General features: G+C 36.9%; 51 protein-coding genes (2 of these 51 cut by a window edge). 40 read left to right on the top strand and 11 right to left on the bottom strand.

The window, feature by feature from the left end; translation table 11 throughout:
• The 6 genes from rpsF to pgl all read left to right on the top strand — a co-directional run.
• Nucleotides 1-173 carry the 3' portion of a 30S ribosomal protein S6 gene (gene rpsF, locus ACYPZI_RS03555; protein WP_459598665.1) on the top strand. Its footprint begins 184 nt before the window's first position, so only the last 173 of its 357 coding nucleotides appear in the window; the start codon falls outside the window, past its left edge; its stop codon occupies nucleotides 171-173.
• Entirely contained in the window at nucleotides 174-443 is a 270-nt protein-coding gene (gene rpsR / locus ACYPZI_RS03550) for a 30S ribosomal protein S18 (RefSeq protein ID WP_459598793.1), read from the top strand. It begins immediately after the preceding gene.
• Nucleotides 444-460: 17 nt separating this feature from the next.
• Nucleotides 461-904, top strand: coding sequence for a 50S ribosomal protein L9 (gene rplI, locus ACYPZI_RS03545; RefSeq protein ID WP_459598663.1), 444 nt, complete (start codon nucleotides 461-463; stop codon nucleotides 902-904).
• A 351-nt stretch (nucleotides 905-1255) separates the two neighbouring features.
• Complete coding sequence (gene gnd, locus ACYPZI_RS03540; protein WP_459598661.1) at nucleotides 1256-2152, top strand: phosphogluconate dehydrogenase (NAD(+)-dependent, decarboxylating); 897 nt, start codon at nucleotides 1256-1258, stop codon at nucleotides 2150-2152.
• A 26-nt stretch (nucleotides 2153-2178) separates the two neighbouring features.
• Entirely contained in the window at nucleotides 2179-3714 is a 1536-nt protein-coding gene (gene zwf, locus ACYPZI_RS03535) for a glucose-6-phosphate dehydrogenase (protein ID WP_459598659.1), read from the top strand.
• Nucleotides 3711-4436 carry a 6-phosphogluconolactonase gene (gene pgl, locus ACYPZI_RS03530; protein ID WP_459598657.1) on the top strand — a complete coding sequence of 242 codons (726 nt, stop codon included), beginning with the start codon at nucleotides 3711-3713 and terminating at the stop codon, nucleotides 4434-4436. Before zwf ends, pgl begins: the two co-directional genes overlap by 4 nt.
• 56 nt (nucleotides 4437-4492) lie before the next feature.
• Here the strand turns inward: pgl and ACYPZI_RS03525 are convergent, their stop codons facing one another.
• Both ACYPZI_RS03525 and ACYPZI_RS03520 read right to left on the bottom strand, forming a co-directional pair.
• On the bottom strand, nucleotides 4493-5995 hold the full coding sequence (locus ACYPZI_RS03525; protein WP_459598655.1) for a GH3 auxin-responsive promoter family protein: 1503 nt from the start codon (nucleotides 5993-5995) through the stop codon (nucleotides 4493-4495).
• Nucleotides 5992-6693, bottom strand: coding sequence for a Crp/Fnr family transcriptional regulator (locus ACYPZI_RS03520; protein ID WP_459598653.1), 702 nt, complete (start codon nucleotides 6691-6693; stop codon nucleotides 5992-5994). The genes ACYPZI_RS03525 and ACYPZI_RS03520 overlap by 4 nt, the downstream gene beginning before the upstream one ends.
• A 272-nt stretch (nucleotides 6694-6965) precedes the next feature.
• Between ACYPZI_RS03520 and tig the strand changes: the two genes are divergently transcribed.
• From tig to ACYPZI_RS03485, 7 genes are all read left to right on the top strand, one after another.
• Nucleotides 6966-8345, top strand: a complete 1380-nt coding sequence (gene tig / locus ACYPZI_RS03515) for a trigger factor (RefSeq protein WP_459598651.1) — start codon at nucleotides 6966-6968, stop codon at nucleotides 8343-8345.
• 344 nt (nucleotides 8346-8689) lie between these two features.
• Nucleotides 8690-9358 (top strand): ATP-dependent Clp endopeptidase proteolytic subunit ClpP, encoded by a 669-nt coding sequence (clpP, locus tag ACYPZI_RS03510; RefSeq protein WP_459598649.1) that lies wholly within the window; start codon nucleotides 8690-8692, stop codon nucleotides 9356-9358.
• 22 nt (nucleotides 9359-9380) lie between these two features.
• Nucleotides 9381-10619, top strand: a complete 1239-nt coding sequence (clpX, locus tag ACYPZI_RS03505) for an ATP-dependent Clp protease ATP-binding subunit ClpX (protein ID WP_459598647.1) — start codon at nucleotides 9381-9383, stop codon at nucleotides 10617-10619.
• A gap of 96 nt (nucleotides 10620-10715) precedes the next feature.
• Nucleotides 10716-12911, top strand: a complete 2196-nt coding sequence (recQ, locus tag ACYPZI_RS03500; protein WP_459598645.1) for a DNA helicase RecQ — start codon at nucleotides 10716-10718, stop codon at nucleotides 12909-12911.
• 94 nt (nucleotides 12912-13005) lie between these two features.
• Nucleotides 13006-13467 carry a pantetheine-phosphate adenylyltransferase gene (gene coaD, locus ACYPZI_RS03495; RefSeq protein ID WP_459598643.1) on the top strand — a complete coding sequence of 154 codons (462 nt, stop codon included), beginning with the start codon at nucleotides 13006-13008 and terminating at the stop codon, nucleotides 13465-13467.
• Between the two features lie 42 nt (nucleotides 13468-13509).
• The gene (locus ACYPZI_RS03490; RefSeq protein ID WP_459598641.1) at nucleotides 13510-15105 is read left to right on the top strand and encodes a S41 family peptidase; all 1596 of its coding nucleotides are present in this window, start codon (nucleotides 13510-13512) and stop codon (nucleotides 15103-15105) included.
• Nucleotides 15106-16029: 924 nt separating this feature from the next.
• A complete protein-coding gene (locus ACYPZI_RS03485; RefSeq protein WP_459598639.1) occupies nucleotides 16030-16533 on the top strand; it encodes a pyridoxamine 5'-phosphate oxidase family protein in 504 nt (167 codons plus the stop codon).
• Nucleotides 16534-16537: 4 nt separating this feature from the next.
• Here ACYPZI_RS03485 and ACYPZI_RS03480 read toward each other — a convergent pair whose 3' ends face one another.
• Complete coding sequence (locus tag ACYPZI_RS03480; protein ID WP_459598637.1) at nucleotides 16538-17995, bottom strand: aminoacyl-histidine dipeptidase; 1458 nt, start codon at nucleotides 17993-17995, stop codon at nucleotides 16538-16540.
• Between the two features lie 213 nt (nucleotides 17996-18208).
• Here ACYPZI_RS03480 and ACYPZI_RS03475 point away from each other — a divergent pair, with 213 nt between their 5' ends.
• The 3 genes from ACYPZI_RS03475 to upp all read left to right on the top strand — a co-directional run bounded on the left by ACYPZI_RS03475 (nucleotide 18209) and on the right by upp (nucleotide 20364).
• Nucleotides 18209-18826 (top strand): OmpH/Skp family outer membrane protein, encoded by a 618-nt coding sequence (locus ACYPZI_RS03475; RefSeq protein WP_459598635.1) that lies wholly within the window; start codon nucleotides 18209-18211, stop codon nucleotides 18824-18826.
• A gap of 76 nt (nucleotides 18827-18902) precedes the next feature.
• Nucleotides 18903-19646 (top strand): shikimate dehydrogenase family protein, encoded by a 744-nt coding sequence (locus tag ACYPZI_RS03470; protein WP_459598633.1) that lies wholly within the window; start codon nucleotides 18903-18905, stop codon nucleotides 19644-19646.
• A gap of 61 nt (nucleotides 19647-19707) precedes the next feature.
• Nucleotides 19708-20364 (top strand): uracil phosphoribosyltransferase, encoded by a 657-nt coding sequence (gene upp / locus ACYPZI_RS03465; protein WP_459598631.1) that lies wholly within the window; start codon nucleotides 19708-19710, stop codon nucleotides 20362-20364.
• A gap of 160 nt (nucleotides 20365-20524) precedes the next feature.
• Here upp and ACYPZI_RS03460 read toward each other — a convergent pair whose 3' ends face one another.
• Nucleotides 20525-21415: an HU domain-containing protein gene (locus tag ACYPZI_RS03460; RefSeq protein ID WP_459598629.1), complete on the bottom strand. Its 891-nt coding sequence runs from the start codon at nucleotides 21413-21415 to the stop codon at nucleotides 20525-20527.
• A gap of 130 nt (nucleotides 21416-21545) precedes the next feature.
• On the opposite strand from ACYPZI_RS03460, the gene ACYPZI_RS03455 reads away from it, so the two are divergent.
• The 14 genes from ACYPZI_RS03455 to ACYPZI_RS03390 all read left to right on the top strand — a co-directional run bounded on the left by ACYPZI_RS03455 (nucleotide 21546) and on the right by ACYPZI_RS03390 (nucleotide 39421).
• Nucleotides 21546-22151 (top strand): D-sedoheptulose-7-phosphate isomerase, encoded by a 606-nt coding sequence (locus ACYPZI_RS03455; RefSeq protein ID WP_459598627.1) that lies wholly within the window; start codon nucleotides 21546-21548, stop codon nucleotides 22149-22151.
• Nucleotides 22152-22347: 196 nt separating this feature from the next.
• Nucleotides 22348-23160 (top strand): polysaccharide biosynthesis/export family protein, encoded by an 813-nt coding sequence (locus ACYPZI_RS03450; protein WP_459598625.1) that lies wholly within the window; start codon nucleotides 22348-22350, stop codon nucleotides 23158-23160.
• Between the two features lie 35 nt (nucleotides 23161-23195).
• Nucleotides 23196-25568 (top strand): GumC family protein, encoded by a 2373-nt coding sequence (locus tag ACYPZI_RS03445; protein WP_459598623.1) that lies wholly within the window; start codon nucleotides 23196-23198, stop codon nucleotides 25566-25568.
• A 51-nt stretch (nucleotides 25569-25619) separates the two neighbouring features.
• The gene (locus tag ACYPZI_RS03440; RefSeq protein WP_459598621.1) at nucleotides 25620-26912 is read left to right on the top strand and encodes an oligosaccharide flippase family protein; all 1293 of its coding nucleotides are present in this window, start codon (nucleotides 25620-25622) and stop codon (nucleotides 26910-26912) included.
• A 9-nt stretch (nucleotides 26913-26921) separates the two neighbouring features.
• A complete protein-coding gene (locus ACYPZI_RS03435) occupies nucleotides 26922-28202 on the top strand; it encodes a hypothetical protein (RefSeq protein ID WP_459598619.1) in 1281 nt (426 codons plus the stop codon).
• A 35-nt stretch (nucleotides 28203-28237) separates the two neighbouring features.
• Complete coding sequence (locus tag ACYPZI_RS03430; RefSeq protein WP_459598617.1) at nucleotides 28238-29302, top strand: glycosyltransferase family protein; 1065 nt, start codon at nucleotides 28238-28240, stop codon at nucleotides 29300-29302.
• 47 nt (nucleotides 29303-29349) lie between these two features.
• Nucleotides 29350-30336 (top strand): hypothetical protein, encoded by a 987-nt coding sequence (locus tag ACYPZI_RS03425; RefSeq protein WP_459598615.1) that lies wholly within the window; start codon nucleotides 29350-29352, stop codon nucleotides 30334-30336.
• Between the two features lie 2 nt (nucleotides 30337-30338).
• Complete coding sequence (locus tag ACYPZI_RS03420; RefSeq protein ID WP_459598613.1) at nucleotides 30339-31655, top strand: phenylacetate--CoA ligase family protein; 1317 nt, start codon at nucleotides 30339-30341, stop codon at nucleotides 31653-31655.
• A 6-nt stretch (nucleotides 31656-31661) separates the two neighbouring features.
• Complete coding sequence (locus ACYPZI_RS03415) at nucleotides 31662-33785, top strand: bi-domain-containing oxidoreductase (RefSeq protein ID WP_459598611.1); 2124 nt, start codon at nucleotides 31662-31664, stop codon at nucleotides 33783-33785.
• A gap of 47 nt (nucleotides 33786-33832) precedes the next feature.
• A complete protein-coding gene (locus tag ACYPZI_RS03410) occupies nucleotides 33833-35383 on the top strand; it encodes a heparinase II/III domain-containing protein (RefSeq protein ID WP_459598609.1) in 1551 nt (516 codons plus the stop codon).
• Nucleotides 35383-36555, top strand: a complete 1173-nt coding sequence (locus tag ACYPZI_RS03405) for a glycosyltransferase family 4 protein (protein ID WP_459598607.1) — start codon at nucleotides 35383-35385, stop codon at nucleotides 36553-36555. Before ACYPZI_RS03410 ends, ACYPZI_RS03405 begins: the two co-directional genes overlap by 1 nt.
• A complete protein-coding gene (gene wecB / locus ACYPZI_RS03400) occupies nucleotides 36552-37664 on the top strand; it encodes a non-hydrolyzing UDP-N-acetylglucosamine 2-epimerase (protein ID WP_459598605.1) in 1113 nt (370 codons plus the stop codon). The genes ACYPZI_RS03405 and wecB overlap by 4 nt, the downstream gene beginning before the upstream one ends.
• 2 nt (nucleotides 37665-37666) lie before the next feature.
• A complete protein-coding gene (gene wecC / locus ACYPZI_RS03395; protein WP_459598603.1) occupies nucleotides 37667-38866 on the top strand; it encodes a UDP-N-acetyl-D-mannosamine dehydrogenase in 1200 nt (399 codons plus the stop codon).
• Nucleotides 38867-38929: 63 nt separating this feature from the next.
• Nucleotides 38930-39421 (top strand): GAF domain-containing protein, encoded by a 492-nt coding sequence (locus ACYPZI_RS03390; RefSeq protein ID WP_459598601.1) that lies wholly within the window; start codon nucleotides 38930-38932, stop codon nucleotides 39419-39421.
• Here ACYPZI_RS03390 and ACYPZI_RS03385 read toward each other — a convergent pair.
• From ACYPZI_RS03385 to ACYPZI_RS03375, 3 genes are all read right to left on the bottom strand, one after another.
• Nucleotides 39418-41238: an SLC13 family permease gene (locus ACYPZI_RS03385; RefSeq protein ID WP_459598791.1), complete on the bottom strand. Its 1821-nt coding sequence runs from the start codon at nucleotides 41236-41238 to the stop codon at nucleotides 39418-39420. The two genes, ACYPZI_RS03390 and ACYPZI_RS03385, sit on opposite strands and share 4 nt — an antisense overlap.
• 372 nt (nucleotides 41239-41610) lie before the next feature.
• Complete coding sequence (locus ACYPZI_RS03380) at nucleotides 41611-41919, bottom strand: hypothetical protein (RefSeq protein WP_459598599.1); 309 nt, start codon at nucleotides 41917-41919, stop codon at nucleotides 41611-41613.
• 133 nt (nucleotides 41920-42052) lie between these two features.
• Nucleotides 42053-42757 (bottom strand): tRNA1(Val) (adenine(37)-N6)-methyltransferase, encoded by a 705-nt coding sequence (locus tag ACYPZI_RS03375; protein ID WP_459598597.1) that lies wholly within the window; start codon nucleotides 42755-42757, stop codon nucleotides 42053-42055.
• Nucleotides 42758-43007: 250 nt separating this feature from the next.
• Here ACYPZI_RS03375 and lon point away from each other — a divergent pair, with 250 nt between their 5' ends.
• From lon to ACYPZI_RS03345, 6 genes are all read left to right on the top strand, one after another.
• Nucleotides 43008-45497, top strand: coding sequence for an endopeptidase La (gene lon, locus ACYPZI_RS03370; protein WP_459598595.1), 2490 nt, complete (start codon nucleotides 43008-43010; stop codon nucleotides 45495-45497).
• 723 nt (nucleotides 45498-46220) lie between these two features.
• Nucleotides 46221-46775 (top strand): DUF4199 domain-containing protein, encoded by a 555-nt coding sequence (locus ACYPZI_RS03365; protein ID WP_459598593.1) that lies wholly within the window; start codon nucleotides 46221-46223, stop codon nucleotides 46773-46775.
• Nucleotides 46776-46783: 8 nt separating this feature from the next.
• A complete protein-coding gene (locus ACYPZI_RS03360; protein ID WP_459598591.1) occupies nucleotides 46784-47731 on the top strand; it encodes a glycosyltransferase family 2 protein in 948 nt (315 codons plus the stop codon).
• 50 nt (nucleotides 47732-47781) lie between these two features.
• Nucleotides 47782-48300, top strand: a complete 519-nt coding sequence (locus tag ACYPZI_RS03355; RefSeq protein ID WP_459598589.1) for a nitroreductase family protein — start codon at nucleotides 47782-47784, stop codon at nucleotides 48298-48300.
• Nucleotides 48291-48857, top strand: coding sequence for a manganese efflux pump MntP (locus ACYPZI_RS03350; protein WP_459598587.1), 567 nt, complete (start codon nucleotides 48291-48293; stop codon nucleotides 48855-48857). The genes ACYPZI_RS03355 and ACYPZI_RS03350 overlap by 10 nt, the downstream gene beginning before the upstream one ends.
• A 101-nt stretch (nucleotides 48858-48958) precedes the next feature.
• Complete coding sequence (locus ACYPZI_RS03345; protein ID WP_459598585.1) at nucleotides 48959-49195, top strand: DUF4834 family protein; 237 nt, start codon at nucleotides 48959-48961, stop codon at nucleotides 49193-49195.
• Between the two features lie 119 nt (nucleotides 49196-49314).
• Here the strand turns inward: ACYPZI_RS03345 and ACYPZI_RS03340 are convergent, their stop codons facing one another.
• The 3 genes from ACYPZI_RS03340 to ACYPZI_RS03330 form a co-directional block, all read right to left on the bottom strand.
• Nucleotides 49315-51858, bottom strand: a complete 2544-nt coding sequence (locus ACYPZI_RS03340) for an adenosylcobalamin-dependent ribonucleoside-diphosphate reductase (protein WP_459598583.1) — start codon at nucleotides 51856-51858, stop codon at nucleotides 49315-49317.
• A gap of 339 nt (nucleotides 51859-52197) precedes the next feature.
• Entirely contained in the window at nucleotides 52198-52953 is a 756-nt protein-coding gene (locus ACYPZI_RS03335) for a zinc ribbon domain-containing protein (RefSeq protein WP_459598581.1), read from the bottom strand.
• 111 nt (nucleotides 52954-53064) lie between these two features.
• The gene (locus ACYPZI_RS03330; RefSeq protein ID WP_459598789.1) at nucleotides 53065-54162 is read right to left on the bottom strand and encodes a Nif3-like dinuclear metal center hexameric protein; all 1098 of its coding nucleotides are present in this window, start codon (nucleotides 54160-54162) and stop codon (nucleotides 53065-53067) included.
• Between the two features lie 24 nt (nucleotides 54163-54186).
• Here ACYPZI_RS03330 and ACYPZI_RS03325 point away from each other — a divergent pair, with 24 nt between their 5' ends.
• From ACYPZI_RS03325 to ACYPZI_RS03310, 4 genes are all read left to right on the top strand, one after another.
• Nucleotides 54187-54609 (top strand): iron chaperone, encoded by a 423-nt coding sequence (locus ACYPZI_RS03325; RefSeq protein WP_459598579.1) that lies wholly within the window; start codon nucleotides 54187-54189, stop codon nucleotides 54607-54609.
• A 285-nt stretch (nucleotides 54610-54894) separates the two neighbouring features.
• Nucleotides 54895-55290 (top strand): hypothetical protein, encoded by a 396-nt coding sequence (locus ACYPZI_RS03320; protein WP_459598577.1) that lies wholly within the window; start codon nucleotides 54895-54897, stop codon nucleotides 55288-55290.
• A 104-nt stretch (nucleotides 55291-55394) separates the two neighbouring features.
• On the top strand, nucleotides 55395-56168 hold the full coding sequence (locus tag ACYPZI_RS03315; protein ID WP_459598787.1) for a Spi family protease inhibitor: 774 nt from the start codon (nucleotides 55395-55397) through the stop codon (nucleotides 56166-56168).
• Nucleotides 56168-56683, top strand: coding sequence for a C10 family peptidase (locus ACYPZI_RS03310; protein ID WP_459598575.1), 516 nt, complete (start codon nucleotides 56168-56170; stop codon nucleotides 56681-56683). Before ACYPZI_RS03315 ends, ACYPZI_RS03310 begins: the two co-directional genes overlap by 1 nt.
• Before the next feature lie 70 nt (nucleotides 56684-56753).
• Here ACYPZI_RS03310 and dnaJ read toward each other — a convergent pair whose 3' ends face one another.
• A protein-coding gene (gene dnaJ, locus ACYPZI_RS03305; RefSeq protein WP_459598573.1) for a molecular chaperone DnaJ crosses the window boundary here: on the bottom strand, nucleotides 56754-57671 show its 3' portion. The gene runs 201 nt beyond the window's last position; 918 of the gene's 1119 nt are visible here — the last part of the coding sequence; its start codon lies beyond the right edge, outside the window; it ends in the stop codon at nucleotides 56754-56756.

Here is a 57671-nt window from a genome sequence, read left to right as displayed (position 1 = left end):
TGTTAGAGTTTGAAGCTGACCCGGCTGTTATCGCCAAACTAGAAGTTAACTTCCGTCGTGACGAACGTGTGATCCGTTTCTTGACATTCCGCCAAGATAAATTCTCACACGAATATGCGCTAAAGAGAAGAAGTCTAAAATCGTCTAAAAAAGAAGAAGTAAAGGAGAATTAAATTATGGCACAACAATCAGAAATCAGATATTTGACTCCGCCTTCAGTTGATATCAAAAAGAAAAAATACTGTCGTTTCAAGAAAAACGGTATTAAGTATATCGATTACAAAGATCCTGAATTTTTGAAGAAATTCCTTAACGAGCAAGGGAAAATACTTCCTCGCCGTATTACAGGAACATCTCTTAAATTCCAACGTCGTGTAGCGCAAGCTGTGAAAAGAGCCCGTCATTTGGCGTTGCTTCCTTATGTAACAGACTTAATGAAATAAAAAAGGAGGAAAAAGTTATGCAAGTTATATTAAAAGAAGACATCCTTAACCTGGGGTATAAAGATGAAATAGTAACTGTGAAAGACGGTTACGGACGTAACTACCTTATTCCTCAAGGTAAAGCTGTGATAGCATCAGAGTCTGCAAAGAAAGTGATAGCTGAAAACCTGAAACAACGCGCTCACAAACTTGAGAAAATCAAAAAAGATGCTCAGGAATTAGGCGCCAAGATGGAAGGTATTTCCCTTACTATCGGTGCAAAAACCAGCTCTACAGGTACTATCTTTGGTTCGGTAACTAATATTCAAATAGCAGAAGCTCTTGAAAAACTAGGCTACAATGTAGATAGAAAAGTTATCATCATCAAAGACGCGGTAAAAGAAGTAGGAAGCTACAAAGCTATTGCTAAACTTCACAAAGAAGTTTCTGTCGAAATTCCTTTCGAAGTGGTATCGGAATAAAAAATATCCGACAAAATATAGAAAGAAGGATTGCTCAAAAGGCAGTCCTTTTTTTATATTTGTACATGTCAGAAACTGGCAATGTACATCAGCTTGTGCATCTTGTTCGTTTCTGACATACATCGATAAATATTATCAACACCATTGCTCCATAAATAATTTCTATATATGATCGTCTATCAATAAGGCATTAGTAATCAGAAGATAGAGATTGGCATAACATAAAGAAATTTCTTTTTTAAGTTAATTTCATTAGAAATCACTAACTTCGTAAAGCTTTAAAATATTAATTATCAAAATCTTTTCGAGCTTTAACTTGTTATAAATAATAAACATTAATATACTTATAATATGAAGATTGGATTTGTAGGATTAGGTAAAATGGGCGGTAAAATGGTAGAACGCCTGTTGAACAACGGACATGAAGTAGTAGTATTTAACCTGACACAGAAAGAAGTGGACGAAGCCGCAGCTAAAGGTGCTATTCCGGCTTCGAGCCTAAAAGACTTAGTAGACAAATTAGAAGGACGTAAACTTGTCTGGCTGATGGTTCCGGCAGGAAAACCGGTAGAAGAGAATATCGCCGAACTACTTACATTGCTTAATCCGAACGATATAATCGTTGACGGAGGAAACAGCTATTGGAGAGAAACTGTAGAACGTGGCAAAAAAGTAAAAGAAAAAGGAGTACATTATATCGATTGTGGCACCAGCGGTGGCGTATGGGGACTTCAAAACGGTTACTGCCTGATGTATGGTGGGGACAAAGACGCTTGCGATTTTGGAGAGCCTATATTTAAAAGCCTGGCTCCCGAAAACGGTTATATGCGTTGTGGAGAAAGTGGTTCAGGGCACATGGTGAAGATGGTTCACAACGGTATCGAATATGGTATGATGCAAGCTTATGCCGAAGGTTTCGAAATAATGAAAAATTCTCCTTATGATGTGGATCTGGAAAAAGTTTCACGCGTATGGATGCAGGGCTCTGTTGTACGTTCATGGTTACTGGAATTGATAGGAAACGCGCTTGAAGGAAATGAAAATCTGGATGGTATTAAAGATTATGTTGCCGACAGTGGAGAAGGTCGCTGGACTGTTCAAACAGCTATGGATTTTGACGTACCGGCTCATGTTATCACAGCTTCTTTATTTACCAGATTTGAATCGAGACAAGAATCGTCTTACGCGATGAAACTACTTGCCGCTATGAGAAACCAATTTGGCGGACATGAAATAAAAAAAGGATAACCCATCTTTTGAACTAACAATAAAAGATGAAACAAAAAATAATAAAAAACCTGGCTCTGATTATTTTCGGAGCCTCAGGCGATTTAACCTACAGGAAGCTGATTCCGGCTGTGTTCGATCTATATAAACAGCAATCGCTCCCTCAAAACTTTGCTGTATTGGGTGTAGCCCGAAGTCCTTTTACGGACGACTCTTTTCGTGAGAAAATGAAAGATGGCATCATACAATTCGCCACAGCAAAAGACGTTGCTGATGACGAATTAGATTCTTTCTGCCGGAAACTTCATTACCTGTCAATAAATACGGACGAAGGGACGGAATATTCTAGACTAAAAGAAAGGCTGGAACTGCTGGACAAAGAAGAAAATACAGATGGAAATTACATTTTCTACCTGTCTACGCCTCCGGCATTATATCCGCTTATACCTAAATTTCTTGCCGAACAAGAATTGAACAAGGAGGAGGATAATTTCAGACGTATCATCATAGAGAAACCTTTCGGTACAGATCTGAAATCGGCTATCGATCTCAACAATTCACTACGGGAAAGTTACGAGGAAGATCAGATATATCGTATCGATCATTATTTGGGCAAAGAAACCGTGCAAAACATGTTAGTTACCCGGTTTGCAAATGGAATATACGAGCCTCTATGGAACAGGAACTATATATCCCACATCGAAATCACTGCCGCCGAGAGTATCGGAGTAGAGAATCGCGGGAGTTACTATGATCATTCAGGAGCGCTGCGCGATATGGTACAAAACCATTTATTACAAGTAGTTGCCCTCGTAGCAATGGAACCACCGATGTCGATAGATTCTATTTCTATACGCAACGAAAAACTTAAAGTCTTTCAGGCGCTCCGCCCAATGTCTAACGATGATCTGTTTAAGAACGTCATCCGCGGACAGTATACAGCGGCTAATATAAAGGGTAAATATGCGAAAGGTTATCGTGAAGAAAAGGATGTAAATCCGGACTCCCGTACGGAAACCTATGTGGCGATGAAGCTGTTTATCGACAACTGGCGCTGGAGTGGCGTACCGTTCTATATACGAACAGGGAAGAGATTACCTACCCGGGTATCGGAAGTAGTTATCCACTTCAAACCCGCGCCACAGAAACTATTCCCTGAGAGTGTGGATTTAAGCAGTGAAGAGAATCAACTTGTTATTCGCATACAACCGGACGAAGGTATATTGTTTAAGACTAAAATGAAAGTTCCGGGAAACGGGTATCAGGTGAAAAATGTGAATATGGATTTCCATTATTCTCAATTGCAGGATACTTATCTTCCCGAAGCCTACGAACGCCTTTTATTGGATTGTATGACAGGTGATTCCACCCTATATATAAGAGGTGATGCTTTGGAAGCCACATGGAAATTTGTACAGCCTTTACTCGACTTCTGGGATAAAAACCCGGAGGCTCCATTGCATGGCTATCCGGCAGGCTCATGGGGACCTAACTGTGCAGACAACCTGATTGAAGGAGAAAAACGAACTTGGAGATATCCGTGTAAAAATCTGTCAGACGACGGCATATATTGTGAATTATGATAAAAGAAGAAGTAAAGGTATTTAAAGACCCGGAAGCCTTAGCTCAGGGTTTTACTGAATTTTTATTGAAGTTATCGGATGTTTATCCGCAAATGAATCTGGCTTTGTCGGGCGGAACTACTCCAAAGGTCATCTTTGACTATTGGGCTGAACATTGCCGAGAAACTGTCGATTGGAAACGAATTAATTTCTTTTGGGGAGATGAACGTTGTGTTCCGCCCGAAAATGTGATGAACAACTACGGAATGACAAAAGACCATCTGTTTGATAAAGTGCCGGAAATTAACTCCAACAACATTTATCGTATACATGGAGAAAACGAACCGGAAGAAGAAGCTCAATGGTATAGTAAAATACTATTGCGCAAACTGATGCAAAAGCTGGATCTACCTAGTTTCGAAATGGTTATGCTCGGATTAGGGGATGACGGACATACCGTATCTATATTTCCTAATCAAATCGAGCTATGGGATAGTAAAGACATCTGCGTAATCGGCGAACATCCGGAAAGTGGCTTGCAACGTGTAAGTTTGAGTGGCAGAGTGGTAAATAACTCACAATATGTAGTTTTTCTTGCTACCGGAAAAAATAAAGCTGAGAAAGTAAGAGACATTATAAAAAACAGGAAAGATTTCTTCAATAAATATCCGGCAGCCAAAGTTAATCCTAAAAAAGGATACTTATATTGGTTTCTGGATGAAGAAGCTGCAAGTTTGCTATAAGAGACAAGAAGAGGGTGTGTCAAAAGGTCTTTGATACATCCTCCTTTTCACTCTCTCTATTCGATAAAAGCTAAAAACCTTTCTACATAATCTCTGTTATTAGACAGCCGGGGCACTTTATTTTGCCCGCCGAGTTTTCCTATAGACTTAAGCCATTCATTAAATGTCCCTTTTGGAAGGTTACGTACAATAGGCACACCTAATGAGAGATTGTAAGATCGCTTGGCCTCGTAGTCTGAATTTACTTTCTTTAGATTAATATCCAGCTCTTCTATAAATTTATTCAGATTGCTTGGTTCTACAGAAAATTCTATCAGCCACTCATGAGCTCCGGTATTGTCATCCCCAAAGTAGACAGGCGCGGCCGTATATTCCAATATTTGTGCTCCGGTAGCCTTGCAAGCTTCAGATAACGCTTTCTCCGCGTTATCGATAATCAGTTCCTCACCGAAAGCATTGATGAAATTCTTGGTACGGCCGGTTATACGGAATAAATAAGGCTTGGTAGAAGTAAACTCAACCGTATCTCCGATCATATATCGCCAAAGCCCGCCATTAGTAGAGATTATGATAGCATAATTCTGACCGGTCTCCACTTCTTCCAACGTCAGGGTTTTCGGATTTTCACTATCCCATTCACTCATTGGTACAAATTCGTAATAGATACCGCTGTCCAACATCAAAAGCATGTCTTTAGAATCGTTGGAAAACTGCACCCCGAAAAAGCCTTCCGATGCATTATACGTTTCCCAATAGTACATATCAGGCTTGTGTATCAACTTCTTATATTGTTCTTCAAAAGGGGTAAAACTTACTCCTCCATGAAAAAAAACTTCCAAATCGGGCCATATATCTGTTAACTCACGTCCTGTATCAGCTTTAATCTTTTTAAGTAGAACGAGCAACCACGATGGAACTCCCATGAAAGCCCTCACATCGTTTCTGACAGCATAATCCGTCAGAGCCTGCAATTTTACTTCCCAATCGGGTAAAAGAGAAATACTTTCGGGAGTACGGCTCCTTTTTGCCCAGAAATATAGATTTCTGATCAAAATAGCCGATATGTCTCCTGTAAATATCCCATCACCTATATTGTTTATCTGCTTACTCCCTCCGAGTACAAGCGTTTTACCAAAGAAAAATTTAGCGTTTGGGTTAGCTTGCCCATATATAGCCAGCATTTGCTCGCCACACTTGTAATGTCCTTTTGTCAAAGATTCCTTTGTAACCGGGATATATTTACTCTTATCCTCGGTTGTTCCCGACGACATAGCAAACCATTCCACCGGCCTATTCCACAACACGTTTTGTTGTCTGTCGACCAGTATTTTATCCAGGTATGGACGTAGATCCTCATAATGAAATACAGGAAGTTTATTCCTGAAATCACCTTTATTTTTAATATTTGAAAACTGAAATTGCTGCCCGATATAAGTTTGCTCCCCATTACGAAGGAGATATGACAGAATTTTTTCCTGTGTACCGACCGGATTATTGATGAATCTTTCGACTTCCCTGTATTTAAAGTCCAGATATTTATGGGCGATATTGGCAATCATCCGATTTTGCTGATTCTTCGTAGCTTATCTTCGTCTATAACCTTTATTTTACGGCCATCCATCGTGATAATATGTTCATCGACAAATGTGGATAAAGTACGTATAGCATTAGAAGTAGTCATATTCGACAAATTGGCCAAGTCTTCGCGCGACAGGTAAATACTGATGGTCGCTCCGTCTTCTTCCAAGCCGTAATTTTCGATAAGAAATATAAGGGACTCGGCTAAGCGTCCCCGTATGTGTTTTTGAGTAAGGTTCACAACCCTTTCATCCGCGATTCCCAAATCGGTAGAAAGTTCCCGTATAAAAAACATTCCCAGCTTTGGATTCGCAAAAACAATTTCTTCTATTATCTGCATCGAAATAAAGCAGATGGTCGACGGTTCAAAAGCCGATGCAGCAGTGACATAGGGCTGGTTAGCAAAAAATGCCCGATAACCAAAATACTGTGCCGGGCGAATCATTCTTATTATCTGGCTTCGTCCCCCTACTCCTTCCTTATATATTTTCACTTTACCCTTACAAAGGCACATAAGTTCCTGAGGCACTTCCTCTTCCCGGTATATCACCTCATTTTTTCTGTAAGTAAGTATCTTCGCATTCGCCGAAATAATAGAACGTTCTTTATCATTTAGCAAATTCCATATTTCAGGGATACTTTCTGACAATTTAATAACATTACCGTTATCTGTAATCATATTTAGCACTATGATATTGGATCAAGTTTTTTACTCTTCTCAAAAACAAAGTTAATATTTTTTATCATGAAACATGTTGCAAAACATATTTTTAACTCATTCTATCTATAATTATTCATTTTATAGATAGAAAGCGATAGATAATAAATTGACATTTCTCTTTGAATATTACAATAATAAGACTATTTTTGCACCACTAAAAATAAAAGCGTTCCGGCGCTCTTTATCTATAAAAAATAATCGTATAACAATAACTAAAATAACCCGTTAAGATGAACGTATCTCTAACAAATACTGATAGCGTGAATGCTATTTTGCAAATAAGTGTTGCGAAAGCAGATTATCAGGAAAAAGTGGAAAGTGCGCTTAAAACATTCCGTAAGAAAGCCAATGTACCTGGATTCCGCCCGGGAACAGTGCCTGTAGGCATGGTAAAAAAAATGTATGGTAAATCTATTTTGGCTGAAGAAATAAACAAAATAGTAGGCGAAAGCCTATACAACCATATTCAGGAAAATAAATTGAATGTGCTTGGAGAGCCTCTTCCAAACGAAGAAAAACAACAACCTATTGATTTCTCGACAGAAGGAGATTATGATTTTTATTTCGATATAGCTCTTGCTCCAGAAATAAAACTAAACCTGACAAAGAAAGATAAGATCACATACTACGCTATTGATGCGAATGAAGAGCTTGTAGATAAACAGATAGAATCATATAAGGCCTATTACGGCAAATATGAGAAAGTAGAAGAAGGCGCAAAAGAGACCGACCTTATAAGAGGTGTCGTTGCTGAATTGGAAGATGGAAAAGTAAAAGAAGGTGGAATCAATGTGGAATCGGGCATCGTAATGCCGTCATACATAAAAGACGCCGGAGAGCAGGCTAAATTCGCAGGCTCGAAAGCCGGGGATGTTATTGTTTTCAATCCGGGAAAAGCTTATGAAGGAAACGAGACAGAAATAGCTTCACTTCTACACATAGATAAAAATGCTGTTGAAACAATTGCCCCTGAATTCCAGTTTACCATAACTGAAGTTACCCGCTATCAAGAAGCCGGACTCGATCAGGACTTATTCGACAAAGTATTCGGAGCAGGAACAGTAAAAGACGCCGATGAATTTAAAGCAAAAGTAAAAGAAACTATTGCCAGCCAATTCGCTCCGGACAGCGACTACAAGTTCTTACTCGATGCAAAAGAGCTTCTTGAAAAGAAAACAGGTAATCTCGAGTTCCCTGATGCTTTCTTGAAAAGATGGCTACTTGTTACAGGGGAAGAAAGAACAGCCGAATCTCTTGAGAACGACTATCCTAAAATCATAGCAGATCTGAAATTCCATTTGATAAAGGAACAAATAGCAAAAGATAATGACATCAAAATAGAAAACGATGACATGAAAACTATTGCTTTACAGGCAACAAGAGCCCAGTTTGCCCAATACGGAATGATGAATCTTCCGGACGAGATATTGGAGAACTATGCGAACGATATGCTGAAGAACAAGGATAATGCACGTAATTTATTAGATCGCGCAATGGAAAACAAGATTATCGATGTTCTGAAAACAAAATTAGGTGTAGAAGAAAAAACGATCTCACTAGACGAATTCCGTAAATTCTTTGAAAAAGAAGAAGAAAAGGCAGAGGAGTAGATAACGAATAAAAAGAAACATATTCTATAGTATTGGAAACAGAAAACGCAGTTCGTTTTCTGTTTCTTTTTTAATTAATACAAGCTATCATGATTGCTTTATCATAAATTAGAACAATCCAAAGCAGTAAATACGGCGAAAATAAACAGGAGGATAATAGGAGTAAAGCTTTTCATTTCTTTTTGTAATAAAGTTAACTTATAATTTATTAGTCTTTCAATTTTTTTGTTATAACTTTGTTTTAGTAATTGAGGCTGTAAAGCCTCTTTTTTATGTCAGTAATCACTGGCATGATAATTGTTTAGATGAATAAACAGCACTTTATTAATTAAAAGGAGAAAATTATGAACAATGATTTTAAAAAATATGCTACAAAGCATTTAGGTTTGAATGGATTGGCTCTAGATAAATATGTAGATATAACCAGTAGTTATATATCACCGACCATCATTGAAGAGCGTCAACTAAATGTTGCACAAATGGACGTATTCTCCCGTCTGATGATGGACCGGATTATTTTTCTCGGCACACAAATCGACGATTACACAGCAAACGTTATTCAGGCGCAATTACTATACCTCGACTCTGCTGATTCAGGGAAAGATATATCTATTTATATAAACTCTCCCGGCGGTTCTGTATATGCCGGCTATGGCATATATGACACTATGCAGTTTATAAACAGCAATGTATCTACTATCTGTACAGGTATTGCTGCATCTATGGCTGCGGTATTACTTGTCGCAGGAGAAAAAGGGAAGCGCTTTGCCTTAAAACATTCACGGGTGATGATACACCAACCTCTTGGCGGAGCTCAAGGACAAGCCTCTGACATAGAAATCACCGCACGGGAAATAGGCAAAATAAAAAAAGAACTTTATACTATTATTTCAGACCATTCGGGTCAACCTTTCGACAGAGTTGAAAAAGATTCTGACCGTGACTATTGGATGACCTCTGCCGAAGCTAAAGACTATGGCATGGTAGACGATGTATTAGTAAAAAATAAATAATCATTCACCTCTAAAGCGATAAATGGCAAAGAAAGTAAGTGGTAGCTTTTGCAGTTTTTGCGGGCGAAACGAAAAAGAAGTAAACATGCTCATTTCGGGTGTATCGGCAGATATTTGCGACAGCTGTGCCGAGCAAGCGCACCTAATTATACAAGAGAGTTTGGGAGCTAAAAAAAATTCGTCTCATGGTATCGACAAATCCAAACTTCCGGAACCCAAACAAATAAAAGAGTATCTCGATGGGTACATCATTGGACAAGATAATGCTAAACGCTATCTATCTGTAGCTGTATATAATCATTACAAACGGTTGTTGCAGGAAAAAGACGATGATATTGAAATTGAAAAATCCAACATTATATTAGTAGGGCCTACCGGAACGGGAAAAACACTGCTGGCCCGGACGATCGCAAAACTACTACATGTTCCCTTTGCCATTGTAGACGCCACTGTACTAACAGAAGCAGGATATGTAGGCGAAGACATTGAAAGTATCCTTACCCGCCTTCTTCAAGCATCTGACTACGATGTCGCGGCTGCCGAACGAGGCATTGTATTTATTGACGAGATCGATAAAATCGCACGAAAAAGCGACAATCCATCTATAACGAGAGATGTCAGCGGAGAAGGTGTACAGCAAGGTTTATTGAAACTATTGGAAGGTTCGGTTGTCAACGTTCCTCCTCAAGGAGGCCGTAAACATCCTGACCAGAAAATGATAGCAGTAGACACAAAAAACATATTGTTTGTCTGCGGCGGAGCCTTCGACGGTATTGAACGTAAAATAGCCCAGCGCTTAAATACGATGGTGGTAGGCTATGCATCTTCCAAAGACAATGCTAAGGTAGACCGTGATAATTTATTACAATATGTAGCGCCTCAGGATTTGAAATCATATGGCTTGATTCCTGAAATTATAGGCCGTCTGCCAATACTGACTTATCTGGACACACTTGACAGAAGCGCACTCCGGAGAATACTGACAGAGCCTAAGAATTCGATAATAAGACAATATGTCAAACTATTTAAAATGGATGATGTAACTCTTACATTCGATGATGAAGTATATGAATACATAGTGGACAAAGCCATTGAATACAAGTTAGGCGCCCGGGGACTACGGTCTATTGTAGAGACAATTATGATGGATGCAATGTTCAACATTCCTTCCTCTAAACAGGCTGAACTGCATGTTAATAAAGAGTATGCAGTTGAACAATTAGAGAGTTCTCAGTTGATTAAACTCAAAAATTCACAATAAGTTTGCTTTTTCACAAAAAATAGCCTATTTTAAGTTGGAGATTTAAATTTAGGACTTTATCTTCGTAAATATGTAATAGCCTATTTTTGTATAAATATGCCAGACAGAGATGATATACTTACGCACGCGTTAAAAAAGCATTTTGGTTTTGATAATTTCAAAGGAAATCAAAAGGCCATCATCCAAAATCTATTGGATGGGAACGATTCTTTTGTGTTGATGCCTACAGGTGGAGGAAAGTCGCTTTGCTATCAACTACCGGCATTATTGATGGATGGTACCGCCGTTATCATATCGCCGCTGATCGCCCTGATGAAAAATCAAGTGGACGCGATGCGCAATTTTAGCGAGGAAGACGGCGTCGCTCATTTCATAAATTCATCGCTCAACAAATCAGCGATTGAACAAGTAAAAAACGACATATTATCCGGCAAGACAAAGTTGCTGTATGTGGCACCCGAATCCCTGACCAAAGAAGAAAACATTGATTTTCTGCGCCAAATCAAAATATCTTTTTACGCCATCGACGAAGCCCATTGTATTTCAGAATGGGGACACGATTTCCGTCCCGAATACAGACGCATACGTCCAATAGTAAACGAGATAGGCAAACATCCGATAATTGCCCTGACAGCGACGGCAACGCCAAAAGTACAGCTTGATATACAAAAAAATCTGGGTATGACGGATGCTGACGTTTTTAAAGCATCGTTCAATCGTGAGAATCTGTTTTATGAGGTGCGCTCAAAGACAGACAAAGTAGACAAAGACATCATTAAATATATAAAATCGCAAGGGCACAAGTCCGGGATTATATATTGTTTAAGCCGGAAAAAGGTCGAAGAGTTCGCCGAAATATTGCAAACAAACGACATAAACGCCCTACCATACCACGCCGGGCTGGATGCAAATACACGTTCTACCAATCAGGATGCCTTCCTGATGGAACAAGTGGATGTTATTGTCGCGACAATCGCCTTTGGAATGGGTATAGATAAACCGGATGTAAGGTACGTAATCCACTATGATATACCGAAAAGCCTGGAAGGCTATTATCAGGAAACCGGACGTGCCGGACGTGATGGAGGAGAGGGAAAGTGTATCGCGTTTTATTCATTCAAAGATTTACAGAAATTAGAAAAATTTATGCAGGGAAAGCCTGTTGCAGAGCAAGAAATAGGAAAACAACTCCTTCTTGAAACCGCTGCATACGCCGAGACTGCTTTATGTAGAAAAAAAGTACTTCTTCACTACTTTGGAGAAGAGTACAAAGAGAAAAATTGTGGGAATTGTGACAATTGTGTAAACCCTAAAAGACAAGTGGAAGCTAAAGAATTATTATTAACAGCGCTTGAGGCTGTAGTTGCATTAAAAGAAAAATTTAAAACAGATTATGTGATCAATGTGATTAGAGGTAAAGAAACTGCCGAAATAGAAACATACAGCCATCAGGAGCTGGAAGTGTTCGGTTCGGGAGACGACTCTGATGAAGAAACATGGAATGCTGTTATACGTCAAGCTTTAATAGCCGGTTATTTTGACAAAGACATCGAGAATTACGGATTGCTCAAAATAACAAAAAAAGGAAAGGATTTTCTGAAAAAGCCTGTGTCTTTCAAGATATCGACTGCTGAAGAAGAGGATATGGATGAGGATGACAGTATGGATGATACCGCAGTAAAAGGTGGAGGTGGCGGCTCAGCTGTCGATCCGGTCTTATTCTCTATAATGAAAGACCTGCGCAAAAAGATGGCAAAAAAACATAATGTTCCGCCTTATGTTATATTCCAGGATCCTTCGTTAGAAGCGATGGCAACTATTTATCCTATTACAATGGACGAGTTGCAAAACATACCCGGAGTAGGAGCAGGAAAAGCCAAACGATACGGAGCAGAATTTCTCGATATAATAAAGAAACATGTCGAGGAAAACGAAATAGAGCGTCCGGAGGATTTACGTGTCAGGACTGTTGCTAATAAATCGAAACTGAAGGTAGCTATTGTGCAGGCAATAGATCGCAAAGTAGCATTGGACGACTTGGCCGAATCGAAAGGGATAGAGTTTAACGAATTACTTAGCGAGGTAGAAGCCATCGTATATTCGGGCACAAAAATAAATATCGACTACTTCCTCAAAGAGGTGATAGACGAAGACCACATAGACGATATATTCTTATATTTCAAAGAAGCAGAATCTGACGATCTTGAGGAGGCTATCGAAGAACTCGGTGAATATTCAGAAGATGAAATACGGCTTGTACGGATAAAATTCATATCCGATATGGCTAATTAATAAAATGAAAACGAGCATGAATAGCAATTCACCAAAGTATATGATAATTTTGTCATGTGAGTTTCCATACCGCCATTAAAAACAAAATTATCGTATGAAAAGAAAAGCTATTTTTCCGGGAACATTCGATCCTTTCACAATAGGACACCACTCTTTAGTAAAACGATCTCTCAAGTTAGTAGATGAGATCGTTATTGCTATTGGTGTGAATGATGCGAAAAAAAGCTATTTCCCTCTGGAAAAACGTATCGAAATGATACGGTCTTTATATAAAGACGATCATCGTATAATAGTAGCTTCATATAATCGCCTGACCGTTGATTTCGCAAAAGACAACGGTGCAAACTTTATAGTCCGTGGCATTCGTTCGGTAAATGACTTTGAATATGAAAAGACAATCGCCGACACGAACCGGAAAATATCAGGAGTAGAAACTTTTATTCTATTCACTGAACCGGAACTCACCCACGTTAGTTCTACTATAGTACGCGAATTGCTGAAATTCGATCACGACGTTAGTCAATTTATACCGGAAGGTATGAATCTAAATATTTAATTATATAGTATACACGCCCTTAGTGCAATAAATTATTTTCATATGAAACGTATTTTCCTGTCGGCTATACTTTTATTTACTGTGTTTACTACCACTTTTGCCCAGTTCAGGATGAGTGAAGGTTCTAAAAAAATGGCGACTGCAATGGCTGTCATAGAGAATCTTTATGTGGACAAAGTAGATGACGCCAAGCTGGCTGAGGATGCCGTAAAATCCTTACTTGAAAAGTTAGACCCCCACTCTACATACATTAGCGCCGATGAAGTAAAAGAGATGAACGAACCGTTGGAAGGTAACTTCGACGGCATAGGAATCTCTTTCAACATGATGACAGATACATTGTATGTTATCGAAGCTTTGGCAGGAGGTCCGTCTGAAAAAATCGGATTGAGGGCCGGGGACAAAATCTTATACGTGGACGGCACCCTGATCGCAGGAGTAAAGATGTCGACAAAAGATGTTATGTCCCGTTTGAAAGGACCTAAAGGCACCAACGTAACCGTAAGCGTCTTACGTAAAGGTGTTCCCGATTTAGTAGACTTCAAAATAACGCGGGCGAAAATACCAATCTATAGTATCGATGCCGCGTATATGATGGATAAAAACACAGGCTATATACGGCCTATACGTTTTGGAGCGACTACAACAAGTGAATTTAGGGATGCGGTTCAGAAATTGAAACAACAAGGAATGGAAAACCTGATTCTCGATTTACGCCAAAATGGTGGAGGTTACATGGCTCCTGCTATCGATCTTGCCGATGACTTTTTAGATAAAGGCAAGCTCATCGTTTATACTGAAGGCAATACACAGCCTAGAAGAGATGAATTATCCACAAACAAGGGCGTATTCGAAAAAGGAAAACTGGCTATTCTTATAGATGAAGGTTCGGCTTCGGCAAGTGAAATATTATCGGGAGCAGTACAAGACTGGGATCGTGGGGTCATTATCGGGCGAAGGAGCTTTGGCAAAGGACTGGTACAAAGACCCATTCCTCTTCCCGACGAATCTATGATAAGACTCACGGTTGCCCGCTATTTTACCCCTTCCGGGCGCTCGATACAAAAGCCGTATACAAAGGGAGATGCAAACACCTATGCTATGGATATAGCTGTAAGATACAGGCATGGAGAATTGATGCATGAAGACAGTGTACACTTTCCTGATTCCCTGAAATACAGAACCCTTATGAATGAGCGTATTGTTTATGGAGGCGGTGGTATTATGCCGGATTATTTCGTTCCGATAGATACTGCTTTCTATTCTAAATATTACGGGGCGCTTTGGGATAAAGGCATTGTACCCAAAATAGCATATAGCGAAGTAGATCAATCCAGAGAAGAATTATTAGCCAAATATCCTTCTGCAAACGATTTTTATAAAAACTATGAAATACCCGATGCGCTATTAAACAAACTGATAGCCGCAGGAGAAAAAGAAAAAATAGAATATGATGATGTGGGTTTCAATAAGTCTAAAAATATACTGAAAACCCAACTAAAAGCGTATATTGCCAGAGACGTGTATGATACGGAAACTTCTGTAAAAGTCTATAATAAAGACAATGAAATATTGAACAAGGCTTATGAAATTATTAAAGACGACAAACTATACCATAGTCTCCTGAAAGGAAAATAAAGCTATTGTAATTAAAAACGAATTGGAGTGAAGCGAAATATTGTCCGGCGTTAGTTTTATCTATAGATAGTGGTAATTTGGTAATTTGAAAATTAGCGAATTAGCAAATGAGAAAATTAGCGAATTTGAAACAACGTTCAACGGAACGAAGTGTAGTTAAAATTTGAAAATGGCGCGAAGCGACAGTAACAGTCAACAGTCAACAATGGCGCGAAGCGGCAAAGGCTATAAGCTAACAGCTAATGGCTAATTGAGTGTGGAGTTTGTTACTTTTTAGTTAAAAAGATACGAGTAGACGAGATACGAGTTGTTGGCTGTTGACTGTTGCACGTCATTGCGAGGGTTTACCCGAAGCAATCCATTAATAATCAATACTCTGGATTGCTTCACTCCGTTCGCAATGACGAAAAGACCGACTGTTTACTAACTACTAACTACTGACTACTAACTACTGACTACTGTTTACTGTAGAAGTTTGTTACTTTTTAGTTAAAAAGATACGAGTAGACGAGATACGAGATACAAGTTGTTGACTGCTGACTGTCGCACGTCATTGCGAGGGTTTACCCGAAGCAATCCATTAATAATCAATACTCTGGATTGCTTCACTCCGTTCGCAATGACGAAAAGACCGACTGTTTACTGTTGACTACTGACTGTGGAGCTTGTTACTTTTTGGAAAAAGTTACGAGTAGACGAGATACGAGATACGAGTTGTTGGCTGTTGACTGTTGCACGTCATTGCGAGGGTTTACCCGAAGCAATCCATTAATAATCAATACTCTGGATTGCTTCACTCCGTTCGCAATGACGAAAAGGCCGACTGTTTACTGACTACTAACTACTAACTACTGACTACTGTTTACTGATGCACGTCTCTTTTTTCATTATCTTTGCCCTGAATACAAAACGACTTTTACACTTATGATGACAATCTCAATTGAGGAGCGACATTTGGTTGACGAGATCATTTCAAAAAATAAGATCTGCTATGTAGCTATGATCGACGTCGATAACTTACCGTATGTAATTCCAATGAATTTCGGTTATCACAACGATACGGTTTATCTCCATTCGGCTCAGGAAGGGCGAAGCATCTCATCTTTAGAAAAGAACCCTAACGTATGTATCACCTTCTGTGCAGACACAGCACTTACATATCAAAATAAAGAAGTGGCATGCAGCTACAGGATGAGGGGGAGTAGTGTAGTTTGTCGCGGACAAGTTGTTTTTGAGGAAGACTTCGATGAAAAAGTAAAAGCTCTGGATATTATGATGAAACAATATACCGACAGAGCCTTTACATATTCGAATCCTGCTGTGAATAATGTCCGTATCTGGAAAGTTGAGATCGAAAGCATTACTACCAAAGTATTTGGTGTTCCTCATCCCAACTCTCGCAATTACAAGGACCAACGAGAATTTTAGTCCGTTATTTAGCAGGGATATTTTTCAATATATCCAATAAGAAATCCCACCATTTTTCAACAGAAGGGATATTTATCTGTTCTTCCGGCGAATGAGCATTCCTTATTGTAGGGCCGCAGGAAATCATATCCAAATGAGGATACTTTTCCAAAAACAAACCACATTCAAGTCCGGCATGTATAGCCATAATCTCTGCCTCTTTTCCCGACAGCTTTCTATAAGATTCTTTTGCTACAGCTAGTATCTTAGATTCGGGATTTGGCCTCCATCCCGGATAACCGGCAGAATGTTTCACTTCAGCCTGAGCCATAGAGAATACCGCGTTCACCATGTTGGCGGCATCATCTTTCAATGAGTTGGTAGAGCTTCGTTGACTCGTAATTATAACGACAGTATCATTGTCTTTCATTTTGACGGATGCCAGATTCGTAGAAGTTTCTACCAGATCAGGAATCTCGAAACTCATGCCCAATACTCCATGAGGACAGGCATAGATACTGTTTAGCAAATTTACTGTAGTAGCTCCATCGATAACGAAAGCAGGAGCATCTGTCGATCCTACTGTCATTTTCAGGTTCGGATCAACAGCCTTCAACTCCGCCTCAATCAGTGGAGCTAAAGTATTAAGCGCTACTATCACTTTTTCTTTATCGCCATACGGAACTCCGGCAATAGCATATGCCTCTCTGGCAATAGCATTATGCAAATTTCCACCATCTATTTCGGCTAAAGAGAGCTTATGTTTCCGGCTAAGTTCCCATAAGTATCTATTGAGTATTTTATTGGCATTGCCCAATCCTTTATGTATTTCCGATCCCGAATGTCCCCCGTTCAGACCTTTCACCTGTACTTTAAACCAAAAGTAATTCGCAGGAACAGGCTCTTTTTTATATGTAAATGTTGCCGTTGTCGTCTTACCTCCGGCGCATCCTATATATATTTCACCTTCCTCTTCGGTATCCAGATTGATAAGGATATCTCCCTTCAGAAAATTCTGCCCTAAGGCATAAGCGCCGGTCAAACCGGTCTCTTCATCTACCGTAAACAAGCATTCCAGTTTACCGTGCTCAATAGTATCAGAAGCCAGTATTGTAAGCGCGGCAGCGACTCCCATACCATTATCGGCGCCCAAGGTAGTACCTTTGGCTTTCAGCCAGTCTCCGTCAACATAAGTTTCAATAGGGTCATTCTCAAAATCATGCACAGTACCGCTGTTTTTTTCGCAGACCATATCCACATGACCTTGCAGTATGACTGTCGACAGATTTTCCATCCCCTTTGTTGCCGATTTAATAATCAGAACGTTTCCCGCGTCATCCTTTTTTACCTCCAGATTATGCTTTTTCGCAAAATCCAGCAGGTAAGCAATTATTTTCTCTTCTTTCTTCGACGGACGCGGAATTTGGGTGATTTCATGAAAATAACTCCAAATTCCAGCTGGTTTTAAGTCTTTTATAGTCATACATTCAGTTTTTAATGATATATTTATATTATTTTTTATCTAATGACTTATAAAATTATGGATAGAAAGCTTAAAAAGCAATTTTTTTACATCTTTTAAAGGTTTAAATAGGGTATTGTTTTAACATAAAGATATATCTTTGCCAAGTCATTCAAGAATAAGGGTACTTATTATTGCATCATCGAGGAGATTAACTAAAATGGATACATATAAATGAAGAATGTTTCTTACATTATTAATGGCGTGTTTGCCGTAGCGATTATTGTTCTTTTCATTTTGTTTTTTACATCAAACAAGAAAAGCGGAGCAGAGGAAACTACATCTCCTCTCAAATTTGCCGAAGGAGATTCTGTAATATTGCCTTTGGCATACATTAACGTAGATTCTATCTATCTGAACTACAACTTAGCAAAAGATGCAAACGAAGCTTTAATGAAAAAGTATAATAGCTCGAATGCAGAAATAACAAGAAGACAGAGACAACTGGAAGCAGAAATTGCTGATTTTCAGAAAAAAGCACAAAACAACGCTTTTTTGAGTCCAGAGCGTGGACAGCAAGAACAATTACGAATCCAACAACTAGAGGCTGATCTTCATGCTCTTGCCCAAAGGTATCAGGAAGAATATGCAAGAGAGCAACAAAAGATGAACGGGCAAATAGCGGATTCTGTACGTCTATGTCTGAAAGAATATAATAAAACAGCTAATTATCAAATTATCTTTAGCAACGCCGGTCTGGATAACGTGCTATTAGCAAAAGATAATTATGATATTACAACAAAAATAATAAGTCTATTAAATACCAGGTATAAACCACAGGTATCTAAATAACAATCTAAAAAAATGAATAGGGTAGCCACTTACTTGGGTTATCCTATTTTTTTGCAATATTATCAACCGGTCAGTTATGGACACATATGGACTAATAGGGTATCCGCTCAAACATTCCTTTTCGAGAGCCTTTTTCACAGAAAAGTTTACAAAAGAGGAGATCTACGCCGTTTATCTCAACTTTGAGATAGAAAATATATCTTTATTTCCTGATATAATACGATCCCACCCTAGCCTTAGAGGACTAAATGTCACTCTCCCGTATAAACAGCAAATAATTCCTTTCCTTGACGGAATCGACCCGCGCGCTCAGGCAATAGGAGCTGTAAACGTTATAAAAATATCGCGTGAAAATGGAAAGACAAAATTAATCGGATATAATTCCGACATTATCGGATTTCAGAGTTCCATTTCCCCGTTAATAAACAAAGATATCCACCAAAAAGCTTTGATATTAGGTACAGGAGGCGCATCTAAAGCAGTCTTTAATGGATTGAAAGCTCTTGGAATAGAGTCAGTTTTTGTATCACGAACACCGAAGGCGGAACAACTCTCGTATTTAGAAATAGACCAAGATATTATCAACAACCACAAAGTTATAGTAAATACTTCCCCTTTAGGAACTTTCCCGAATGTAGAGGATGCTCCGAATATTCCTTACCATTTATTATCGAACAATCATGTATTATACGATCTGGTATACAACCCTGCCGAAAGTACGTTTTTACAATTAGGGAAACAACAAGGAGCGACAATAAAGAACGGGGCCGAAATGCTCGAGTTACAGGCTCGCGCGGCATGGAAAATCTGGAACGAATGATTTCAACATTCAAGAAATACATATTGAAAGCAAACCTATAACTTTAGATTAAAATACTAAAATGAAAATTATTAATCTTTCAGAGCAGAACACTATCCTTAACCGTTTTGTAAGTGAATTGCGCGATGTCGAAATACAAAAAGACAGTATGCGTTTCAGAAAGAACATTGAGCGTATAGGTGAAATTATGGCTTATGAAGTAAGCAAGACCCTAAACTATTTTCCCATAGAAACGCAAACCCCTTTAGGAACATCAATTACAAATGTACCGACGGACCCTATTGTAATAGCCACTATATTACGGGCAGGGCTTGCTTTTCATCAAGGTTTCCTGCATTTTTACGACAGGGCTGAGAATGCATTTGTCTCGGCATATCGCAAATACAGGGAGAACCATCAAAGTTTCCATGTCCATATCGAATATATAGCTTCACCCAGAATAGATAATAAAGTTCTTATCCTTACCGATCCTATGTTGGCAACCGGAGGAAGTATGGATTTATCTTATCAGGCCCTGTTGACTAAAGGAGAGCCCAGCCATATCCATATTGCAACAATAATAGCAAGTAAGCAAGCCATAAAATATTGCGCGGAAAATTTCCCGAAAGATAAAACAACTATCTGGGCCGCAGCGATAGACCCTGAGCTAAATGAGAGTGCATATATCATTCCGGGATTAGGGGATGCAGGCGATCTCGCCTATGGAGAAAAAGAGTAAAAAAAGTCTTTGACACGTCATTGGTAGGGCGATAGACCGAAGCAATCCATTAATTAATAATCAATGTTCTGGATTACTTCACTCCTGTTGGCTCCGCCGATTACTTCGTAATTCGTAATGATGGGGATTTTATCTTTTGACACACCCTCTCTCTTTTTTACTAATTTCGTTTTGAATACAACCAGGCTGATTCATATTTCGGATTCTCTTTTCTGAAAGTCTCCAAAAAAGATTCTCCTTCAACTTTATCCGTAAACGAGGCTATATAGATCCTATACCTCTCTTCTGACTGAACTATAGCTGCCTCATTAAATCCTGAGGATTGAACTTTTTCCAGTAAATGTTCTGCTTGCGGTTTAGAGTCCGCCCCTCCTACAACTACATAATATGTTCTTGTAAAGATTTTATTCTCTAACTGTACCTCTTCTTTTATATCTAATAAGCTACTATCCGATTTCGTACTTAAGGACAACGAATTTGTCAATGTATGAATAAAGCCGACCTCTTGGACATTTCCCTTATTCGATATATCTATAGAAGGGATTGCAAACAGGAAAACAGCAGCAGCAACGGCCGCGACTCCCCCCATTATGTTTCTTAACAATACAGACTTAGTTTCTTTAACAGAAGCATCTCTAATATCTGTCAGATATTGTAATTTGACTGATGTAAGTCCATAAAAAAGAGGGTAAACTATTGACTGATTCTCCGCAAAAGAAATATTTCTCTCTTTATCTAAAAATATCCGTCCCAAACCAAAGCTTACAACAATATCATTCTGTAAATCACGTTTTAGATCTTTAACAAAATCTTTTATTCTTTGGGATGCAGCGCTATAGGATATTTTTTCGTCTTTAACTATATAAGAAACCAAAACCCCATCATCATGATTTAATTCAGGATTGAATGCTATTTTAAACTTTGGTGATTCTATACTTATACCTGTATATGCAGAATCTAAATTTACAATAAATCCTCCTAAACCGGGTATTATAACATAGTTATGGACAAAAAGCGAATATTCTAAATATTTAAATACATCATTCTTCATAACACAAAGGTAAATATATGCAACATATTTAAAATAATAAACTCAAAATCTTATTCAAAAGTTTTTAACAGCTATAAATAATAGCTATTCCGACATAAAAGTATATTTTTGAGTAAAAATAAAAAAATAAATGAATATAAAAGAAACAATCATCACACATATCCAAGATTCAATATCGGTAAAAGAGGCTATTCTCTCAAATCCTGAGATATTAAAATCTATATATGACGCTGCGTTAATGGTAGTAGATGCATACAAACTGAATGCAAAAACATTAATTGCCGGCAATGGAGGAAGCGCCGCCGACGCCCAGCATATTGCAGGAGAATTTGTCAGTCGTTTTTATTTTGACCGCCCGGGAATACCATCGATTTCCCTGTCTACTGACACCTCCATCATTACTGCGATAGGAAATGATTATGGCTTTGACAAGCTTTTTGCCCGTCAGGTACAAGCACAAGGCCGGGAAGGTGATGTATTTATTGGAATTACTACATCAGGTAATTCCGAAAATATTATTCAAGCCTTATACTCTTGCAAAGAGAAAAATATCAAATCTATAATTTTGACCGGAGAGTCTGGTGGAAAAGTATCCGGCTTATGTGACATATGTATAAGAATTCCGTCTAAAACAACGCCCAGGATACAAGAAGCACACATCCTTGTAGGACATATAATCTGTTGTATTGTAGAAGATGTACTATTCGGAAAAGTAAAAGGCAGCACAAACCTTTAATTAAGGAAAATTGAGTAAAGTTTGTTTTAAGCCAAAAAAATAGCTACATTTGTAGCACATAAAAATAATGGCGTTAGTATGTTCAATAACAGAAATCGCAAACACCTAACGCATAGATAGATACATAAGTATACAATATTCAGGCTTGCAAAAAAAATATATGAGAAACATAGTCAAAATATTAAATCAAAAAACAATGAAATTTTTGCTTAATAAATATTTTATACTACTTATTCCTATTTTACTAAATTCATGTACGGCATACAAAAAACTCCCATATATAACAGAGGCCGAAACAATAACAACAGAAGAGTTTGTTAAAGCAGCTAAGAACTACGAAGCTGTCATTATGCCGAAAGATATTTTAAGCATCACAGTTAACACTCCTACAAATGCAGCGTCAAGGGATTTTAATCTGCCAATAGTACCTCAAGAAGCAACGGACGTTATTCAGACAAGAGTTTCTTCTGCTTCCGGAGGTTATGGTAGTCTACAGAACTACATTGTAGATAATAATGGATATATAAACTTCCCTATTATTGGACGGATTAAAATAGGGGGATTGAAAAAAAGTGAAGCTGAAAATAAGATTCACACTCTTATTTATCCAGAATACCTCAAAGAAAATCCAATCATAAATATACGTTTTTTAAATTACAAAATTTCTGTTTTAGGAGAGGTTGCCAAACCGGGAACTTACACTTCAGTAAATGAACAAATGACACTATTCGACGCACTGGCCTCTGCCGGAGACTTAACCATATATGGAGACAGAAAAATACGACTAATCAGAGAGGCAGCCAACGGGGAGCTCAATGTAAGGCAAATAGACTTGCAAGATAAAAGCATCTTATTAGATCCTGATATTTATTATTTACAACAAAATGATAAGATAATCGTATCGCCCAACAAAGCTAAAGGAAACAACTCCTCTTTTGGTACACTTGAGTCTCTAGCTCTATCAGGACTTTCGGTTTTAATATCTGTGATTTCCATTATCACGCGCTAAATAATATATATTGAGAAATATAAATATATCACGAAATGAATAAATTCTCCACAGACAGCGTTAATAATATAGAGAACACTGAGGAAATTGACTTAAGAGAAATTGTATTCAAATATCTTCGTTATTGGAAGTGGTTTGTCTTGTCCGTAATAATATTTTTAATATTAGGGTCTGTCGTATATCTCAGGACGGATCGAAAGTTTAGTATTTCAACATCTGTCTTATTAAAAGAAAACAAAGGAAGCGGGCCTCAAAAAAACAGTCCGCTGGGAAGTTTAGAGGAATTAGGATTATTGAGTACAACGAACAACATCGATAATGAAATTGCCGTATTCTCTTCCCCAAATCTTATGAAGCAGATAGTATTAGCCCTTGAGCTTCAGACTTCTTATTTTGAAAGTGGAATATTCCGTGATACCGAAACATATAAGAATTGCCCTTATTATGTAAGGCTGGAAGATATTAAACCCGATGATCTAAACGGTTATATTAAATTTTCTATAAATAATTTAGGAGAAAAAGGTATAGCCATAGAAGGAAAATATATTATAAAAAAAGAAGAAGTAACGATAGAAGGAAAATTGGAGAAGTTGCCTGGCTTTATAAACCTACCCTCCGAGCTAGGCAGGCTGTATATTACTCAACGTCCCGAAGCGAATAAAGAAAAGTTAAATGAAACGTATTATGTACAAATAAACAATGCCCAACGTGTTGCTTACGATTTGGCGGAACAAATACAAGTACGCTCTACAACTAAAAGTTCATCTGTATTAGCAATAAGTTTAGATGTATTGAATGTATCTAAAGGAATTGATATATTGAACGAAGTTGCGAAAATATATAATGCAAACAACGTTCAAGAAAACAATGAAATGGCTGTAAATACATCTAATTTTATAAATGAACGATTAGACAGTATTTCCGTTGAATTAAGTGGAATTGAAGATCAAGTTGTTAACTTTAAAAAAGAGCAAGGAATAACAGATCTAAGTACCGAAGCGAAAATGTTTGTAGAACAAACTGCCACCGTCGAACAAAAACGTATTGAGACAGTGACTCAGTTAAAAACAGTAGAACTCATCGAAAATTTTGTGCATAAACCCAACAACGACTACAAGTTAATTCCGACATTAGGAATAACCGACCTCGGACTAGCTGAAGTTATAACAAAATACAATGAATCTCTATTAGTCTATCAAAGGCTGGAAAGGAGCGCAAGCGAAAACAATCCGGCAAGAGAACGGGCTTTAGCCGAACTAATAAGTACCCGGCAGAGTATACTAGCGGCTATTAACAACGTGAAAAATGCTTTGGGGATTTCAAAATCCGAGTCTGAGAAACAAGCTAATCAAATATCATCCAAAATAAAATCTGTACCGACTCAAGAACGAGGCCTACTGGAGGTAACACGCCAACAGCAGGTAAAACAGGCCCTGTATTTATACCTTATGCAAGTTCGGGAAGAAACCAGTATAACGATGGCTTCAACCTCGGATAAGGCAAAAGTTATTACTGATCCTGTTATTCCTGATTACCCCGTATCTCCCAAGAAAAATATAATTTTCTTAACTGCTTTCTTGATTGGAATAATAGTTCCTATTATCGTTATATACATAAAAGACCTTCTCCAATTAAATATTACCAGCCGGGAAGAATTAGAAAAACTCTCAAGCATTACTGTCATCGGAGAGATAATGAAAAAAGAGGAGGCCGAAACCATTGTTGTTAGAGACAATAGAACAACTCCGATCGTAGAACTATTCAGAACATTAAGAAATAATGTCCAATTTGTGCTGGATGAACCCGAAAAGAAAATAATATTAGTAACTTCTACCATTCCCGGGGAAGGGAAAACATTTGTAAGTATCAACCTTGCTGCATCCTTTGCTTTATCCGACAAGAAAATATTACTACTCGGTATGGATATTCGAAATCCGAAGCTTGCGGTAGATATGAATTTTCCTAAAAGTACCGGATTAACATCGTATTTATCAGGCAGTGTGCAGGATTGGAAGACTATGTTGCATCAAACCAAAAATTTCCCAAATCTGGACATATTACAGGCCGGGGTAATTCCTCCGAATCCAAACGAACTACTAATGAAGCCGTTGTTAAAAAAACTTATTGATGAAGCAAGGACTTTATATGATATAATAATAATAGACTCTGCTCCTATAGGGGTTGTTTCGGATACATTCCTTATTAGTTCATATGCAAATACAACAGTGTATGTAACAAGGGAAAATGTAACACCGAAAAATGCTATCACATTCGTAAATGAAGTACATCGAGATAACAAACTTCCAAATATGTATCTTGTGATTAACGGGGTGGAAATGACAAAAAATAAAGGCCGTCATGGACGTTATGGATATGGATATACGTATGGGTATGGAGAAGGGAAATAGTATTTTTCTCTGAGAGTCTAATTATTTGCATTTCAAACGCAACAATATACAATGCTACACAAGATAAAAAACTCATCTATTGCGAGAAGGCTTATAAAAGGTGTATTTTGGTCTTTTGTTGGTACTGCTAGCGCTAAATTTATAATTCTGATTGCAGGAATTATCGTAGCTCGTATATTGGGAAAAGAAGAATATGGTGAACTCGGCATTATTAGATCAACCATTAACACTTTTGTAATATTTGCCTCAATGGGATTAGGGTTAACCGCTACAAAGTATATATCCCAATATAGAGAAAGTGATCCCGATAAAGCTGGAAGTATTTATATACTTTCTAACGCATTCGCATTAGTCCTTGGTTTCTTTATGCTAATTATAGTAGTCATTCTAGCCCCTTATATAGCAAATAATTTATTAAACGCCCCAAATCTTATCACAGAGATTCGATATGGAGGGCTATTATTATTATTTAGTTCAATTAATGGGGCTCAAGCAGGAACTCTTGCAGGATTTGAAAATTTTAAATCTATTGCAATAAATACCTTAATAGCAGGAATCTTTGAAGGTACTCTTTTATGTGTAGGCGCATATTATGAGGGAGTCAGAGGAGCGATATTCGGATCGGGAATCAGTTTTGGAATATTATATTTATTAAACTTTATATCTATTAGAAAAAACTTAAAACAATTTAATATTAGCTATAGTCTTTCTCGACTAACAAATTCGGACTTTTCGGTTCTATGGAAATTTAGTGTTCCTGCGGCACTATCTTCGATATTGGTTGTCCCCGTATTTTGGTATATAAGGACTTTGCTAGTAAAAACTAGCGGTTTTCATATCTCAGCTGATTTCGATGTCGCAGACCAATGGAGAGGTATAATTCTATTTATTCCGGCAGCATTATCCAGAATTGTTTTACCCATGCTCTCTAATTTAGATGGGGGAAGAGCCTATGATAAATATGTTAAGATATTAAAAGCTAATCTTATTATTAATTTTCTTATAGCTCTTTTCCTTGCTATAATTATATCTTTTTTTGCAAAGTATATATTATCTACATATGGAGAGCAATATACAAATACAATTCCATTAATATTACTTGCTGCTTCTACTATTTTCACAACGCTAACCACAGTTGTAGGTCAAGCAATAGCAAGTAAAGCAAAAATGTGGATCGGATTGAGTTTTAATTTGATATGGGCGTTGTCTGTAATTATATTAACTTATGTTTTTCTTTCAAAAGGATGGGGCGCATCAGGTTTAGCGTTGGCAATTTTAATAAGTTATTCTTTTTTTGTTGTTTTACAAATATTCTATTTAAGGAAACTATTGAAATATAAATGAAGTATATAGATGGGAGATATTGTTAAAATAAAAAACTATAATAAGGGGGTTAACTCAAGATTATGCCAGCTTCTTTTGGGTCTGAATCTGTTGCTTCTTTCGACTTTAGCTTGCAGTTTAAGTTTTCATTCAATATTATTTAGAATAATACAGATTATAACTATAAGTATATCTTTTTTTATTGTTAAAAATAATTTAAGGCTTACCCAATTTAGTGAAATTAGAACCTATATAAGATTGCTTTTTTTCCTATGGTTATCAATGTTATTACCAACTATCATTAATGGATTTGATTTTCCTTCAATTATAGAATTAATTATAATATATACTATACATTTTTTATATATTTGGAGTCTTATCAAAATAATATCAAATGTGAAAGAGGCTACATATCAAAGAATGATACTCCTTCTTTTCATATTCAATTTGCTACACTTTTTTATTTATTTTTCTACATTTTCTATTGATTTCTCATATTTTTCAGGTAGCATTGAAGATTTTATCTATATAAAAAGGGGACGTGAGGCTATGCTTGGATCAGATTACAGTATAGTATATCCTGCTCTTATTGTTCTCACTTTTTTTATGTCTTTTAAATATATTTTGAAATTAAATCTTATATATAAAATAGCTATTATAATAGCTATTTTCCTATGTCTCTTATATTCCTTAATTTTTACATTAGTATTGTCCTTTATCGGAACAATTTTATTTTATTTATTTTGGAAAAAAAAGACACACGCTATATCAGTAAAGAAAATGTATTTTACTTATTTTATTGTTATTGGAATTGTTATTGTCTTGGGAATTTGGAATTTGGAAGAATTGAATAAATATACTACAGGTCGATCTATTCTATGGGTAAAATCTATTAGCCATATTTCTAATAATATATTATTTGGAATATCTCATGAGAGTTTTTATGATGATATGTATATATTTTCTTCTAAGTTTGCTGCATCATTAGGTATTGATTATAGTGATAATGCCCTAGATATATCTGCAGGGGGATGCCATCAAATGTTATTAAACTGGCTACTTTTCTATGGCATACTTTCCTTTATAATTTATATCGTTTTTGTCGGTTATAATTGGACATTGGTAGGTAGAATTAATAATAAGTTTGATAGAATTTGTATTTATGTACCATTAGTCTTTGTCCTTATTAGAGGATTAGTGGAATCGCCTGGATTTATCGGTAGTTCAAAAGGTGCGTATGAGTTTTTGTTAGATATTCATTTGGGCTACATGGTTGTAATGGTTATTCGCTCAAAATATATGAGTTATTAATAAATATGAATTGATGTCCCATAAATATCCTGATTATGAAGAAGATTCTTATAATTGTAAATATTAAATATTCAAAATCGCCAATAAACTTTGCTGTCTGGAATGCATTAAAAGTACATATTAATTTAATGAAAAGTATAGGTCTTATTCCTGTATTTTATACGAAGAATGATGAATCTTTAGATTTTATTAAAACGCAATATCCGAAGAGTTCTATTTTTAAATATACCAATGCTCTTTCTTTATTGAAAATTGCTTCAAAAAATAATAAAGACGTTCCATTAATATGGACACCTGATATACTAAGTGTATGGGAATCTATTTTGTTAAAAATATTTTTGCGAAAGAAAATAATTTTTTGGGTTCAAGGCATTCTGCCAGAAGAAAGTTATATGAGGCATAATAATAGATTTCGTTTCATATTATTGAGCTTATTTGAAAAATATGCGTTGAAATTTGCAGATAAATATATTTTTGTATCAGATACAATGAAGGTTTTCTATGAAGAAAAATATAATCTTAATTTTGAGAACTATATTGTTATCCCTTGTATTTCTGAACTTAGATACAATCCCAATATAAAAAAAATCAGGAATTCATTTGTGTATATTGGAGGATTATCAGCATGGCAATGTTTTGACGAAATACTTATTATATTCCGTCAAATTCAGGAGTTTATTCCTGATGCAACATTTCATATTATTACACCAGATGAGCAAGTTGCAAAAGAGAAGGTATTGAAGATACTTGAGAAAATTGACAATTTGCAAATTTATCAGATAAAAGATAGAAGCCTATTGTCAGATGTATTATCTCTTTTTGAATATGGTTTTTTGATAAGAAAAGATCATCCGACAAACAGAGTTGCTTCACCTATAAAATTTGCAGAATATCTTTCTTGTGGAATAAATCTTATTATGACAGATTCAATTCCTCATTTTTCTGAATTGGTAATAAAAAATAATTTAGGGATCGTTCTCGATAATTCTCTTCTAGTTGATAAGTATTCTTTTTTGAATAGAAAAATAGCGAATACTCTCCCTATTTACCACAAGTATTTTGATTTTGAGCAGCAATCACTGAAGTACTTAAATATTTAAGAATATTATATTCTGTTTTTATTACAGATACAATCTATCGTTAAAAAATGAATAATTATTTATTAAATAAGATGAATGTTAAGAAAACAAAAATACTAATTATTGGTTCTATTCCACCTCCTATAGGAGGTATTACAATACATGTATCAAGATTATTAGATATATTGGCACAAATAGAATTCCCATATTCATTTGTGTCGATAAAAAAAGAATATAAAACCCTATTTAAGTCTATAATAACTCATAAAGTTATTCATTTGCATGTAAGTAATCCTAAAGTTAGATTTTTTCTATCTATTATCTGTTTTTTTACATTAAAAAAAATTATTATTTCATATCATGGAAATATCAAGAATTTTAAAAGAATTGATAAATTGTTTAACTATTTATCAATTCTTTTTGCTAATTATCCGATTGTTTTGAATGAACAAAGCCTCTTGGTTGCTAAAAAATGGAACACTAATTCAATGATAATATCGTCATTTATTCCACCAATTAAAATCCAAGAACTATCTGATGATATCTATTCATTACTTGATATGTTACGTGATAAATATGCAACAATATGCTCAACTAACGCATTTGATTTGATATTTGATAAGAAAAAGCAAGAGGTTTATGGTATCTCCTTTTTAATAGATATTTTCAAATATGATAAGGAGAGGTGTTTATTAATATCTGATCCATCTGGTAACTATAAATCATATATTCAATCGAAATGTGTTATACCATCAAACGTTTATTTTATATCTCAACCTCATTCTTATTTTGAATTATTAAAAGAGGTAGATATAATGATAAGGGCTACCACTACAGATGGAGATTCTCTTTCGATAAAGGAAGCATTGTATTTAGGTAAGAAGGTAATTTGCTCAGATGTTGTTAGTAGGCCTAAAGAAGTAATCACTTATAAGTTTAATAATAAAGATGAATTCATTAAGGTATTGAATGATAATAAGTCTAGTTCAAATAGCGACTCAAAATATGATGGTTCTTCATTTTTAGTTAATTTATATAAAAAGTTAATTGTTTAATTTTGGATAATGATAGTATGAATAAGCTCTTTCTAAAATCCCTTATCGAACATATGCCATATCCAGTAGGAGCAGCTATGTCGTATATTCCATTCTCATTTCGATTAGGGAAAGATTATAAAATATATGAAAATTTGATCCAAGAGTCAAATCAATGGTCAGATGATCAAAAAACAGCTTATATTATATCTAATTTCAAAAGAATATTTAATTACGCCAAAGAAAATTATTTGTTTTACCAAAAATTGTACAAAGAGGCTGGAGTTTTTGATTTGGAGATAAATTCATTAGAAGATATTTCCCGAATTCCTATTATTGAAAAAAACGATATAAGAAATAGCCTTAACCAATTTAAGAAAGGCATGCTTTTAAATACAGGAGGAACGAGTGGCGAACCATTTCAGTTTTATGTAGATAAAAATGCTTTTGCTCGGGAATGGGCGCATATGCACTATATATGGAAGCTAAAAGGATACAGAACAACAGATATAAAACTTACTTTAAGAGGAAGAAATCTGGGAGATCGTTCTTTTGCTTATAATTCGGTATATAATGAGTTCATCGTAAATACATATAAGAGCGTAGATTCATATAAAAGAGAATTGATAGAGTTATTCAGAAAACATAAAATAAAGTTTTTACATGGTTATCCATCTGCAGTATATGGTTTTTTAAAAGAAGTGGATGAGTTTTGTAATTTAGAAGAAAAAGATATAATAAAGAAAAACCTACAATGTTGTTTTCTCGGTTCCGAATACCCTGTAGATTATATGAGTAAATATATTACAGAAGAATGGAAGCTAGATTATATATCTTGGTATGGTCATAGCGAAATGTGTATATTAGCCTATGATGAAAATAAAGAAAACCGCTATAAACCCTTCTTGACTTATGGATATACGGAAAATATAGAAGGTCAGTTGATTGGTACATCTTTTCATAATTATAATATGCCTTTGATCCGCTATAATACCAGCGATTTAATTGAATATCAGAAATGTTACGATAGATCAGTAGAATATTTTTCTATATCACAAGGGCGAAGTGGAGATTTTATCCGGGATAAAAAAGGAAAAGAAATTTCATTAACGGCATTAGTGTTTGGCCGCCACCATAAAATATTTGGTATGGTAGATTATATTCAGGTAAGTCAAGAAACAGATGGCCTAATTTTATTCCATATATCAACTAAAAATAATTATTCAAAAGAGGAGCTTATATCCGCGATGGATTTATCTAATTTGGATGTTGAGGCTGATTTTGAAATCAGAGAATCTCCAATAAAAACAAAGGCTGGAAAAATAAAAATAAAAATATAAGAACTAATGAAACAAATAATACAGGATCTTAAAACCGGCGAAACCCTATTAGAAGAAGTACCGGCACCACAAGTGAAGGCTGGCTGTGTACTGATAAAAACAACTTGTACACTTGTCTCTTTAGGCACAGAACGTATGCTTGTCGAATTTGGAAAAGCAAATTTACTATCAAAAGCCCGTCTCGAACCTGATAGGGTAAAAGACGTACTGAATAAGATCAAGACAGATGGTTTGATGCCTACATTGGAAGCTGTATTTAATAAATTAGGACAACCCCTGCCCCTCGGATATTGCAATGTCGGAACAGTCATAGAAGTAGGGAAGGGTGTTGCAGGTTTCAAAATAGGAGATAGAGTGGCTTCAAATGGAAATCATGCAGAGTATGTATGTATACCAGAGAATCTGGTCGCAAAAATACCAAATAATGTATCTGATGAAGAAGCCGCATTCACCGTTATTGGTTCTATTGGATTACAAGGTATTAGATTGTGTAATCCTCAATTAGGCGAAACGATAGTTGTAGTTGGCCTAGGATTGGTAGGATTAATGACAGCGCAATTATTGATGGCTAACGGTTGTCGCGTCATCGGAATTGATTTTGATCAACAAAAACTTGATTTAGCCGCATTGAAAGGTGTTATTACCGTAAATCCGTCAAAAGGCACTAACCCGGTAGAATTTGTCAAAGAATTTACCAATGATATTGGCGCCGATGGCATAATAATAACAGCTTCCACAAAATCGAATGAAACAATTCATGAAGCTGCTCAGATGAGTAGAAAGAGAGGGCGTATTATATTAATAGGTGTTATAGGGTTGGACATAGTGCGTTCGGATTTTTATGAAAAGGAATTAACCTTTCAAGTTTCATGTTCATACGGACCTGGACGTTATGACGAAGAATATGAACAAAAAGGGAATGACTATCCGATAGGATATGTTCGTTGGACTGAAAAAAGAAATTTTGAAGCGGTGTTAAATGCTATTTCAAGTAAGAATATCCAAGTTCAAGATTTAATCACTGAACAGGTCCCTTTAGCAAATTATTTTGAGATATATGATAATATGCGAAAGGCTGGAAGTATAGCTTCAATTATTAAATTTCCAAATGAGAATAGCAAAACATCTGTTATAAAAGTTGTAAAGAATGCAACATTTGATAAATTGGGAAAAGCTTTTGGAATTATCGGTGCCGGTAATTTTACATCATCTACAATAATACCTTGTCTGAAAGAAATCAATGCTCCTGTAAAATATATAGCAAGCGCAGGTGGCCTAAGCTCAAAAATACTAGCAAAAAAAGGTAGTATCGCTTTTGCAACATCTGACTATAAAGAAATATTAAAAGATGAAGATGTTGGATTAGTGATAATTACAACTCGACACAACTTGCATGCAAAAATGGTACAAGAAACTCTTGAATCAAAAAAACATGTATTTGTGGAGAAACCTTTGGCATTAAATGAAGAACAACTTCAGGAGATTATCCGCACCTATGAAGATTTAAAAGGTAAATATTCAGTTATGGTTGGATTCAACAGACGATTCTCTCCTTTATCAAGCAAAATGAAACAACAACTAGGAACCGGAACTAAAAATATTGTAGCAACAATGAATGCCGGAGCTATACCTAATGGGAATTGGGTACATGATATAGAAATTGGAGGAGGACGTATAATAGGTGAAGCATGCCATTATATTGATTTGTGTACTTATTTAACTGGGTCGAAGGTAATTGCTGTATGTATGAATTCCATGGGAACTAATCCAGAAGAAAATACAGATAATGCGTCAATATTATTAAAATATGAAGATGGATCCAATGCTGTTATAAACTACTTTGCCAATGGAAGTAAAGCCTATGCTAAAGAACGAATCGAAGCATATTCACAAGGAAAAGTATTAGTTCTTGATAATTGGAGAAAACTCACAGGTTATGGTGTTAAAGGATTCTCAAAAATGAGTAAACGAATGGATAAAGGACATAGTACTCAATTTAGTCTTTTAAACAAATTTTTGGAGATGGGAGGTAGCCCTCTTATTTCTTTTGAAGAAATAATAAATACAACAAAAACGTCATTTGCTGCTATTAAAAGCCTAAAAACAGGCCAGTGGATAAATATTGAATAAGCTGAATGGTTAGTAAATTTATATTAATTCTTCATACTGTAAAATATTTGAAAAAAATTCAATTATTTTATCAGGTTTATTATAAACTAAAAAGAAAGAAGGCTTTTAATAACTATTTGCCTAAAGAATGTATATCTTTTAATAGACTTTATTTCAAAAATGAAATTATATCGAAAGAAATTATATTAGATAGAAATCATTTTACCTTTTTAAATCTAGAGAAAAAATTTGAAAAAGAAATTGATTGGAATTTTTCAGGTTATGGTAAATTATGGTATTATAATCTACAATATTTCGACTTTTTATTTCAAGAAAACATATCAGATGAGATTAAAATTGATTTAATAAAAGATTATAACATATGGTTGGCTGATAATAAAACGAATTTAGAATCTTATCCAATAGCATTAAGAGTTATAAATGGAATAAGGTTCTTCTCTGATTCGGGAAGAAAAATAAATCAACAATTAATTGATTCATATTATGCTCAGTTAAATTTCTTATATGATAATCTCGAATATCAAATATTAGGGAATCATTTACTTGAAAATGCATTCGCTATATTTATGGGAGGATATGCATTTAATAATCCTCAATGGCAAAAAAAAGGGAAAAATATTCTACAAGAAGAAGTTAAAGAGCAAATCCTTCATGATGGAGCTCATTTTGAACTTTCACCAATGTACCATAAAATTATATTATTTAGGTTGATTGAATTAATAGATTGGTATAGTAATACTACAAATTTAGATACAGATTTTCTCAATTTTATAAAGTCAAAAGCTATTAAAATGATCAATTGGTTGTATTCGATCTCTCTGTGGGAATACAATATTCCTCATTTTAATGATAGTGCTGATCATATTACATATTCTAATGAACAAATATATCATTTCGCAAAGAATTTAAATCTTATGCCTGTAACAAAAACTGCTCTAAATGAATCAGGGTATAGGAAATTTAGCTATAAAAACTATCAATCAATAGTAGACATTGGTAAAATAGGAGCACCATATCAACCTGGTCATGCACATGCCGATGCATTGTCTTTTATATTACATTATAAGAAAAAACCTATTTTTGTCGAAGTAGGAACATCAACTTATCAGATAGGAAGTTCCAGAAATTATGAACGTTCTACAAAAGCTCACAATACAGTTGTTGTAAACAATAAAAATCAATCCGAAGTATGGGCTGGCTTTCGGGTAGGAAACAGGGCTAATGTATATATTGAAAAGGATCTTGAAAATATTTTGACTGCATTTCATGATGGATATCAAAAATACTTTAGCATAATTCACCGAAGGGAATTTATATTTGAAGAAAATAGTGTATGTATATCTGATTCTCTAGTAAATAGTAGTCGAAAAGAATATATTGCTGAGGCTTATTTTCATTTTCATCCTAAAGTGCATGTTGAATTAAAAGATCGAAGTAGTTTGTTTCTGGATAATTCGATTAAACTTAATTTCGAAAATTCTATAAGTATATCTCTTATCGATTACAATTTTGCCGAACGTTTTAACGTATATAATACAGGAAAAGTTGTAAAAGTTTCATTTTATGATTATTTAAAAACAACGATTATTTTAAACTAATGAGAATATTATATTTATCATATTTTTTTGAACCGGATTTAAGTGCAGGTTCGTTTAGAAATACATCTCTTGCTAAAGAATTAGCAGTGCAAATAGGAGACAATAGTACTATCGATCTAATAACAACTTTACCAAATCGCTATAGTACATATAAAATAGAAGCTCCCCTTTTTGAAAAAAAGGAAAACATTAACATATATAGGATACAAATACCTTCACATAAAAATGGATTTCTAGATCAGATTAATTCATTCAGAGCTTATTTTTGTGAAGTAAAAAAAATTGCGAAAAAACAAAAATATGATTTGGTTTATGCCTCTTCAAGCAAGTTATTTACTGCTTATCTGGGACAAATAATTGCAAGAAAGCAAAAATGTCCCTTATATCTCGATATTAGGGACATATTTGTAGAGTCATTAGACAATGCCCTAGAAAACTCATTATTAAGAAAATTTATTACGCCTTGTTTAAAGTTTGTTGAAAGAAAAACCTTTAACTACGCATCTCATATTAATCTCATTTCTGAAGGTTTTGCTCCTTATTTTAAAAAATTCAAATGTCAATCCTATTCGACATATACAAACGGAATTGATGATGTATTTCTCAAAGAGTTTCGGAATTATACAAGTAAAAATAACCAATATAAAACGATTCTTTATGCTGGAAATATTGGAAAATGTCAAGCTTTACATAAAATAATTCCCCCTGTAGCTAAATTAGTAGGAGAAAACTACAAATTTATTATAGTAGGAGATGGTGGCATAAAACAATTATTATTTGATGAAATCAAAAAAAATAATTTAACAAATGTTGAAATAAAAGTACCTGTCAAGAGAGATGAGCTAATCAAGCTTTACCAAGAAAGTGACTTTTTATTTATTCATCTGGAGAATCACCCTGCTTTTGAAAAAGTTATACCCTCAAAAGTATTTGAACTTGGCGCAACAAACAAACCTATAATTGCTGGAGTTTCAGGCTTTTTCCATAACTTTATAACTAAATATTTAAGTAATACTATAATGTTTGAACCCTGTGATTATAAAACTATGGCAGTATTACTTCAAAAATATAAATATCAAACAGAATACAGGGAAGAGTTTATTAAAAAGTTTACTAGAGAAAATATCAATAAGGAAATGGTTAAATCAATTATTCAAATAGCACAAATATGAAAAAACTCCTTCTTATTTTCGGTACTAGACCGGAAGCCATTAAAATGGCCCCTCTTGTGAAAGGATTTCAAAATTACACAGAAGATTTTGAAGTGAAAGTATGCGTAACAGCTCAGCATAGACAAATGTTAGATCAGGTTTTACAATTTTTTGAAATAAAGCCTGATTATGATATGAATCTTATGAGGCCGGGACAAAATCTCTATCAATTAACTGCTGATGTTGTTACAGGTCTTAAACCGATTTTAGAAGAATTTAAGCCCGAATACGTTTTAGTACATGGTGATACTACTACGTCTACTGCTGCTGCTTTAGCCGCATACTATGCAGGAGCAAAAGTTTGCCATGTAGAGGCAGGCTTACGTACTTATAATAAATATGCACCTTTCCCTGAAGAAATGAACAGACAAATAACAGGACGACTAACTGATATTCATTTTTCTCCAACTGAAGCGGCAAAAGATAATTTAGCTTCTGAAGGTATTATAGGGGATGTATATGTTACAGGTAATACTGTTATAGATGCGTTACTATATGCAACGGACAAATTACAATCTTATTCAGATGAAGAAATTTTAGGACTACAGAATAATATAGATTTTTCTAAGCGTATAGTTCTTGTGACAGGTCACAGGAGGGAAAATTTCGGTAACGGCTTCATAAATATCTGTAATGCAATATTAGAAATTGCTAAAGATAATAGTGTACAAATTATATATCCTGTACATCTAAATCCAAATGTTTCCGATCCTGTTAATTCACTTTTGAGTAACCATCCAAATATAAAACTTATTGCTCCATTGGCATATCCTGCATTTGTTTGGTTAATGGAAAAATCACATCTAATACTGACTGATAGCGGAGGTGTTCAAGAAGAAGCCCCAAGCTTAGGTAAACCGGTTTTGGTTATGCGAAACACAACGGAACGCCCGGAAGCAGTAGAAGCAGGTACCGTAAAATTAGTAGGTACAGACAAAGATAAAATAGTAGAAGAAACAAGACTTTTACTTAATAATAAGGAATATTACAATACAATGCAAAAGAGGCATAATCCTTATGGGGATGGCAGTGCTGTGAAAAGAATAATAAATATTATAAAACAAAAATAAGTATGAAAGCGGTTTTCATGGGATTGGGGTACATCGGACTCCCAACAGCTGCAATCGCGGCCAGTAAAGGGATTAATGTGCTAGGTGTAGATATAAATCCGAGTGTTGTTGAAACAATAAATCAAGGTAAGATTCATATAGTTGAACCTGAATTAGACAAAGTAGTGAAAACTGTTGTTGAAAAAGGACATTTCCGAGCAGCTTTACAACCAGAAGAAGCTGATGTTTTTTTGATTGTAGTACCTACTCCATTTAAGCAAAACCACAGAGCTGATATTGCATACGTAGAAAGTGCAACGCGTACAGTTATCCCGTTTCTTAAAGAGGGCAGCTTATTTATTATAGAATCAACGTCCCCTGTAATGACTACGGAAAAAATGGCTACTATAATATTTAAAGAGCGTCCGGAGTTAGAAGATAAAATTTACGTTGCATATTGTCCGGAAAGAGTATTACCAGGTAATGTAATATATGAGTTAGAAAATAATGATCGTGTTATTGGTGGAATTAATACCGAATCATCAGAAAAAGCTATCGAATTCTATTCAATGTTTGTAAAGGGAACCCTTCATAAAACAAATGCGCGTACAGCCGAAATGTGTAAATTAACAGAGAATTCTTCACGTGATGTACAAATTGCCTTTGCTAATGAACTGTCAATGATCTGTGATAAAGCAGGTATTAATGTATGGGAGTTAATAGAATTAGCAAATAAGCATCCCCGGGTTAATATATTGCAACCAGGTAGTGGCGTTGGTGGGCATTGTATTGCCGTAGACCCATGGTTTATTGTTTCTGATTATCCGGAGCAAGCTAATATAATTAAAAGAGCACGGGAAACAAATGATTATAAAGCCGATTGGTGTGCTAATAAAGTTATAGAGGCATGTCATCGGTTTGAAATTGAAAATGAGAGAGAACCTGTTGTTGCTTGTATGGGATTAGCATTTAAACCGGATATTGATGATTTAAGGGAGTCGCCAGCAAAATATATAACCTCTCGTATTATATCTGAAGCCCGAGCTGAAGTATTAGTTGTGGAGCCAAATGTTAAAAACCATAAAACGTTTAGTCTGGCACCTTATTTGGATGTATATAAGCAAGCAGATATTGTAGTCTGGCTAGTTCGTCATAAAGAATTTCTTAATATGAAGAAATTAGAAGGAAAGATTGAGTTAGATTTTTGCGGTATATATAAATAACAATAAATAACAATAAATAAAGCTGTATGGAAATAGAAATACAGCTTTTTATTTTTTCATATCATGTCCCACACCCTTCACATACAACCCTCTTCCTCCAAGGAAGAAACCTACATCTCCCTCCTACCCCAACTTAAAGGTTTGCTGGAGGGAGAAGATGATATGATTGCAAACTATGCAAATATTTCTGCCGCCTTGAAGCAAGCTTTTAATTTCTTTTGGACAGGGTTTTACATTGTGAAAAAAGATGAGCTTGTACTAGGACCTTTTCAGGGAACAATAGCATGCACGCGTATCAAGTACGGAAAAGGCGTATGCGGCACAGCCTGGAAAGAAAAACGGACTGTCATTGTAGAAGACGTGAATCAATTCCCCGGACATATCGCATGCGATGCCGCATCTCAATCGGAGATAGTGATCCCTCTCTTCAGCCAAAAGAATGATGTTATTGCAGTATTAGACATCGACAGCGAACATTTGAACCATTTTGACGAAACAGATGCCCTCTACCTACAACAAATTACACGACTGTTAGAAGAGAAGATCACAATTTAAAACGGGAACAACAAAGGCAGCACTAATATCATTACAATACCCATAACAACCTGTAGTGGTAGCCCTACTTTCACATAATCCATAAAACTATATCGTCCCGCACTCATCACTAATGCGTTAGGAGGAGTCGAAAATGGCGATGCAAAACACATACTGGCAGCAACAGCCACGGCAAACAAAAATGGATACGGACTTACTCCCATCCCTATTGCAGCCTTCATTGCAATAGGTGCAAACAATACCGCAGTGGCAGTATTACTGATAAACATTGTAAGAAGCGATGTACAGAAGTATATACCCGCTAATAACGCATACGGCCCCATATTGCCCAGTTCGCTCACTAAGCCTCCTGATATTAATGTGTCTACTCCTGTATTTTGGAAAGCAGTAGCCATCGGCAACATAGCGCCTATAAGAACAACACTCTCCCAGTTAATACTATCGTAAGCCTCCTCTACATTTCGTAAACACCCGGTAGCTACCATCAGAACGGCAGCAAGCATAATAGCAATAACGGAAGGCACAATCTCAAAAACCATTGCCAGTACCATCAATACCATAATAATCGCAGCAATAGGCGCCTTTTGATCCAACGTTACTTTTGCAGCTTCTTTCAAGGGTTGGCCTACAAGTACAAGATCATCCTGCCTGTCGTCCAGATTGGCAAGATCTTTCCATGTTCCCTGTATCAACAAGGCATCACCCGAATGCAATTTGGTATTCTTGATATCCAACATCTTATATTCATTCTGGCGCTGAAGTCCCAATACATTCACATTATACTCTTCCCGGAAACGTATTTCTGAAATAGTTCTGTTAATCAGTCTCGAATTAGGCATAATAAATACCTCTGCCAGTCCGGAATCCTGAAAATCGGAGAAATCCCTGTCACTTTTTTCCAAGGTCAGCTTATTTTCCGATACAAAACGTTCTATATCCTCCTTTTCCCCATGACAATAAAGAGCGTCGTCTTTCTGTATAATGGATTTTGGTCCCGCGACTTCCTCTATAAAAGTCTTTCGAAATCTGGAATTACCATTCCGCCTGACAATCTTACTTATACTCACATCGTAATTCGAAGCAATTCTCAGTTCAGCAAGTGTTTTTCCAATCAAGGGCGATTTGCTCTCAACATCTACTTTATATGACTGTCTGGATAAATTATATTCTTCGGACAATTCTTTCAATGACTTCCCTCTTTTCTTATTCGCAGAATTATCATTTTTGGAAATAAGTAATTTACTTAAAAAGAAAAGTACAATAATTCCCACAGATAAAGCAGTAAAACCAATAGGTGCAAAAGAAAAGAAAGAAAGGGCTTCATATCCGGCATCCATCAATGCATTCTGGATTACCAGATTGGGGGGTGTACTAATCAAGGTAAACATCCCCATGCTACCGGCAAATGCCAAAGGCATAAGATAGCGGCGAGGACTAATATTGGCGCTTGCTGCCATGCTGACAATAATAGGCATCATCACCGCTACTGTTCCGGTATTACTAACGAAAGCTCCTATAGAAGCTGTTGCAAGCATAACCACTATAAATAGCTTATTTTCGCTACTACCGGCCGTCTGCAATATCTTACTACTTATCATTTTCGCCAAACCTGTACGAAATATTCCGGCTCCTACCACAAATAGCCCGATCATCATTATCACTACCGAATTTGAAAAACCGGCCAAAGCCTCCGTTGGCGTTAGAATATTAAATAACGTTAATGCCAATAAGGCGCACACGGCTACTAAATCAGCACGTACTTTTCCTCGCATAAAGAAAAAAGAGGCTGTTAATAAAATAGCAAGAGTTATATTTATAGGGGTCAAAAGAGAAGACAATATCATATCCAACTATTCGTAGGTTTATTTCTATTTTCAATCTTTACAAAGATAAAAAATACTACATCAAGAAAAAATTAACAATATCAAAAAGGCAATTCTTTTTACCTTTTTTACATTATAAATAACCAATAAAAATTAACGACGTATTTTATCGTTCTATTATTTTATGCTGCGCGCAATCACAGATTGCTTGCGTTCCTTTTGCCCAAAGCCGCAAAAGGAACCAAAAACGCTTTTGCGCCCCGCTTCAACGTCCGACCCATAACGGACTTAAAGGCTAAACAAAAAAACTCGCTCCGGGATTTGTAGTATACGAATCATTAGATAAGCTCAGACACGTTTTTGTTTTTAACGCCTTTTTCGTCCTATGGGTACCCCGTACTTGAAGCTAACGGCGCAGCTAAAGCCTGACAAGGCAGCCGCTTGTCGTGCGTCAGCCTCCCGCGCATTAGTCCCGCAGGCGGGGGAACCCACACGGTGCAGGCGGCGTAGAAAGGGACGGGGCGATAGCCCGTTCGTCCCTTTCAGCCGGCAAACCGGTTGTGGGTCGCCGAGGGACGAAGCGCTAGCTTTTTGCTTACTTTTGGGCAATGCCAAAAGTAAGGGCAAGCCCGATAGGGCGCGGCAGTAATAAGCATATGTTGAGAATATAAGCAATCTGTGATTGCGCGCAGAAGAAAAGGATGAAAATAATCGAACGTTTTTACACTACGGTAATAACTTTAACTGCTGATTGGCATTATTTATTTTTGTTTAATACGAATGATAGAATTTTCTTTCATTTTTATAATTATAATTTCAAATAATAGTCCTTTGCTAAACTGACAAATTCGTCTGAATAAACATGCCTTTTCTTTTCAATCAGCAAATCATTTTCTTCCAAAGAAGATCTTTGTTTCGAAAATTCAATCAATACCCTTTTAGGTAAAGAGTCAGGCACAGGGTAAACATTCGTCACCCGGGTTACAAACAAATAATCTTGCTGTAATAAATAGTCCTTATACTCAAAAGGATAAATTACAGACAATCGCCCGTCGAAAGTAAGAAGTTTTGATGAAAGTCTTATCAATTCATCTACCGGTAGGCTATCTGTATGACGCGCCGCAGATCTGTTCTTTTCAGGAGATTTCAACGACTGTTCAAAATATGGAGGATTGGATACAATCAGATCATATTTCTGATCACAATTTAGAGCATACTCTTGCAAAGAAGTATTAAAACATCTGATTTGAGAAGAGAAAGGTGAACTCATTGCATTTTCTCCAGCCTGTTCCACCGCATTATTGTCAATATCTATAGCATCTATCGACATGTCCCTGTTTTTCTGAGCCAGCATAAGGGCTATCAAACCCGATCCGGTTCCTATATCAAGAGTATTCTTTATATTTTCCACATCCGTCCAGGCGCCCAATAATACGCCGTCCGTACCCACCTTCATTGCGCAGCGATCGTGGTAGATTGTAAATTGCTTAAACTTAAAGTAAGGATTCGGCATCTGTTTTTAGTCTATTCATATATTATTAATGCGAATCAGGAACTTTTTCTCATTTCCGTCAAAAGAAAGGGTAAGAAGCCTTGCTCCAATATAACAACAAAACTTTAACTTCGTTGTTTCAATTGTAATTGCAAAAATAGAAAATATTCACTGGCACGGATTTTGTTATATATAAGCAAATATAGTTATAAATTCGACTTTTTCTATATTCTCCCAAATAGTATAATCCAACAAAATAAAAGGATAAAATATGTTTAACAAAAAAAAGAATCTTCTCGGTCTCGAGGAAAATAGCGAACCTGTTATTTCAATTATTACCAACGACTTTGATGACGGAGACTGTTCTATAAACGAAAAAGACCTAAAGGAAGAACTACCTGTTCTCCCTCTCCGAAATACAATCATATTTCCCGGCACAAGTATGCCAATCTCCGTAGCACGCAAAAAATCATTGAAACTGATTAAAAGCGTGAGTCGGCAAAGAGGAAAATACGTAGCGCTTGTCTGCCAAAAAGACGCGGAAAATGAAGAGCCGGAAATTGGAGATCTTTATACAATGGGCGTCATAGGGGAAATTATACGGGTAATAGAGTTGCCCGACGAAGACAATGTCACTGTCATTTTTCAAGGAAAAAAACGCTTCAGACTGACAGAATTGACACAAACCGACCCTTTCCTGAAAGGCCGTTACGAAATAAGAGAGAGTGTCCCTGTAGCCAAACGCGATACGGAATATAAGGCGCTACTTGATTCCATCCGCGATCTTACAATACAAATGCTTCGCATGTATGGAGAACCACCAAAGGAATTTATACAACGCCTGAAATCAGAAAACGCATCTTCTCTTTTAGTAAATTACTGTTGTTCAAATCTGCCCGTTCCGGCAATAGAAAAGCAAGCTTTACTCGAAATAGACGATGAAAAGGAGCGCGCTTACAGGTTGTTGGTTATTCTCAACCGTGAAAATCAAATGATGGAGATGAAGCTCAATATCCAGATGAAAACACGGGAAGAACTCAATCAACAGCAAAAGGAATATTTTCTACAACAACAAATAAAGACCATACAAGACGAACTTGGAGGAAATCCTCAACAAGCAGATTTAGAGGAATTCAAGGAACGTGCTCAAAAGAAAAAATGGAGTAAAGACGTAGCCGAGGCGTTCGAAAAGGAAATGAGTAAACTGGAACGTTTACATCCTCAATCACCTGACTACTCTACCCAATACACTTATATAGAAACATTGCTCGACTTACCTTGGGGTGAATATACAAAAGATAATTTCAATCTTAAAAATGCCCAAAAGGTACTCGATCAAGACCATTTCGGACTGGAAAAAGTCAAAGAGCGTATTATAGAACACCTTGCCGTGCTAAAGCTAAAAGGGGATCTGAAATCACCGATAATATGCTTATATGGCCCTCCCGGAGTAGGAAAAACATCACTGGGAAAATCTGTGGCAAAGGCTCTGAACCGGAATTATGTACGTGTTTCATTCGGTGGATTACACGATGAGTCGGAAATCCGTGGCCATCGCCGCACTTACATCGGAGCTATGCCCGGACGTATAATCCAGAATATACTCAAAGCAGGTTCATCCAATCCTGTATTTGTTTTGGACGAAATAGATAAAATTGGAAACGACTTTAAGGGCGATCCTGCTTCAGCCCTGCTCGAGGTACTCGATCCGGAACAAAACTCTGCATTTCACGACAATTATCTGAATATAGATTACGATTTATCGAAAGTAATGTTTCTGGCCACAGCCAATAATCTTTCTACAATTTCGCAACCTTTACTCGATCGCATGGAATTGATCGACGTAAGCGGATATATTATTGAAGAAAAGATCGAAATAGCCCGCCGGCATTTGATCCCTAAACAATTGGAAAATCATGGCCTGGAGGAAAATGCAATTGATATTCCGAAAAAAACAATAGAGAAAATAGTTGAAAATTACACCCGTGAATCCGGTGTGCGCGAATTAGATAAAAAGCTTGCTAAAATAATGCGTAAACTCGCCCGAAAAGTAGCATCCGAAGAGAACTATAAAAAGGTAATCGATCCGGAAGACCTGCATGAATACCTGGGCGCAGTGGAATATACAAAAGATTTGTATCAAGGGAACCAATACGCGGGAGTGGTTACCGGACTAGCCTGGACATCGGTTGGTGGAGAAATTCTATTCATCGAAACCTCCTTAAGCAAAGGCAAAGGCGGAAAATTAACCCTCACAGGAAATCTGGGCGATGTAATGAAAGAGTCCGCTGTACTGGCGCTGGAGTATCTACACTCTCACCATAAGGATCTGGGCATTGATGAAAAAATATTTGAGAACTGGAATGTACATGTGCATGTTCCCGAGGGAGCAATTCCGAAAGACGGGCCTTCGGCCGGTATAACAATGGTAACATCATTGGCATCGGCGCTCACCCAGCAAAAAGTGAAGACAAATCTGGCGATGACAGGAGAAATTACCCTGCGTGGGAAAGTATTACCGGTAGGCGGTATCAGAGAGAAGATCCTGGCTGCCAAACGCGCAGGAATCAAAGAAATTATCCTATGCAAAGAGAACAAGAAAGACATAGACGAAATAAAACCGCTATACCTGAAAGGATTGACTTTTCACTATGTAGATGATATAAGGCAAGTTCTCGACATCGCTTTGCTAAAAGAGAAAGTAAAGCATCCTCTCGATCTGACAGTAGAGGAGAAAAAATTTGAAAATGAGCGAATTTGAAAATGACTGTGGAAAATGTTACTTTTTAGTTAAAAAGATACGAGTAGACGAGATACGAGATACAAGTTGTTGACTGTTGACTGTCGCACGTCATTGCGAGGGTTTACCCGAAGCAATCCATTAATAATCAATACTCTGGATTGCTTCACTCCGTTCGCAATGACGAAAAGGTCGACTGTTGACTGACTACTGACTACTGACTACTGTTTACTGTAGAAGTTTGTTACTTTTTAGTTAAAAAGTTACGAGTAGACAAGATACGAGGTACAAGTTGTTGACTGATGACTGTCGCACGTCATTGCGAGGGTTTACCCGAAGCAATCCATTAATAATCAATACTCTGGATTGCTTCACTCCTGTTGGCTCCGCCGATTCTTCGAATTCGCAATGACGAAAAGGTCGACTGTTGACTGACTACTGCTAACTGTAGAAGTTTGTTACTTTTTAGTTAAAAAGTTACGAGTAGACAAGATACGAGGTACAAGTTGTTGACTACTGACTACTGTTTACTGTAGAAGTTTGTTACATTTTAGTTAAAAAGATACAAGTAGACGAGATACGAGATACAAGTTGTTGACTACTGACTACTAACTACTAACTACTAACTACTAACTACTAACTACTGACTACTGACTACTGTTTACTAAATTTTGATGCGATTGCCCTAATCAACAAGTTTGCACTTATTTGTTTTAAAACAAATTTCTTACATTTGTATCACTTATGAGTAAAATTCAGAATACAGAAGGAAGCCTGTCCCAAATCAACAGATATGCCATGCATTATGGTCTGATTCTCGGCGCGTTTTGGGTATTCAGATACTTGTTTCTGGTAGTTGCTGAGATAGGTGTATCCGATAGATTCAAATTCTTGTTCTATCTGATGAACATTATCACACTTTTACTCATGTATATTCTTTATTATAAATATAAAAGTTCTGATACCGAGAAACCGAAAGGCGGCATATATTGCGTCTTGTTTATGATAATGATGTGTTTCTATGCCTCATTTTTGGAAGGTGCAATCATATATGCGCACTATAAATTCATAGATCCTGCATATTTTTCTAATCTTGTATCTATAACTATTTCAGGGGTGGATAGTATGCCAAAAACAGGTTTAATATCAGAAGAGAGCTATGCTCAAACCAGAGATACAATGGTCGCGATTTACTCAAGTAAAATTACTTACATTGTATTCGAGTTTATAAAAAATATATTTCTAGGGTTATTTTTAGGTGTTATCCTAAATTTTGTTGTAAGTATAAAAAAGAACTGATCGCCGATATGGACATATCTGTAGTAATACCCTTGCTGAATGAAGAAGAATCGCTTAGCGAACTCCATGCTTGGATAAAAAGAGTAATGAGTGAAAATAGCTTTTCTTATGAGATTATTTTTGTGGATGACGGCAGCACCGATCGTTCATGGGATGTAATCTGTAATATAAAAAAGGATGACAATAATGTAAAGGCAATACGATTCAGGCGTAATTATGGTAAATCGCCGGCATTGCACTGTGCCTTCAAACGAGCAGAAGGAGACGTTATTATCACAATGGACGCCGACCTTCAGGATAGCCCCGATGAAATACCGGATCTATATAAAAAAATAAAAGAAGAAGGTTTCGATCTTGTTTCAGGATGGAAGAAGAAACGTTACGACCCTCTATCGAAAACAATACCGACCAAGCTATTCAACGCAACTGCCAGAAAGGTTTCAGGAGTAAAACTGCATGACTTCAACTGCGGACTGAAATCGTATCGGAAAGATGTGGTAAAAAACATTGAAATATATAACGATATGCACCGTTATGTCCCTTATTTGGCCAAAATAGCAGGATTTAACAAGATAGGGGAAAAAGAAGTACAGCACCGTGCCCGTAAATATGGAAAAAGTAAGTTCGGATTGAGCCGCTTTGTCAATGGGTATCTTGATTTACTCACCCTTTGGTTTCTGTCGGTTTTCGGAAGAAAGCCCATGCACTTTTTCGGGCTATGGGGTTCGGTAATGTTCTTTCTGGGATTGCTGGCTGCTATTGCAGTAGGGGCATCCAAATTATATGCGATAAGCAAAGGTGTTCCCCATCCGTTGGTTACAAATTCCCCTTATTTCTATATCGCTCTCACTATGATGATATTGGGAACTCAGCTTTTTCTTGCAGGGTTCTTGGGCGAAATTGTATCACGAAACTCATCAGACAGAAACGACTATAAAATAGAAGAGGAACTATAATACAGGAATGCCGCTACGGAATACGGCATTCTTTATAACCGGAAACACTAATGCAACTAAAAAATCTTATCGAAAGCCGCTATTCAGTAAGGGCTTACCTTCCCAATATCGTAGAACGGGAAAAAATCGACTACATTCTTGAATGTGCCAGGCTATCACCTTCGGCCTGCAACCTTCAACCGTGGAAGTTTTATATAATAACAGACCCTGTATTAAAACAAAAGGTAGAAGAATCGTACAACAGAGAATGGTTCAAAAGTGCGCCAATGCATATTATAGTCTGTAAGGACACGTCCATTTCGTGGAAACGAACGGCTACCGACGGAAAAGATTTTAGTGATGTGGATGCAGCTATCGCGGCTGAACATATCTGTCTTGCAGCAGCAGAGCAAGGATTAGGCACATGCTGGATCTGCAATTTCAACCCTGATATCTTAAATAAAGCGCTTAGCTTACCGCCAAATATAGAAGCTACTGCCATATTCCCTATCGGTTATATAAACGAAGAGAAAAGCATCAGTCCTTCCAAAATAAGGAAACCGCTAGCAGACATCACCGAATGGAAATAGTGCAGATAATAATCCTGGCCTTTGGACTGTCGATGGACAGTCTGGTTATCGCCCTTACCAGTGGAGCCATAATTGGAAACCACAAAATCGTCAATGTATTGAAAGTCGCTGGTATGCTTGCATTTATGCAATCATGCCTTACTATCGCAGGATGGTTTATAGGTTATACATTTACTCAATATATAGATCAATACGATCACTGGCTGGCTTTTGGTATATTGTTTTTCCTAGGGGTACGGGTACTTATTTGCAGTATAAAAGGAGAAGATAACAGTTCTCCCTTCAATCCCCTAAATTTTAAAGTTATGTTCAGCTTGGGTGTGGCCACCAGTATAGACGCTACAGCCGTAGGACTCTCTATGTCGTTAATAAACCAAAGTATTATACTTCCCGCTATCATAATAGGGACTGTAACATTTTTATTATCCTCTTTAGGTGTTGTTTTTGGATGCAAGGTCGGACAACGCTACAACTATTCCATAAACATAATCGGAGGCATCATTCTCATCGTCATCGGATTCAGCATTCTGGCTCAACACACAATACTGAAAGCTTAGAACCTGTTTACAAACGCCAAGTCTTGTTAAATAATTAAAATGGATAGATCAACAAGATTATTTATTTGTTATATTTGAATTAAGAAAATAATACAATCATCATGACTATTTTTCTATTTTTCATATTCGCTATTGTCATATTCGGAATAATGTTTATCCTCTCCGTAATAAATGGAGTAACGTCTCTTTTATTCGGAAAACCAAATACTTCTTCCAACTACAGAGGTCGTACCAGGACACAAGAGTATGATCCATACAAGAATACAAGCAAAGTTTATAAAAAGATTTTCTCAAAAGAGGAAGGTGAATATGTGAAATATGAAGAAATAAAGGAGTAATACAATTCCATAATGATCAATTAATAGATTGAAGGGGCTGCTTATTTTTATTATAAGCGGCTTTTTTTGACTAGTCCTAAATAACCGTTACAGGTTTATTAGGACTAGTCATATTATTTTTATCCACATTTAGAAGCTCCGCAATTTGTACACTTCATACAACCTTCCTGATAAATAAGCGTTTCAAGACCGCAAACAGGACATTTCTGGCCTTTAGCCTCAGTATCGTTCGGCAGGTATTTCTTCAATGCACGCTCAACGCCATTCTTCCATGTATTGATAGTTTCGCTATTCAATTCTAAACCTTGTACCAGCTTGACAACCTGATCGATAGGCATACCGTAGCGCAATACCCCGGATATTAGCTTGGCGTAGTTCCAAAATTCAGGATTGAACTTACTGTTAAGTCCTTCGATTGTTGTTTTATAACCTCTTTTATTCTTGAACTGGAAGTCATAAGAACGATGCCCTTCATCATTTAATGTTTTAATAATGACTCCCTGATTTACATTCTTCGGCAACATCAATCCTTCATCGTCATCGGACAATCCTGTAAAGACCTCGTAAGGACGACCATCCAGCAACCCGATAAACGCGATCCATTTTTCCTTGTTATTTTGGAATTTGATAACGTCGGCAACCAGCTCACGAGGACGATCCACTACAACCTGAGGACGTTCGTAACAATCCTCGCAATCCTCCGCTTTCTTCTTATCATCGGCCGCAATCAGTACACCTGCGCGTGAACCGTCACGATAAACTGTACAACCCTTACAACCACTTTTCCATGCTTCTATATAGAGGTCGTTTACCAAATCTTCCGAGGCATCGGACGGAAGGTTGATTGTTACACTGATTGAATGATCCACCCATTTTTGTATACGTCCTTGCATTTTTACTTTTTGCAACCAGTCTACATCATTCGATGTTGCTTTGTAATACGGAGATTCGGTTACCATAGCCTCAACTTCCTCGTTTGTATAACGCTTAGCGGTAGGATATCCCATACTCTCCATCCACGTAACGAACTTGTGGTGGAATACAATATATTCTTCCCAGGAATCACCGTTCTCATCAACAAAGTCTACACGAACTTCCTTATCATTCGGATTTACTTTACGACGACGCTTATATACTGGTAAGAACACCGGTTCTATACCCGATGTAGACTGCGTCATCAGACTTGTAGTACCTGTAGGCGCTACTGTCAGACAGGCAATATTACGACGTCCGTATTTTTGCATATCCTTATATAATTGCGGATCAGCTTCAGCAAGACGGTTTATGAAAGGGTTCTCCTTTTCTCTTTCAGCATCATATATTTCAAAAGCGCCGCGTTCTTTCGCCAGATCTACAGATGAACGGTAAGCAGCTAAAGCCAATGTGCGATGCACTTCTTCCGCAAACGTTGTTGCCTCTTCCGTGCCATAACGCAACCCCATAGCCGCAATCATATCTCCTTCTGCTGTTATACCAACTCCGGTACGACGACCCTCTAATGTCTTTTTACGTATTTTTTCCCAAAGATGTTTTTCCGGCCCTCTAACTTCATTTGTTTCCGGATCGGCGCCTATCTTTTCCATAATCATATCGATCTTCTCAGTTTCCAGATCGATAATATCATCCATAATGCGTTGAGCTAATGCTACATGTTTTTTAAACAATTCAAAATCGAAATACGCGTCTTTTTTGAACGGATTAACGACATATGAATATAAATTGATAGCAAGCAAACGGCAACTATCGTAAGGACAAAGAGGTATCTCTCCGCAAGGGTTTGTAGATATTGTTTTAAAGCCTAAATCAGCATAACAATCCGGAACAGATTCTTTTATTATCGTATCCCAGAACAGAACTCCGGGCTCAGCAGAACTCCACGCGTTATGGACTATTTTTCTCCATAATTCAGTCGCGTCAATATCTTTTACTGTAGTCGGACTGGAAGAGTCGATCGGATATTGCTGAGCATATTGTGTTCCGTCAACTACTGCCTGCATAAACGCGTCGTCTATTCTTACAGAAACGTTTGCCCCGGTAACTTTTCCTTCTATCATTTTGGCATCTATAAAAGATTCCGAATCAGGGTGCTTAATGGATACGCTCAACATCAAAGCCCCGCGACGACCATCTTGCGCTACCTCACGTGTAGAATTCGAGTATCTTTCCATGAATGGCACCAAACCTGTGGACGTCAAGGCTGAATTCTTTACAGGAGAACCTTTAGGCCTGATATGAGACAAGTCGTGCCCCACTCCACCGCGACGTTTCATAAGCTGAACCTGTTCTTCATCTATACGAATAATTGCTCCATAAGAATCCGACGGGCCATCAAGACCGATCACAAAGCAGTTGGACAAAGAAGCTATCTGAAAATTATTGCCTATACCTGTCATAGGGCTTCCCTGAGGTACGATATACTTAAAATGGTCAAACAAACCGAAAAGCTCCTTTTCTGTCAATCCATTTTTATACTTCGCCTCTACACGGCCAATTTCGTTAGCCAATCGCCAATGCATATCTTCCGGTGAATGCTCATAAATTTTACCCGAAGCATCTTTCAATGCATACTTATTCACCCATACCTTAGCGGCTAATTCATCTCCGTTAAAATAATTCAACGCGGCATTATATGCCTCTTCAAAAGTGTAAACCTTCTGTACCATTTACTCTATATTTTTTGCTTAATTACATTCGATTTTACAAAGGAAAGCCTGCGATATTTTTCATTATACAATATTATAGAATAAGAGCAAACAAAGCAAATTTTTCAATAATATTTTATCAACAAAATGAAAAGTTTTCCATTTTAAAACAAAAACACCTAATAATAAGTAATTTATAAAATAAAAAACAAGAGAAAGTTTTCCATTTTAAAAATAAACCTCATTATTTGTAAAACAACAAAAGATCTATTATGTTCCCGAAAAGACATAAAAAAAATCGAAAAGGAAAACTTTAACCTTTTCGATTTTATAATATATTATAAATCCGGCTCTTTCAGATCAATCTGCTCCGATAAGTTCCGGATCAATCATGATACGTCCGCAATATTCGCAAACAATAATTTTTTTACCGATTTTTATATCCATTTGCTTTTGAGGTGGTATTTTATTAAAACATCCCCCGCAAGCGCCACGCTCGATACATACAACCGCCAAACCATTGCGGGCGCTCTTACGTATACGTTTAAACGCATGCAGCAAACGAGGCTCTACTTCAGCTTCTATATCTTTCACTTCGTCGCGAAGTTGCTCTTCCTGCTGTCTGGTTTCAGACACTATACTTTCCAGTTCTGCTTTCTTTTGAGCAAGATCTTCTGAACGTTCACTCAGGAAAGTCTTACTTTTTTCGATTTGTTCAGTGAGATTTTTCGATTCTTGAGAGAACTCACGGGTACGTTTTTCTGACAATTCTATTTCGAGTGTTTCGAATTCTATTTCTTTGCTCAGATGATCGAACTCACGGTTATTACGCACGTTATCCAATTGCTCTTTGTATTTTTCGATTTTCAAAGAACTGTCTTTTGCCTTCTGTTTTTGATGCGATACAGCTGTATCGGCTTCTTTTAGTTCTGCTTCGTATTTTTTTATACGGGTTTCCAGACCAATAATCTCATCTTCAAGATCTCCAACTTCCAGAGGAAGTTCTCCTCGAAGAATCTTAATATTGTCTATTTCAGAAAGTTTTTGTTGTAGAGAGTACAAAGTTGTCAACTTTTCTTCTACCGTAACTTCTTTATCAATTTGTTTTTTAGCCATAATTATATGATTGAGAGTTATTAAAATTATTATAAAAAAATGCAGTAATCCGATAGTCTTCTATCTTCTTACTACATCATCCGTAATAAACGGGAGTATATCTCCGCTTGATTACAAATAGTTTACAGGATTTACATCGAATCCCGACATATATACCGCAAAGGTAGGATATTTTTTCGAGATAATATCGAAAAAAATATTCTTTGTGAAAATTTCTGATTCATAATGCCCTACCACAGCAAGCAACAACTTATCTTCCACATCATAAAAATCGTTATACTTAGCATCTCCGGTTATAAATACATCCGCACTATATGATATAGCTTTTGGAATAAGAAAAGCCCCACTCCCGCTGCAAATAGCCACATCGCGTACGGTTTTACCCCGAATGGCAGAATGCTGTATTGTTTTCAGATTAAATGTATCCTTAAGCAGGTACAAAAAGTCTTCCTCGTCCATTTCTTCAGGCAAAGTACCCACAACTCCACTACCGGCTCCCGGCCAAACATTCTCAAGGGTATAAAAATCATAAGCCGGCTCCTCGTAGGGATGCACGGCAATCAAAGCCCGTTGTACCTCTGATTGCTTGTACGCAGGAAGAATGACTTCTATGCGGGTTTCGGGTTCAGTATGTAATTCATCTATTTCTCCAACAAATGCATTCGAACCATCGCCCGCTCTGAAAGTACCTCCACCCGACACATTATAACTACAAGAATCGTAATTACCTATATGCCCGGCCCCGGCATTAAACAAGGCACTCCGCATCAATTCGGCATGTGAATGAGGCACAAATGTCACAAGCTTTATCAACTTATTTTTCTGAGGATCAAGAATCCTTACATGTTGCAAGTTGAGCATATCGGCCAAATACCGATTAATACCCTGCGACGCGTTATCCAGATTGGTATGTGCGGCATAGACCACAATGTCATGTTTACACGCTTTCATCATACATCGCTCTACATAATTTTTTCCTGTGAGAGATTTAAACGCGCGGAAAGCTAAAGGGTGGTGCGAAACAATAAGATTACAACCTAAAGACACAGCCTCATCGACCACCGATTCGGTAACATCGATGCAAACAATCGCTCCTTTCGCCTCCTGGTTGACATCCCCTATCTGAACACCGCTATTATCAAATTCTTCTTGCAAAGGAATAGGGGCAACCTGTTCTATAATATGTAGTATATCTTTTATTTTCATGATATTCTTTTTTATTATGTCAAAGTTATGATTTTAATTGAATGTTTAGTATTATTACATCCTAAACATTTTCATTTCAACAACATGATTACAGAGAAGAATATACCCAAAAGCATTGACGAATATATAGCCGACTTTCCTGCAAATATTCAAAAAACATTGACAGAACTACGTCAAGCAATACAAAAAGGAGCGCCTGAAGCAACTGAAAAAATAAGCTGGGGGATGCCGACTTTTTACCTGAAAGGAAATCTAATACATTTCGCAGGGCATAAAAAACATATAGGACTATATCCGGGAGCAGAAGCAATCGAAGTCTTTTCCAAAGATATGGAGGCCTATAAAACATCGAAAGGAGCAATACAACTCCCTTTGGACAAGCCGCTACCTCTGAAATTAATAACAAAGATTGTAAAATTTAATATAGAAAGGAATCTGAAGTCAAAATAACAGAGAAAGAAGGTGTCCCAAAAAATGAAATTTCCGTCATTACGAACGAGGCGAAGCAAATCAAGACATTGATTGTTAATGGATTGCTTCGGGGTGTCGCCTTCGCAATGACGTGTAAAAGACCTTTTGGGATCTCTTTATTTGGGTAAACACACAGGTCTGCCCCTACAAATGGAAATGACAGAAATAAAGTTTTGATGAGGTTGCCCTGTATGTTATTCTGATTCTAATATATTTCGATATATTTACGAATAAATAATTTTCAACACCTTAAACAAAATAGCTATGAAACAGAAATTTTTATTCAGCTTTATTTTATGCTGCGCACTTTTATTCGCGTGTGATGGGAAAGAGGGAGAGCAGAATGATACCATTAAGTTATCAACAAAAAGGTTAGTTTTTGGGTATTCTGCATCCACTCAGGAAATTACGACAAAAGGAGAAAAATGGGTAATTGATTACGTAACAGTTAATAACGTTTCGGTCGAAGATTTTCCGTCACAAGGAAATGGAAATGGAGATTTTTATTATGAAGGAGAATGGTTTCAACTAAAAAGAACAGCTAAAAAGTTGGAGGTATCGGTAAAGGAGAATACGACTAATGAAATCAGAAGAATACATATATACATATCGGATGCTAATTATTTCACAAGTGTTAACATAGAACAAAAAGCAAAATAAAAACCTAACCATAACTTAAAAACTTTAATATTATGAAAACCACTTTACACTACACCTTTAGCTTTCTTATGACATTAATCTTCTTTAGTTGTACATAAGAGCAAATCACAGAAGATCAGACAGATATAAATATAGCCTCCAATATAGACCCATCGCTACTGGCAAGGGTATTCAATGCAGAAAACACAATCGGTAAAGATAAGGCATTAGAAATAGCGCTATCTCTGGACAATGGACAGAAAAAATCGTCTACTACACAAGTAATAGAAAGCATAGAAGTATTGCGTTCGGCAGACTTCCCCAACCTGAGCAACAGCAAGCTGAAAGATATGCCGGATACAGTAGCTTATATTGTTAATTATGCAGATAACCGGGGCTATACAGTCGTTGCTGCCGACCGCCGGATAAAAGACGACGTTATCAGCAGTACTCCCGACGGAAACCTGCATATGCAGGATGCATATGAAAGTGTGGAAGCAGCTACGGTATTCGACTATGTAGAAGACTATCTGGTATCGACCCTCCGCGAAGCCGAGTACCTGAAAGATTCGCTGCAACTTGCCATGAACAAAGAGATAAAAAGCGCACGTATAGGGGTACCTATGGAAGAAGTACCTATGCATCTGGAGGAAGTGTACAGGACAGACAAAACACCTTACTACACCATATACCGCCATGGCCCGCTATCCTATGTGGAATGGGGCCAACGAAAGGTTTTTGACGATAGTGTGAAATACCATAATTGTGGGAAAGGTGATACTCCTGTCGGCTGTGTGCCTGTGATGATTGCACAAGTGATGTCGTACTACAAATACCCCGGCAGCTTATACTATTATAAAGGCTGGCCTGGAAGGAGAATAGATGTATTGCCCTGCTAATGGAAGGTATCGGGTTTAATATCGTAGTTGACTATGGCTGTGACGGGACTGGAGCAGATTATGAAGATGACGGGTTAAAATACCTGAAGGATTTGGGTTTTAAAGTAGATAAACCTACAGGATATGATGCAGCATATATAAAAAGTTCATTGGATAACGGTAGAATTGTGACCGCCAATGGCAAAAGCGAAAAAACGAACTGGATACTTTTTAATACATATGGTGGTGGCCATGCGTGGGTTATAGACGGCTATGCTATACAAGAAAAAGAGGTATTGGTAGAGATAGTAAACTATGACTACTATCTCAGCAGAGACGAAAGGGTAATAACCGGTCATTCGTCATATATAGTCAAAGAACAGAGAACCCTCTTTGGAATGAACTGGGGATGGAATGGCGATAGAAATGGATATTTTACACTTGGAAGTTTTGATGCGGATTCTCCCGTTTTACTAAAATCAGATACAGATCTAAACTTCCAACATAAAAAGAAAGTAGCGGCAGTGTATAGGTGAATAACCGTACAAAATGAATATACAGGGCTGGGGTTCGGTACAATCCCAGCCTTGTATTTAAGTTGTTTACTTAATCAAACATTTTTCTGAAATGATTAAATATCTTTTCTTTCACAGACTTACTTGGCTGGAAATTCGGAGAATTTTCCAGTCCTGTCAATGTTGTTTTTTCGGAATCACTCAGATTTTCAGGAATATATACGCTTATATTAACAAGCAAATCTCCTGTACCATATCTATTTACGCTAGGAAGCCCTTTGTTTTTCAAACGAAGAACTTTTCCGGGCTGCGTCCCCGGCTCTATCGTAACTTTCACTTTACCATCTATGGTAGGAACAACAACATTACCTCCCAGAGCTGCCGTGGAAACACTCAATAATAAGTTGTAAACAACATCGTTGTCATCCCTGAATAATTCCGGATGCTGTTCTTCTTCCACCACAATGAGCAGGTCTCCATTTACTCCTCCATGACGGGCCGCGTTTCCTTTTCCGCTCATCGACAGTTGCATTCCTTCTGCAACCCCTGCCGGAATATTTATTGTTATAACCTCTTCTTCGCGGACGATTCCTTCCCCGGCGCAATGAGGACATTTTTTCGTGATAGTCTTACCTTCACCGTTACATGTCGGGCATGTAGATTGGGTCTGCATCTGACCGAGAATCGTATTCATCACACGGGTAACAACCCCCGAACCTTTACATGTAGAACAGGTTTCGTAAGCAGTTCCTCCGTCAGCACCGGTACCCCTGCAATGTGAGCATGCAACAAATTTATTTACTTTGATTTTTTTCTCTACGCCTGAAGCAATATCCTTCAATGACAATTTAACCTTCACCCTCAAATCCGATCCACGGTTAGTTCTAGGGCCGCGTTGTCCGCCAAAACCAAAACCGCCGAAGCCGCCAAAACTCGAAAATATATCGAATGGATCGGAAAAGCCGCCAAAGCCACCGAAGCCACCCGGAGCCTCATGTCCGAACTGGTC

Source organism: Dysgonomonas reticulitermitis, from assembly GCF_054601275.1.
This window is presented reverse-complemented; position numbering and strand designations above follow the sequence as displayed.

What these genes read in the sequence shown, in the direction of transcription:
- lon (WP_459598595.1), top strand. Translation starts at nt 43,008, where the DNA reads ATGTTTAACAAAAAAAAGAATCTTCTCGGTCTCGAGGAAAATAGCGAA.
- ACYPZI_RS03340 (WP_459598583.1), bottom strand. Translation starts at nt 51,858, where the DNA reads ATGGTACAGAAGGTTTACACTTTTGAAGAGGCATATAATGCCGCGTTG.
- ACYPZI_RS03475 (WP_459598635.1), top strand. Translation starts at nt 18,209, where the DNA reads ATGAAGAATGTTTCTTACATTATTAATGGCGTGTTTGCCGTAGCGATT.
- ACYPZI_RS03360 (WP_459598591.1), top strand. Translation starts at nt 46,784, where the DNA reads ATGGACATATCTGTAGTAATACCCTTGCTGAATGAAGAAGAATCGCTT.
- clpX (WP_459598647.1), top strand. Translation starts at nt 9,381, where the DNA reads ATGGCAAAGAAAGTAAGTGGTAGCTTTTGCAGTTTTTGCGGGCGAAAC.
- ACYPZI_RS03445 (WP_459598623.1), top strand. Translation starts at nt 23,196, where the DNA reads ATGAATAAATTCTCCACAGACAGCGTTAATAATATAGAGAACACTGAG.
- ACYPZI_RS03365 (WP_459598593.1), top strand. Translation starts at nt 46,221, where the DNA reads ATGAGTAAAATTCAGAATACAGAAGGAAGCCTGTCCCAAATCAACAGA.
- ACYPZI_RS03325 (WP_459598579.1), top strand. Translation starts at nt 54,187, where the DNA reads ATGATTTTAATTGAATGTTTAGTATTATTACATCCTAAACATTTTCAT.
- ACYPZI_RS03405 (WP_459598607.1), top strand. Translation starts at nt 35,383, where the DNA reads ATGAGAATATTATATTTATCATATTTTTTTGAACCGGATTTAAGTGCA.
- rplI (WP_459598663.1), top strand. Translation starts at nt 461, where the DNA reads ATGCAAGTTATATTAAAAGAAGACATCCTTAACCTGGGGTATAAAGAT.
- ACYPZI_RS03425 (WP_459598615.1), top strand. Translation starts at nt 29,350, where the DNA reads ATGAATAATTATTTATTAAATAAGATGAATGTTAAGAAAACAAAAATA.
- ACYPZI_RS03430 (WP_459598617.1), top strand. Translation starts at nt 28,238, where the DNA reads ATGAAGAAGATTCTTATAATTGTAAATATTAAATATTCAAAATCGCCA.
- pgl (WP_459598657.1), top strand. Translation starts at nt 3,711, where the DNA reads ATGATAAAAGAAGAAGTAAAGGTATTTAAAGACCCGGAAGCCTTAGCT.
- zwf (WP_459598659.1), top strand. Translation starts at nt 2,179, where the DNA reads ATGAAACAAAAAATAATAAAAAACCTGGCTCTGATTATTTTCGGAGCC.
- ACYPZI_RS03350 (WP_459598587.1), top strand. Translation starts at nt 48,291, where the DNA reads ATGGAAATAGTGCAGATAATAATCCTGGCCTTTGGACTGTCGATGGAC.
- coaD (WP_459598643.1), top strand. Translation starts at nt 13,006, where the DNA reads ATGAAAAGAAAAGCTATTTTTCCGGGAACATTCGATCCTTTCACAATA.
- ACYPZI_RS03375 (WP_459598597.1), bottom strand. Translation starts at nt 42,757, where the DNA reads ATGCCGAATCCTTACTTTAAGTTTAAGCAATTTACAATCTACCACGAT.
- ACYPZI_RS03520 (WP_459598653.1), bottom strand. Translation starts at nt 6,693, where the DNA reads ATGATTACAGATAACGGTAATGTTATTAAATTGTCAGAAAGTATCCCT.
- ACYPZI_RS03440 (WP_459598621.1), top strand. Translation starts at nt 25,620, where the DNA reads ATGCTACACAAGATAAAAAACTCATCTATTGCGAGAAGGCTTATAAAA.
- ACYPZI_RS03310 (WP_459598575.1), top strand. Translation starts at nt 56,168, where the DNA reads ATGGAAGGTATCGGGTTTAATATCGTAGTTGACTATGGCTGTGACGGG.
- ACYPZI_RS03435 (WP_459598619.1), top strand. Translation starts at nt 26,922, where the DNA reads ATGGGAGATATTGTTAAAATAAAAAACTATAATAAGGGGGTTAACTCA.
- ACYPZI_RS03345 (WP_459598585.1), top strand. Translation starts at nt 48,959, where the DNA reads ATGACTATTTTTCTATTTTTCATATTCGCTATTGTCATATTCGGAATA.
- wecB (WP_459598605.1), top strand. Translation starts at nt 36,552, where the DNA reads ATGAAAAAACTCCTTCTTATTTTCGGTACTAGACCGGAAGCCATTAAA.
- gnd (WP_459598661.1), top strand. Translation starts at nt 1,256, where the DNA reads ATGAAGATTGGATTTGTAGGATTAGGTAAAATGGGCGGTAAAATGGTA.
- ACYPZI_RS03390 (WP_459598601.1), top strand. Translation starts at nt 38,930, where the DNA reads ATGTCCCACACCCTTCACATACAACCCTCTTCCTCCAAGGAAGAAACC.
- ACYPZI_RS03320 (WP_459598577.1), top strand. Translation starts at nt 54,895, where the DNA reads ATGAAACAGAAATTTTTATTCAGCTTTATTTTATGCTGCGCACTTTTA.
- ACYPZI_RS03335 (WP_459598581.1), bottom strand. Translation starts at nt 52,953, where the DNA reads ATGGCTAAAAAACAAATTGATAAAGAAGTTACGGTAGAAGAAAAGTTG.
- recQ (WP_459598645.1), top strand. Translation starts at nt 10,716, where the DNA reads ATGCCAGACAGAGATGATATACTTACGCACGCGTTAAAAAAGCATTTT.
- ACYPZI_RS03455 (WP_459598627.1), top strand. Translation starts at nt 21,546, where the DNA reads ATGAATATAAAAGAAACAATCATCACACATATCCAAGATTCAATATCG.
- ACYPZI_RS03355 (WP_459598589.1), top strand. Translation starts at nt 47,782, where the DNA reads ATGCAACTAAAAAATCTTATCGAAAGCCGCTATTCAGTAAGGGCTTAC.
- clpP (WP_459598649.1), top strand. Translation starts at nt 8,690, where the DNA reads ATGAACAATGATTTTAAAAAATATGCTACAAAGCATTTAGGTTTGAAT.
- ACYPZI_RS03470 (WP_459598633.1), top strand. Translation starts at nt 18,903, where the DNA reads ATGGACACATATGGACTAATAGGGTATCCGCTCAAACATTCCTTTTCG.
- ACYPZI_RS03460 (WP_459598629.1), bottom strand. Translation starts at nt 21,415, where the DNA reads ATGAAGAATGATGTATTTAAATATTTAGAATATTCGCTTTTTGTCCAT.
- ACYPZI_RS03490 (WP_459598641.1), top strand. Translation starts at nt 13,510, where the DNA reads ATGAAACGTATTTTCCTGTCGGCTATACTTTTATTTACTGTGTTTACT.
- ACYPZI_RS03485 (WP_459598639.1), top strand. Translation starts at nt 16,030, where the DNA reads ATGATGACAATCTCAATTGAGGAGCGACATTTGGTTGACGAGATCATT.
- ACYPZI_RS03450 (WP_459598625.1), top strand. Translation starts at nt 22,348, where the DNA reads ATGAAATTTTTGCTTAATAAATATTTTATACTACTTATTCCTATTTTA.
- ACYPZI_RS03525 (WP_459598655.1), bottom strand. Translation starts at nt 5,995, where the DNA reads ATGATTGCCAATATCGCCCATAAATATCTGGACTTTAAATACAGGGAA.
- ACYPZI_RS03415 (WP_459598611.1), top strand. Translation starts at nt 31,662, where the DNA reads ATGAAACAAATAATACAGGATCTTAAAACCGGCGAAACCCTATTAGAA.
- ACYPZI_RS03480 (WP_459598637.1), bottom strand. Translation starts at nt 17,995, where the DNA reads ATGACTATAAAAGACTTAAAACCAGCTGGAATTTGGAGTTATTTTCAT.
- upp (WP_459598631.1), top strand. Translation starts at nt 19,708, where the DNA reads ATGAAAATTATTAATCTTTCAGAGCAGAACACTATCCTTAACCGTTTT.
- wecC (WP_459598603.1), top strand. Translation starts at nt 37,667, where the DNA reads ATGAAAGCGGTTTTCATGGGATTGGGGTACATCGGACTCCCAACAGCT.
- tig (WP_459598651.1), top strand. Translation starts at nt 6,966, where the DNA reads ATGAACGTATCTCTAACAAATACTGATAGCGTGAATGCTATTTTGCAA.